Consider the following 57,671-nt stretch of genomic DNA (forward strand, 5'->3'; position numbering starts at 1 on the left):
CCACTCGCATCGCCGTAACACTTCACATCCACACCACTTGGAGTCGTCGTTAACGCTGCCGTCGGTTGTTTCACTACTACACTCGCTGTTGCTGTACAACTGTTCGCATCTGTTACTACTACCGTGTAAGTACCCGCTATTAGACCGTTTATCGTTGAGGTCGTTGCATTATTACTCCATTTATAAGTATATGGACTCGTGCCACCCGCTGCTACTACACTCGCACTGCCACTTGCATCGCCGTAACACTTCACATCTACACCACTTGGAGTCGTCGTCAACGCTGCCGTCGGTTGTTTCACTACTACACTCGCTGTTGCTGTACAACTGTTCGCATCTGTTACTACTACCGTGTAGGTACCCGCTACTAAATTATTGATGCTTGAGGTCGTCGCATTATTACTCCATTTATAAGTATATGGACTTGTGCCACCCGCTGCTACTACACTCGCACTGCCACTTGCATCGCCGTAACACTTCACATCCACACCACTTGGAGTCGTCGTTAACGCTGCCGTCGGTTGTTTTACCAACACACTCGCAGTTGCTGTACAACTATTCGCATCCGTTACTACTACCGTGTAGGTGCCAGCTATTAGACCGTTTATCGTTGAGGTCGTTGCATTATTACTCCATTTATAAGTATATGGACTTGTGCCACCCGCTGCAACCACACTCGCACTGCCACTCGCATCGCCGTAACATTTCACATCCACACCACTTGGAGTCGTCGTTAACGCTGCCGTTGGTTGTTTCACTACTACACTCGCAGTTGCTGTACAATTCTTGATATCTTTAACAGTCACAATATAAATACCTGCTCCTAAATTAGTAGCTGTTGCAGATGTTTGTAAAGGATTGCTGTTCCAAGTGTAACTATATCCACCGTTCCCATCGCTCGCAACCACCGTCGCTGTGCCGTTTTTCTCTCCGTAACATGCTACTGCTGTTGAGGTTGCTACCGCGATAAGTAACTTAGGTTCTTTAATTGTTACCTGAGTTGTTGCATAACATCCTCTTGCATCTGTAACTGTTACTGAGTAAGTACCTACTGTAAAGTTGTTTACAGTAGCTGTTGTTGCTCCATTACTCCAAAGATACGTATAAGGAGCTTGACCGCCCGAAGCAGTTACCGTAGCACTTCCATCATTACCTCCAAAACACGAAACATCTTTTATCGTATTTGGATTTATAGCCAATTTAACTTGACAAATATCCACATTGGCAAAATCATGGTCATCCTCATCTCCACCGTTTTTACCATTTTCATTAACTGCATCGTCTTTCATTTGAGGGCTAACCTCTCCTGCTTGATTGCCATTATTGGTATCAGGTGTACTATCAATATCATCAACAGAATTTCCCTTACTATCTTTTGCAGCTGAAATTTCAGCAGTATTTACTAACAAAGTACCTGTGTAATCACTATTAACTTTAAGAGTAATATTTACAGTGGCACTTGCTGTTGGTAAAAGCGATGCGATTGGTATATTCAATACTGTATTGCCCAAAGTTGAATTCCAGTTAGCATCATTTAATGTCATACCTGTCGGTATGTAATCTGTAACTTGAATATTCTTAGCTTCAACTGTTCCTTGGTTATATACCGTTATTGTAAATTTAACATCACTGCCTGGCATAATTGCTAAAGGTTGACCAACAGCAATTGTCTTCTTCAAAGCCAAGTCGAACTTCTCTACTGTGATCGTCTCTATATCATGGTCGTCTTCATCCCCTCCTGTCTTACCATTCTCGCCTGTTTCATCGTTCTTAACTGTACCATCGTTTGTATTGCTTGCGTCTGGTGTGCTGTCGATATCGGTTACACTCGCTCCTTTGCTGTCTTTCGCTTCACTGATTTCCGCAAAATTGCTCAATGGACCACTTACACCTTCGTTTACTTTCAATGTTATACTTATCACTGTGCTACTACCAGCTCCTGTACCTGATGCTGTTAAATTCGCTATTGGTCCGTTGTAAGTCGCTACCCCACCTGTTGCTGTCCAATTGGCATCATTCAGTGTCATGCCCGTCGGTATGTAATCCACTACTTTGATTCCACTTGCTCCTATTGTGCCTTGGTTGATAACTGTGATGTCAAACTTCACATCTCTACCACCTACGATTGGTGTTTGCGTGCTGCTATTCAACGTCTTCTTCAAAGCCAAGTCGAAAGTTTCAATTTTAACACCTGCTGGGTCTTCATCATCTTCATCTGTTGCAGCTACTCCATCACCTACTGCTCCTGTGCCATTTCCAGTTATAACATCATCCGCTAAACTTCCACCACCAAATTGTCCGCCTTTATCGTTTCCTAAAATTGCATCAGGCGTACTATCTTTATCATTTAGTCCCAAAGCATTGTTTGAAGCTGCTGGGGAAGATATTTCTGCTCTATTTACTAACGTTTGTCCTTGGTATGTTGAAACATTATTCGCTCTCAACAATATAGTTTTCTTAATACTGGCATTTGGAGCTAAAGATGCAATTGGTACTTTTAAGGTTGCGATAGTTCCTGATACATTCCAATTTGTTTCACTTGGACTCAATGATAATCCAGCAGGGATATAATCACTTACTTGAACATTAGTTGCGGTTAATGTTCCTTGATTGAATACTTCAATTTCAAAAGTTACATCACTACCAGGTACAACTGTTGCTGCTGAAGTAAGTGTTTTTCTAAGTGCTAAATCAAATGTTTGTGTAATTGTTAACAATGCAGGGTCTTCGTCATCTTCGTCAGTTGCTGCTACTCCATCACCTACTGCCCCTGTACCATTTATGCCTGTTCCATCAACATAATCATCAGCTGGGCTACCAACTAATCCTCCTCTATCATTAGTATTATCTTGGTCTGCCTTACTATCTTTATCAGGCAAACCTCTTGCATTGCTTGCTGCACTTATCTCAGCACGATTTACTACTGATGCACCTTCGTAGTTAGCATCAATTTTAAACGTAATGTCTCTTGTAACTGTAGTACCTGGGGCAATTGTTGGAATAACAGTATTTAATGTTGCTTTTCCAGAAGTTGCAGTCCAGTTAGCATCTGATAGCGTTAAACCTGTTGGAATATAGTCTGTTACCTGAACGTTCGTAGCTGTTACTGTTCCTTGATTAATAACTGAGATTGTGAAAGTAACATTATCACCTGGTTTGTATGTACCAGCAGTTTTTAATACTTTTTTCAACGCTAAATCGAACGAACAATCTTGTGGAGTTAAAGCAACTGTTGTTGTAGCTGTACAACCATTTTTATCTGTTACGGTTACACTGTATGTTCCTTCTGCTCTTGCTGTTAAGTCTTCGGTTGTTGATCCATTCGACCATAAATAAGTATATGGACTTGTTCCTCCCGATACTGTCAAATTAATTGAGCCATCTGATTTTTCACATTTAGGGTCGACTTTTGTGGTTGATACTGCCAATACTGCTGGTTGTGTAAGCATTGCTGAAGATGTAGCAATACACCCTTTAGTATCTTTGACAGTAATAGTATAGGTAGTATTTGGGTCTAAACCTGTGAATGTATTAGTAGCAGCCGCTGGAGTAGTAAATGCTCCACCATTGAGACTAAATGTATATTGTGGCGTACCTCCGTTTCCAGTTGCTAAGATTTTACCATCTTTTGCACCATTGCAAGTAATGTTTGTTGGTGTAAGCGTTACTGTTGGAAGCGGATTAACGGTTACGATAACTGCATCTGTAGCTGTACAACCATTGTTTATGCTTGTTGTACATGTAACTGTATATGTAATATTTATTGCAGAAGTTCCTGTATTTGTTGGTGTTACAATTACAGTTGCCGATGTTGAACCACCAACGTTTGTACTCCAAGATAAAGTACCACCAGCACAACCAGTTGCGGTTAATGTTGTTGGAGTTCCACTACATACTTGGAAGTCAATTGGTAAACTTACTGTTGGTTTCGCTGTTACTGTCACAACACCTGTTGCTGTTGCTTTACAGTTATTTGAGTTAGTACAAGTTGCTGTGTAACCATAAGTACCAACGGCAGATGGTGATACTGTAATTGTAGTACCTGAACCTGTTCCTGCACCCGACCATACAACCGAACCTACACAGCCTGATGCTGTCAATGTAGCAGTTCCATCCAAACAAATTGTTTTTGAATCAACTGTTACTGTTGGATTTGGATTTACTGTAACCGAAGTTGTACCTGTAATTGTACAAGTGCTTCCATTTACTGCCTTAATAGTAACCGTTACTGTATATGTAGTATTTGACTGAACATTTAAATCAGTAATACTTGCACCCGTGCCTGTGAAATTATTCGACCCAACCCAGCTATATGAAACTGGTGTACAAGATGCTGATTTTGAAGCAGCATCAAGGGTTGCATTTAATGTTACATTTCCTCCTGCACATATTGCGGTAGGGTTTGCAGTTGCTGTTACTTTGGCAATTGGTGTTGCAGCTCCTACTCTAAAGTTATTATCTCCATGCCCAGATGCTGTTGACCAACCATTAACACCACCATTGGTTATAGTAGCCGTAAACCAAGCACTCGCTCCCATTTGGCTAATTTCATTGAGATTAGCTCCAGTACCTACTTGGAATGGAAAATTAGCATCTTTTTGGGTGTATGTTCCTGTTAAGCCTTGATAAATACCACCCGAAGCTCCAGTTATTGTACCAGATACTACATTCTTATAATAGTACCAGTCAGTTGTTGTTGGATTATAACTATCACAGTGAGTATTGGCATAAGGGGCCGAATTTGCAGTACGTCCTGATAAATTAACATTTAATGTAATACAGTCATTTACACCGGCACTTACTCCTGTTGTAGAATTTACAGCACAAGCAGTATATTGGAACGTGGCAGTTCCATCACAATACTCTGTGAGAGTACCAGTTTTTATTTTGAAATGTTTGTAGTCTGTTTGTGTTGCACTTACTAAATCATTGAACCACAATCCGTAGAAGACACCTGTTGTACCACAAAGTAAATTATTTGTAATGTCTCTTGTGCTTGAGATACAAATAGGGTCTTTACCAGGTGCACAGTTTCCACTAACTGTAATCGTAACTGATGTTTTATCACTTGTACAATTACCTACTTTACAAGTTACATCATAAGTAGTTGTTTGTGTTGGTGTAACTACAATGGCTGAACTTGTTTGACCAACATTCCAAAGTAAAGTACCCGTACAGTTTGAAACCTCTAAACCAACGCCTTGGCCTGAACAAACTGTTGTACCAGGTTTTGCTACGATAACAGGCTTTGCAGGTTTCGGATTAACTGTAACTTTTACACCATCTGAAGCACTACAACCATTTACGATAACTGTTAAAATAAAATCGGTTGTTGTAGTTGGAGTCACTGTAAATGACTGAGTTGTTGCAAGCACAGTAGCACTTGTAGAACTTCTCCATTCATAAGTTGCATTTGTAACGGCAGCGGCAGTAAGAGTAACGTTTTCGCCTGCACAAGATACTTGGTCTGCACCAGCATTAGCCGAAACTGAATTTGCAGTTACAGTTACAACATCACTTTTCTGACATCCATTACAATCTGTAACAGTCAGTGTGTAAGTTCCTGCTTTATTTACAGTAAGGTTTGCAGTATTATTAGCACCTACGATACCGCCAGTTGCAGGGGCTGTCCACAAATAAGTTACATTCGCAGATGTAGTTCCGGCTGTAGTTGCTTTTACATAATCTAAACGGAATGCACATTTACCATTGTCTGTAACTTTTATATATCGAGCATCAGCACTTAACGTATAAGTATATTCTTTTAGAGAAGTATGTGCAAATAACAATGAAGAAGCTAAATTACTGAAGCCTGTTGTTGCACTTGTCGATGCCTGAATCTTGGCATCAGACTGAGTAGAACTTGCACTGGTACAATGCTCCAGTTTTAAACTAACTCTAATTACGGTTCCAGCAGGATATATTTTCCCTAAGTCCATAGTAATAGACGAAGCTGCGGGGTCGCCTGATAGTGTCCACAATTTAGCACCTAAGTTATCACCACAAACTTTTGCATAGTTTAAGTCTGCAATCCAACCAGTAGAAGCGGCAATTGTAGTAGCACAAACCGTTTCGCTTGGTGTACCGCAACTTGAAACTCCGCCGACTGTACTATTTAATACTACTTCATCAGTATTACAAATAGTTTTATTTGGACCAGCATCTACTGTTAAAGCACAAGTTGAGGTTGTAGTAACACAAACATCATCAACGGCAGCACCATTATTGTAATCAGTTGGAGTGATATAAAATTCCAAACCAACCGCACCTACTGGAGCGGTAATTTCGATACATGCTTCCTGCCAGTTTAATGTTTCCCACTTTCCATCGGTATCTTTAGTGATGGTTTTAGCAACTGTTGTTACCTCTGTACCATTCCCAATATTGATTACTGTACCATCTGCTTTTCTCCAACGATATTCAAACGAAACAATGGCATCTCCTTGAGTTGCACCAGCATCAGGATTCCAAGCGGCCAGCCAAGCACAAATCTTATACTTATTTCCTGCCTGAATTCCCGTAAGTTGAGTTGCATTATCTACTTTGTAAGCAACACACTGATTTTGTCTTCCCCAAATAAATCTATCCCCTGAGTGTGCGTTACCAGTTACACTTGCATCAACATAAAAGGCACCTCTTCTATTCGCATAATCATCAACATCAGTTCCAATTACCCAATCAGTTGGTAATGCCCCTCTGTATTGAGCAGTTGCGGCATTTCCTGGTTTTGTAATATAAGATGCAGGTGAAGACATCAAAGTAGCAGGAAATTTCTTTCCGCCATAAGTACCGCCATTATCGGTTTCAAAACCACCATTTGTCACTAATGAATTAGGACAAGCAGTTACAGTACAATTATTTTTGGCAACAATTAATATCTTATTCGACTCGCCAACGTATTCAGTACAACCAGCTCTTCTGGCACATCTAATATAACAAGTAGTTTGATAAACTGGTGCTGGTGTATATTCAAATGAAGTAGCTCCGCTGATTACTTGGTAAATACTTTGACCAGCAACATTACTTGGACAAGTATTGTTTATTAAAGTTGTAGTTTTAAGCCATACATATTCAATTGCTTTTCCAGTATCACCGCCTGATGGTAATGTAGTACTTGTAAGCTTTGCTGGTGTAAATGGAATCGTACAACCTGTTTGGTTACTACCAATTGTTCCACCACTTGTTACGTTATTACAAGTATTGTCAACGGTTAAACATATATTGTCTAATTTCAAATAGTCTGTACTGGCGTACCCTTCAACTCTCAAATATGAAGCACCTGCTGGAGCAACTAATGATAAATCATATTCTTTCAACTTTGTTTGCCCAACTGGCACATTATCTACATCCCAATCTACTTGAACTTCTACGAAACCTACACCAGCAACCGTCGAGACCAAAGTACCATCACTTTTATAAAATGCCAAACGATAGCGATGATTACCTGATGGGTCGTGCGTACCTCCATAAGCTCCCAATGAGTAAAGTGAACCAACTACTACGTTGTTCACTTGTTGGTACATGTAGGCCGATGAATTGTATGCCTGGAAATAAGCATTATTTGCATCACAAACCTCAAACCCCGAACCAGTCGTTAAGTTACCATTCGACCATCTCCAGCTATTTGTATTCTGCGAAAGATTGTAGCCATGCCCGTCTTCTGTGATAGTTCTTGTCTCTTTAACCTCAAAACCGCCATTCAATAGTAAATTTCCAGCACAGTTACATGTTACCGAATTAACATTACCACAATTGATATTCGTATTGAATGGTTGATAGTGAACCTCACCTGCCTCGTGTGTATAATGGTTACAAATTACTTGTCCTTCGATATTACTCGAACTTTGCTTAATGATATTACAATAAGGTGCGAACACCGTACCTATAATAGTAGGATTATTTAAGGTAACATTACAGGTTGCAGCACCATTATAAAAATTAAATAATACGTACTGACCAACTGCATTACTTGGTAAGCCAGGAAAGTTTGTACTTGCACTCCAAGTGAATGCACTTGCACCATTGAGGTTAACGTTTATCACCACTGGGTTTGTAGCCGATGGGACAATCGAAAACTTAATTTCTGATAAGCTATTGAGTGCTGAAGCCGAAATTCTAAAGAAATTCGTTTTGCCAGAAACCACAGGAAAAGTATAAGAACCCGATGGAGACAAATTAATGTTTGATGTACAGTTCTTATATGTATCACAAATTGATTTGAATGAAGCAAAAGCTCCATCAAAGTCAAAAACATCTTGATTGATAGAAGCTTGAGATTGTGCCCCCGACAAGTCAATCCTTGGCTGTGCATCTTGTGAAGAAGAAGATAAACTACTTATTCTCGTTGGATTTGTTGCCCAATATTTAAAAGATGATGAAAAATTCGACAACTTCGCAAAGCCACTACTTGCTACATAAAGCCCAGAGCCACTTTGAAAGTTTGCCCCTCCTTCCGCAATTAATGCCGTAAAATTAGCATCTCCAGAAGCCTTAAATGTGCCGGGTGTATGTCCAGCTAATGTAAAAGCTCCACGAAGTGTCAATTGACCTTTAGTTGCCAGTCCGCCATCAATGTCACCATCTTTTAGGCTTGCACCTGCCAATGTGATAACATTGAAGTTTTGAGCAGCACCAGTTGGATTAGTTTGTGCAAACGAAGAAAATTGAACGTAAAAAGCAAATGCAGCAAAGGCAATGCCTCTGCGAAGAAAGGAGAAGTTATTCCTCATCATTTTTTAAAGTAAAGGTTCACTCAATAGCAAAAATTCAATATATTCTAAAAACCAATTGTCTTCATAATTATAGAAGAAAATCAATCTTTAATTCTTAGACCTAACCTAATAGTTTATGTAACCAAAAAAAAGTAAAAAAATATTAGCTACACATTCTATCTCATATTTAAAAAGGTATTTTAATAACGATTTACCTGTATGGCATAATTTTTGAGAACATTAAATGCCCATCGCAGAAAGCTCTTAACTAAATCTATGCCAAACCATGATAAATGACACATAATTTAATTTTACTAAGAAACCACAACAAAAATCATTAATTATCAAAAAAAATATACCTAATTAACTCATGGTACTGATCCTTTAAATATAAATTACGCAAAAATCATGCTAAAAAATTATCAAACGGATATATATATTTAAAAACCAATAAATTCCCTTCATTCCCAACGAAAAACACCGTTAATTTGTGGTGTAATAAAACCTCGCAAATCAAGTGAAACTTTGGCAAAAGGAAAGCAATAAAAATTTAGGAAAACAGGAAGCGGCCTTCCGTATTGAAAAATTTACAGTCGGTCAAGACCGTGAAATGGATATGTACTTGGCTGAGTTCGATGTTATCGGCTCAATGGCACATGCCATTATGTTAGAAAGTATAGGTTTGCTCGAAACCAATGAATTAGGACACGTCCTAAATGAATGTCGAAAGATATATAATGATATTTTAAATGGCAAATTTTTAATCGAAAAAAACATCGAAGACGTGCATTCGCAGGTCGAATGGTTACTTACGCAAGCCCTCGGCGATACTGGCAAAAAAATCCATAGTGGACGCTCTCGCAATGATCAAGTATTGGTTGACCTTAAACTTTTTATGCGTCATCAACTTCGTCAAATAGTAAATTTGACCGAAACACTTTTCCATAAATTAGTCGAGCTTAGCAATAAACATAAATACGATTTACTTCCAGGTTATACGCACCTACAAATTGCCATGCCTTCATCTTTCGGGCTTTGGTTTGGTGCTTATGCCGAAAGTCTGGTTGATGATGCCATCGTACTACAAGCTGCTTATAAAGTGGTCAATAAAAACCCTCTGGGTTCGGGTGCAGGTTATGGAAGTTCGTTTCCACTCAACCGAACGCTCACGACTAAGCTACTCGGCTTCGACGACCTTAATTATAATGTAGTCTATGCCCAAATGACTCGTGGCAAAAGTGAGTATGTAGTACTTTCGGGAATGACATCTTTGGCCACAACGCTCTCACGTATGGCGATGGACGTTTGTTTATATAACTCGCAAAACTTTGGGTTCGTAACGCTCCCCGACGACTTCACAACGGGTAGTAGTATTATGCCTCACAAGAAAAATCCCGACGTGGCGGAATTACTCAGAGCAAAAACAAATAGACTCAAAGGACTTCCAACTGAATTGGCTTTCGTGACAAGTAACCTACCAAGTGGCTATCACCGTGATATGCAAATCCTGAAAGAAATCTTGATGCCTGCCTTCGACCAAATGATTGAGTGCTTGGATATTGCTCACTTTATGATGTCGAATATTGAGATAAAGCCAAACCTTTTAGAAGATAAAAAATATGACCCCATTTTCTCGGTCGAACGTGTGAATGAATTAGTGATGCAAGGTTTACCTTTCAGAGATGCTTATTTACAGGTAAAAGATGAGATTTTTGGCGGTGGCTACGAAGCACCACGAGATTTGAATCATACACTCGAAGGCAGTATCGGAAATCTTTGCAACAACGAAATCACGAGAATGATGAACGATGTAATCAAAGGTTTTGACTTTGTGAAAGTTGATACTGCTTTAGAAGAATTATTGAATTGGAAGTAAATAGAAAGGAAGTCTTCGGACTGGGCGTCCCCCTCAAGACGAAGACTTCCTTAAACACCCTTACTTCTCACAAACCGCCACTGCAATTTTAGAATCGGCCGTACCATAATACAAATACCATTTCTTCTTAAAATTCACCAAACCTTCCACAAACACTACATTGTTTACTTGCCCTGTTAGCTCATAAGACTTGTCAGGCTCAAAGAAAAAAGTCTTCGAGCGGTCGATAACTTTAGTTGGGTCGTTTTTATCAAAAAGCACTTGCCCAGCACGGTAAGCATTTTTTGTATCTTTACCTTTATTCTGAAAACCTTTATTGGCACTATTATAAATAAGAAATATACCATCTTCTTTGATAAACGCCGCTGGACCAGATTCTACCAACCAACTATCAAAATTATCGTCACGAGGTTTTATGATTGGTTTGGGTTTTCCTGTTTCATCTTCTAATATCGTCCAATCAGTTAGATTATCCGAACTTGCCAAAAATAAACTTGTGTCGCCCCAATACATCCAATATTTCCCATTAATTTTTGTAGCCACAAATCGCTCACCAACTTGCTTGGTTATTATCGCTCCTGACTTTGACCATAACATTTCGTTTTTAGGGTCTTTGAAAGCCAAACCTTCTTTTTTCCAAGTCTGTAAATCAGTTGAAGAAGCCACACAAAGACGTGCGGTTTTTCCATCATAAGCAGTGTAGGTCAAAATATACTTTCCATCTTCGGTCTCAACCAAACGAGGATCCTCTGTTCCGCCTGGGTATTCGTATTTTTTCATAAAATCATTGTCAGGAAAAAATACGGGTTTAGTCTGACGCTTGAAGTGAATACCATCTTCACTAACGGCCAAACCCAAACGAGAAGTGCCATCGACAACCTTCAAAGTATCTTCGGCACGGTACAACAAATAGACTTTTCCATCACGCACTACCGCTGATGGATTATAGACATCTTTGGCTTCCCAATTTATAGTTTTCTTCATGATTGGGTCGTCAAAAGTGGTAGTATCGTTGGGTAGCAAAATTGGATTTTCGGTATCGGCCTTCACAAATGGTGTTAGTTGCCAGCTTTGCTCTACTTTATTTCTGCAAGAAGAAAATGCAAAAAGTGAAATAATTAAAAGGTATTTTTTCATAGGTTTGTAAAATATAACTGGGTTTTAAAATGGAATCAAATATATAGATAATTTATCACAAACTAATTTCTAAAAAATGCTACGCAAAACTTTCTTACTCTTTCTTTTAATTTCAAACCTCGCCACTGCCCAACAATTAATCATGATTGGTGGCGGCAAACGCACACCCGATATTCTAACAAAACTTATCGAATCAAGTGGCAACGAAAATGGGAAGATTCTGGTAATTCCGTGGGCAAGTGGCGAGCAAGAAATAGCGGCTTCAAACATTAAAAAAGAAGTGGCCATACTTTCAAAAATTTCGGTCGAGAAAGCTCCATTTGCACCACTAACTGCCGAAACAAAAGCTACACTTTTGGCACAACTCAAAACAGCAAAAGGTATTTTCTTTTGCGGTGGCGACCAAAACAGAATCATGGAGGTTTTGAAAGATGAAGAACTTTTCAAGGCCATGCATGAGCTTTATAAAAACAGAGTAGTATTTGCGGGCACGAGTGCAGGCACGGCCATTATGTCTGAGATTATGATTTCGGGCGAAGGAGATTTTAAGGTAATTGATGGCTCAAAAGTCGAAACAAAAAAAGGGCTTGGATTGATGAACGAAATCATTGTTGACCAGCATTTTATTAAACGTCAACGCCAAAACCGTTTGATTGGGTTGATTTTCAAAAATCCAACATTACTTGGTGTCGGCATTGATGAAAATACAGCTTTGTATGTCGAGCAAAATCGCTTTGCCGAAGTGTTGGGCGAAAGCCAAGTAATGATTTTTGAAACTACCAAACAAGCCAAAGAAATGAAATTCATCATGCTCGAAAAAGGCGAAAAATATGATTTGAAGAAACGAAAGAAGATTTGAAATACTAACCACTAAAAAACTAAGAGACACTAAGTTTCAGACTATTTCGAGAAAATTCTTAATTCTTAATTCTTAATTCTTAATTAAGCCTTACCTTTGCAACTCAATTAAGCATACAAAAAATGACTGACCGTTATATGCAGCGTGGCGTTTCGGCCGCTAAAGAAGATGTTCATAAGGCAATTGAAAAGCTCGATAAAGGACTTTTCCCGAAAGCATTCTGCAAAATTTCACCCGATACACTCGGTGGCGATGCCGAATATTGCAATATCATGCACGCTGATGGTGCTGGCACAAAAACATCTTTAGCATATTTATATTGGAAAGAAACGGGCGATATTTCGGTATGGCGTGGCATTGCACAAGACTCAATCGTAATGAATACAGACGATTTGATTTGTGTTGGTGCGGTTGGCCCAATGTTGATTTCGTCGAGTATTGATAGAAATAAAAACAAGATTCCAGGTGAAGTAATTGGTGAAATTATCAACGGAACAGAAGAATGTCTGGAAATGCTTCGCAGCCACGGAGTAGAAATTTACAGCACAGGTGGCGAAACTGCCGATGTGGGCGATTTAGTACGTACGATTGCCGTCAACAGTACAATTATTGCTCGTATGAAACGCTCTGATGTTATCTCAAACGATAATATAAAAGCAGGCGATGTCATTGTGGGCTTAGCTTCTTACGGTCAATCAAGCTACGAGACAGCATACAATGGCGGAATGGGAAGCAATGGCTTAACTTCTGCCCGACACGATGTTTTGGCAAAAACTTATGCCGAAAAATACCCCGAAAGTTACGACAGTGAAATAAACAAAGATTTAGTTTACAGCGGAGCAAAATTATTGACCGAAGAAATTGCGGGTGTCAATGTCGGCAAACTTATCCTCTCTCCTACCCGTACTTTTGCTCCTGTTGCCAAAGCATTTTTAGCCGAACTTCGTCCGCATATTCACGGAATGGTGCATTGCAGCGGAGGAGCTCAAACAAAGGTTTTGCACTTTATAGAAAACCTGCACGTAATCAAAGATAATCTTTTCCCGATTCCGCCATTGTTTAAATTGATTCACGAACAAAGCGGGACTTCGTGGCAAGAAATGTATAAAGTTTTCAATATGGGACACCGTTTGGAGGTTTATCTCGACAAACAATACGCTCAACGCATCATCGAAATCTCGCAATCGTTTGGTATTGATGCCCAAATTATCGGTCGAGTAGAAGCTGCCGAAAGCAAGAAAGTAACGATTAAAAGCGAATTTGGCGAGTTTGTTTACTAAGTCTTTAGAAAGATTCTAAATTTACAAGATACACAAAGGAGGTGCAACCAGCACTTCCTTTTTTTACGTCCTTACCTCAACTAACCGAATTTTTCTCATTTAAAACACCATTCTTGCATAGATAGACTTTTTACTCATTTTCTATTATTTACCTTAAAAAAAGTTTCTATTTATGAAGAATCCAGAAGCAATCTCACGTAAAGATTTTTTGATGAAAATTGGTTTCAGCGGTGCCGCTCTGATGGCTGCTCTTACCTCTTGCGGAGGTGATGACACCGTTACACCAATTTCGGCCTTTACCGTCGATTTATCAACTACTACTGCACTTAACAGCGTTGGCGGATACATCAAAACAAATGGTGTTGTTTTAGCTCGAATTGCCTCTGGCAATACAAGTGCTGCATTTGCGGCCATCGCTCGCACCTGCCCACATGAGAAAAAAGACCAAATCATCTATAATTCGTCAAAAGGTCAGTTTCAATGTACCGAACACGACTGGTATTTTAAAACCAACGGAACTGGCGTAGGAAATGGAAGTATTACGGCCTACACGGTTTCGCTTTCAGGCACTACTTTAAGTATTTCTTGATGACATAAAAACGTCTGAAATAAAAAAACGTCGGCAAGGTTTAGAACCTTGCCGACGCTAATATTATCAATACTTATCTGGAATTAGAAACCAATTCCTGCATAAAGTTTCACATCATCGAGCGTAATTGTCGGACCACACATAATCACGAGACGTTCTACTACGTTGCGTAACTCACGCACGTTACCTGTCCACGGTAAACCTTTCATATACTCCATTGCATCTGCATCAAATTCTTTGGTAGCATCACCGTATTCTTCGGCTACATCGTTCAAGAATTTCTCAGCCAGTAAAGGAATATCATCTTGACGGTCGGCCAGTGCTGGTACGTGAATCGGAATTACGTTCAGACGGTGGAATAAGTCTTCACGGAAATTACCTTCAGCAATTTCTTTACGTAGATCCTTATTTGTTGCCGCAATCACACGTACATTTACTTTTATTTCTTTATCGCCACCCACACGTGTAATTTTACTTTCTTGCAATGCACGAAGCACTTTTGCTTGTGCCGAAAGGCTCATGTCTCCAATCTCATCTAAGAAAAGTGTACCGCCATCGGCTTGTTCAAACTTACCGATGCGTTGCTTAATAGCTGAAGTAAAAGCACCTTTTTCGTGCCCAAAAAGTTCACTTTCAATCAATTCAGAAGGAATAGCCGCACAGTTTACCTCAACCGAAGGCTGATTACAACGATTGCTTTTCTCATGAATCTGTTTCGCTACCATTTCCTTTCCTGAGCCATTTGGCCCCGTGATAAGCACACGAGCTTCGGTTGGAGCAACACGGTCGATGGTTTCTTTCACTTTCTGAATCAGAGGTGAATCTCCAACGATTTCGTTGATTTTGTAGATTCTTCGTTTGAGAACCTTTATTACTTCTACGTCTTTACTTTTCTCGATGGCGTTGCGTACCGTTACGAGCAGACGATTCAAATCAGGTGGTTTTGTAATGAAATCAAAGGCACCTCTCTTGGTTGCCTCCACAGCATTTTCTACATTACCAAAAGCAGAAATCATAACAAACTGAGTCATTACTCCTTCTTCTTTGGCTTTCAACAGCATTTCGAGTCCATCTAATTTAGGCATCTTGATATCGCAAAGGGCTACATCATACTGTGTTTTCAGTACCATTTCAAGTCCTTCTTCTCCATCTTTTGCCTCATCTACTTCGTACTCTTCATATTCCAAAATGTCACGGAGGGCATCTCGGATACTTTTTTCGTCATCAACAATCAATAATTTTGCCATTGGTGGTTCTACTCTTATGAGAGTTTAATTGATTTTATGATTTAAGGGTATATTTCTAATTGAGACGCAAAATAGCGAAAAAAAATAACAATTTTGTTGATAAATTTGATATTTTAGTAGATGGAAGGCCAGAATGATAAGTCAAATGAGCTTTTTTGCGAAAATTTTAACAGAAATCACGAAACAGGTGTTATATTGGTTCAATCATCATGGATTTTAAACTGAATGAAAACAGCAATAATTGGAGCAGGTATTGGGGGAATTGCAACGGCTATTCGTTTAGCCAGCAAAGGTCACGAAGTAGAAGTTTTTGAAGCCAATACTTATCCTGGCGGAAAGTTAAGTGAATTTCAGCAAGGCGAATATCGCTTCGATGCAGGGCCTTCACTTTTCACGATGCCACTGTTTGTGACTGAACTATTTGAGCTTTCGGGGCGAAATCCTGACGAATATTTTCAGTACATCAAACTACCAGAAGTATGTCGATATTTTTGGGATGATGGTACAAGGCTCAATGTGTCGGCCGACATCAATCAATTTGCAAAAGATGCCGAAAAAGCCCTCGGTGAACCCTCAGAAAATATCATTCAGTTTTTGAAAGAAGCAGCTTTTAAATATGAGATTTTGAGTGGTCTATTTCTCGAAGATTCCTTGCATAAATTTTCGACTTGGACATCAAAAAAAGCTTTCAAAGGTTATCTAAACTTACCGAAACTGGGCATTTTTGGCACAATGAATAAAGCAAATGAAAGTTTTTTCAAACAACCAAAAACCGTTCAATTATTCAATCGTTATGCTACTTATAATGGTTCTGACCCTTATCAAACTCCCGCTACGCTCAATATTATTCCACATTTAGAATATAATGTTGGAGCTTTTTTCCCGAAAGATGGAATGTTTGGTATCACCCAAAGTTTGGTCAATTTGGCGAAAGATTTAGGTGTAAAATTTCATTTTGGGGCGAAAGTTGAAGAGATTCTTGTTGAAAACGAAAAAGTGAAGGGACTTAGGGTAAGGGGTTCAAATAGTGAAGTTGAAAATACACATTCACCATTCACCATTCACCACTCATCATTCATCATTTCAAACATGGACGTTACGCCAACGTACCGCAAATTACTCCCAAATGCCAAGCATCCAGATAAGATTTTGAATCAAGCCAAGAGCGGTTCTGGTCTGATTTTTTATTGGGGAATCAAGAAAGAATTTAAGGAACTAGGCTTGCACAATATCTTTTTCTCGAATGATTATAAGACCGAATTTGAGCATCAATTTCAGAAAAAAACGATTTATCACGACCCGACAATCTATCTGAATATTACCTCGAAATACAAAAAAGATGATGCTCCCGAAGGCTGCGAAAATTGGTTTATTTTGCTCAATGCACCCGCCAACGAAGGACAAGATTGGGATAAAATAATTATCGAAACTCGCCAAAATGTCATTGATAAATTGAGCCGAAATTTAGGTGTAAACGTAGCAGATTTAATAGAAAATGAGTCGATTCTCGACCCAAGAAGCATCGAAATGCGTACTTCTTCGGCACAAGGAGCTTTGTATGGCAATAGTTCCAACAATAAATTTGCGGCATTTTTACGCCACGCTAATTTTTCTTCTGAAATTAAAAATCTTTACTTTGTGGGCGGAAGCGTTCATCCTGGCGGTGGGATTCCGTTGGCACTTTCATCGGCCAAAATTGTGGCAGATATGGTAGAATAGTCCAAAGTTTTTAGTCCACAGACCATAGTAACAAAGCAGTTTTAGATTTTATTTCACAAAATCTAAAACTGCTGCTACAAACTCAGCTGGTTTTTCGGCTTGTACCCAATGCCCAGCACCTTCGATAGTTTGAACGATAGCATTCGGAAAAATATCTCTGATAACAGGAATATCCTCATCATAAATATAGCCCGATTCACCTCCTCGCAAGAACAATGTCGGTGCTGATACTTCTTTAGCGTCCGTAAAATCGCCACCAATTTGGTAAATTTCTTTGCTCAAAACTGGCAAATTGATTCGCCAGTCGAATTTACCATCTTCGGTACGATAGAGATTTTTTAGCAAAAATTGCTTCTCACCTGCATTTGTCACGTATTTTGAAAGCTGGAAATCAGCTTCATTACGATTTGTGAGCGTTGATAAATCAATCGAATTTAAACCCTGTATGATATGTCCGTGATGCGATGGGTAAAATTTGGGGGCAATATCGACCACGATAAGTTTTGAATATTTATTTGGGTATTTCATGGCAAAGTGCATGACGGTTTTTCCACCCATCGAATGTCCAATTATTACAGGCTTTTCGAGTTGATTATCTTCAATAAATTCGTTTAAATCATCAGCCATTAATTCGTAGCTAAAATCTTCACTACGAGGCGATTGTCCATGATTACGAGCATCGATAGCATATACGGCGTAACCTTTTTCGGCTATCATTTTACTAATCGAAAACCAATTATCGGACGAGCCAAAAACACCGTGGAGAATCAATATCGGCTGGCCTTCGCCCGTTTTTCTAAAAAAAAGCTTCATGTTTGAAATGAATGATTGAAGCACAAAGATAGAGAAGTAATTACGAATTAAGAATTACGATTTACGAATTGTGTTCTCTGTCATGCCTATAAACGAGAAAAACTATAATAGGAAGTTAATTTCTAAGCCCCTTTAGGGGTTGGGGGTCTTAAACTTCAATTCACAAACATTCTTACCAATGCGTTTACCATTTTTTAAGCCTTGCTCATTGGAATTTCGGTAGTGAATACCACCGTAAAGACGAGAATTTGCAGCTTCGTCGGCAAACTCAAAGAATGAGTCGAACGAGCGAGGTTTGAAGCCTCTGGCGGCGTGAGAATTATCAGTAAAATGATAATTAAAACCAAACAAATCGGATAATACTTGGGCCGTTGCACCCGACACAGAAGCGTGTCCAGATGTATATTCGGGAAATGGAGGTGTTTCAAGAATTGGCTGCCAAGTACGGTCAATGGTTGTACGTATGTACGAAACAGGACGAAGCACATTGTGCATAAACTTGCATTTCCAGCACGAAATAAAAGCGTCGGCAGCCGCAATACCAATCTTACAAAAAACCTCGGCAGAACGGTCTAATTTGAGTTTTTCGGTGGAAATAATCTGCGAGGCAATCGAAACCGCATGACCTGGTGGCGTAAAAGTTTTACCTGCATCATCCGACCAATATTTTGCGATCAGTGTTTGCTCAGCGGATAAGTTTTTTCCGACACTATACACTTCGAGTGCCTGAGCATACATCAACGATGAAATACTTGCCTCACAACGTGGCGGAGCAGGTAATTCAAAATCTGAATTTCCTTTTACGAATGGTCGATTTTTTCCCCAATTAGGCTGTAACGGAATTTGTTGCTCACCCGTGGGTGTCCAAACACACGCACCAGTGACTGGTTTATAATCTTTCGGAAAATTCTTTTCGTAGCCCTCGTGTCCGCCATCAGTTTTTGAATAATCGAAAATGGCTTTCGCAACTGCTTCGCCAAACTTGATTGAACGTAAAGCAGTTTCTTTATCCACTTCATTTTGATATTTTCGCTCGAAAACACCTTTCAAAGAATCAATCTTTGCCAAATTAGCTTTTGATGTATTGGCATAAAGATTTTTGATAATGGCAGCTTGAGCAGCATTAGCACTCAAAATCCAGTGGTAGGTTTTACCACTTTCAATTTTAGGAACTGTCTTAAACTCATTCAAAACTCCCGTAAGAGACTGATATTCAGGCATTCCGTTAACCAAAGATTCGTAAAGCGTAAGACCACAATAGCCTAATGCACGAGAAGCTACGGGCGGCGAAAAACCTTGTGTAGTGGGAATCAGACCAAGTTGAAGATTGAACCACGCAACAGCTACTTCATTTGAGTATTCTTTGACAGGTTTTTGCGAAAAAGCACTTTCAACCACAAACATAGCCAATCCAATGACGAATAATATCACTGACTTAGACATTGTTAATATGTTTCGTTGAATAAGCATAATCAAATTTACGAATTGATCTTTAAAACAAAAAATTTTTGAATAAGTAGCCGTTACCACCGATGGCACTCTTTCGAGCAACCACCGGGGCAGCGGCAGAGCTTAAACAAAAATAAATTAAGAAATCATCGTGTATAAAATCTTCAGCGGTATTGAAACGAAATGGAATATTTAGAAAAAGCATTTTCAATTATCCATTATTCAATATCAATTTATTTGCTATTTCGTGAATTTCAATTTTAGTATATTCTTTGCAATTTCCTTGCCATTCGTTTGGCCATTTTCGTTGCCTTGACGGTAATGAATTCCGCCGTATAGGCGTGAAATTGTGGCCTCATTGGCATACTCATAAAACGATTTGAAACTTCTATCTGGAAATTTGCCTGTGTGTGTATTATCTGTAAAGGCATAATTATCCCCAAAAATCGTTGTGAGTGTTTCGGCGGCTGCACCCGAACCCGATGAATGTCCAGAAGCGTATTCAGGAAAGGGGGGCGTTGCAAGCAATGGTGACCAATTTGGGCTAATAGCTTGACGAATGTAAGTAACCGGACGCATCAAATTGTAAGTGTATTTTCCTCTCCAACAAGCCACAAAGGCATCATTTACCGCCATTCCTACTTTGGCATACACTTCGGCTACTTTATCAAGCTTAACCTTCTCTTTTTTCAAGATAATATTGGCAATATTGAAATGATGCCCTGGCGGTGTGATAGTGTTTGCACCATCAGCCCAAAAATTGGCAATTGCTTTCTGTTCAGTGGTCAATGCTTTGTTTACATCATATACCTCTTTGGCCAGCTTAAACATTTCAGAATTTTCTTTAAATGAAAAAGCTGTTGGAGCAGTGGGATTAGTTGTTAAATTCAGTGCTGAAAACGTGCGATTTTTTCCCCAATAAGGCAACAAAGGAATTCTTTGCGTAGCACTTGTAGGTTCCCAAAAGCCAATACCTACTGGCACTTTAAAATCAGTCGGGAAGTTATTACTCCAACCTTGATGCCCACCGTCAGTTTTTGAATATTCCCAAATTGCTTTGCCAATTTCAGCCCCAAACATATTTGAACGGTCAGTAACTGGCTGATTATCAATGGCAATACGAATTACACTTTCAATATTTCTGCGTAGCGAATCAATCGCTCGTTTGTTGGCATCATTGGTCGTGGCGTACATTTCGGTAATCAAAGTGCTAAGAGCGGCATTGGCTGCCAAGCCCCAGTTGTATTCTTTCGTAAGGTCAGGTTTTGGTAACGACGTAAGACCATTTAATTGCCCAAGCAATGATTGGTTATTTGGCATTCCATAAACCACACTTTCGTAAAGAGCCAAACTTGTGTACCCTAAAGTACGAGCCGCAACTGGCGGTGCATAACCTGGTGTTGATTTGATAAGTTGCAGCTGTAAATCTGTCCAACGAGTAGCAATATCGGCATTAAACTCGCTGGTTGCTTTTGAAAGAGTAGTTGGCGTTGGTTCTTCGGTAGTTTTATCTTTACAGGAAGTGAACAAAACAGCGGCCAAAACCACAAAGGTTAATGACCGTACGGCTATATAAAATTTCTTGTAGAAGAAATGTGTAGAACATTCATTCATAATCAGAACAATTAAATTGTCATTTTTCTTTAGATTCCTCAATGTATAATAATAGAGCAATTATCTTGCCAAATATCCTACAAAAATTCAAGCAAAAAATGCATATAATTAACTGACTATAAATTCTTTAAAAACCTAATGTATCCGTTTAATAACATTAAACAAAAACCATGCTAATTTGAATGAGAGTTTTCAGCCAATTTTATTGGATTGACCGAAACTCGCCAGACTGATGTCTTTTAGCCATATCTACATAGTGAGCGGCACTTTTCAATAATTTTTCAGCATATTCGGGCGGTAGTTGCTTCACAACCTTTGCGGGTACGCCCAAAACCATCGAATAGTCAGGAATCTCCATACCTTCGGTTACGAGGGCACACGCTCCGATGATACAGTGTTTACCGATTTTTGCACGATTCAGAATTGTCGAACGCATACCGATAAGCGTGCCATCGCCAACAACCGCCCCATGAACAATTGCTCCATGGCCAACCGTTACATCATCGCCAATGATGGTTGGTTCGCCAAAATCAGCATGCAAAATTGCTCCATCTTGAATATTGGTGCGTTTCCCGATAATAATTTCTTCGACATCGGCACGAATGACGGCCGAATACCAAACCGATGAATCTTCTCCGAGCGATACTTTGCCAACTACGGTGGCATTTTGAGCAATAAAATTGGGCATAAATTAAAATGACGAATTCAGATTTACGAATGACGATTCAAAACTATCCAAAGTTCGTTATCAAGTCTATTTTATTTTGAAATTTCAGTTCTTATTTTTTGAATTTTAACTGCACAATATTGGTACCTATTTTCTTACCTTCGGCCAAACCGACTGAATTATCCATATTTGTGTGGATTCCACCATAAAAACGAGACAATGCAGACTCCTCGGCAGCAGCCCAAAACGACTTTAACTTTCGAGGTTTAAATTCAACATTACGCTTAGTGTCTTTCGGGCGGCCTTCCCACGAAGTATCGGTAAATTCAAAATTTGTTCCAAAAACACTTTCTAAAGCCATTGCTGCTGCTGCCGATTGTGTTGAATGTCCCGAGGGAAAACCTGGAAATGGTGGTGCTGGCCAAAATGGAATCCAAGTTGGGTCAACAGTCTGGCGGATATAGGTGTACGGGCGAATATTCATATAGGTATATTTTGCTTTCCAACACAAAATAAAAGCATCGGCTACCGCCAACCCTGTTTTTGCAAATGCTTCAATGGCTTGGTCTAATTTTGCCTTACTTGTGAGTGTAGCAATTTTAGCCAGTGAATATGAGTGCCCTGGCGGAGTAAAAGTTTCGCTTGGGTCGTCAGCCCACCAAACCGAAATTTCTTTTTCTTCCTGAGTTAAAATCTTATTTTTCTGATAAACGTCTGTATATTCTTTAAAAAAATCACTCGTTTCTCGATATGAAGGACTTTTGGGTAATTTAGGTACTGGCAATGCTCCATTGGTAGCCGCAAATGTGCGATTTTTACCCCAAGAAGGTAACATAGGAATCTTCCTACCATTTTCGGTTGTTTCCCAATAACCAATACCTACTGGCACTTTATAATCGGTTGGAAAATTATTCTTAAAGCCTTCATGTCCACCATCCGTTTTTGAATACTCCCAAATGGCTTTTGCGATACTTACACCGAAAGATTTCGAACGATTAACAACTGTTGTATCTTCACTATTGCCACTTATCAAGGCTGTTTCTAAAGTACTTTTTAGTGAATCAAGGGTTTTCTTGTTTACTGCGGTTGTGGTCGAGAACAAATCGCTAAGTATCTGATGCTGAGCAGCATTCACTGATAATGCCCAGTTATATTTCTTACTTAAATCAGGCTTTGGAAGTGTTGTAAGCCAAGTGATTTGCCCTTGCAAAGATTGGTAATCGGGCATTCCATAAACTGCCGATTCGTACATCGTAAGACCCACATAACCCAAAGCACGAGCGGCCACTGGTGGGGTTTGAGCGGCAGTAGTTTTCAATAATTTTAAGGTCAGATCTGCCCATTTGATTGACAAATTTACATCGTAATCTTTAATGCTTTTGGAAGCGATGGGAGTAGGCTCTTCGAGTGATTTATCCTTACAAGAAAGTACAAACAAAATAAGAAAAACTGATAGACTCAAAAGACGAACCTTCCCTCGAAAAGCCAGTAGTGAGGATGTAATTTTTTTCATAATCAACTCCATTTTTAATTTTATTTAAATCGGCATTTCTACTACCTAAATACCAAGCACGTAAATATCTGATAGTCAAATAGTTAAATCACAAAAAGCTACTTGATTTTTCTCAATAACCTTTTGTGATTTTAATTACAATTTTTATGCCATAAATGCTTAAAAACGAGTAGAAACAGTAAGGTTGAACCCACGGCCATCAGAAGCCCAAATGCCAGGACCAGGATAGAACTGAGGACGCTTCGTAAAGTACTGTTTGTTAGTGGCATTATTGAGGTTGAATTTCAACAAAAGTTTACTCGAAATTCGATAAGTAGCATTGAAATCTAAGATGCCATAAGCAGGCACAAGTCCGACACTTCCGTTGGCTGATGGCTGTACGGTGTTGAGGGCGTCGGCATAACTTTTGGCGGTATAACTAAACAAACTCGTAAGGCTCAATTTTCTGTATCGAAAAGTAAGACCATTGCGACTGATAACTTGCGGTGTACTTTCTACGAAATTTCCCTCAATACTTACATTCTTTTCGCCCGAACGCACCTCCGCTTTTAAATATCTGGCCTCCATCAACGAGGTTGAGCTGAAAACTGAGAAATTAGCTTTCTCATTGATTCTCACGTAATATTCAGCAAACATTTCCAGTCCTTTCGTAAACGAATCACCGATATTAGTACGGAAAATTTGAAAGACTCCGTTTTCATCAGTTTGTGCTAAAGTTCCAAGTCGATTTTTGTAAAGCAACTGAAAATAAGTTAATTCAAGGCGTAAGTTTTCAAAGTTTGATTTATAGCCTGCTTCAAAATTATAGCCACTGGCATCTTTCAGATTATCAGAAGATTTCTCGTAAATAGACGCAGGAATAATATCTTTAAAAATCACTGGACGATAGGCTTGCGAGAAACCAGCATAGAGATTTTGATTAGTAGAAAGCTGATAATCAGCATTTAAGCCAAACAATGGAAAACGGTGCGGAATGGCATCAGGAAATTTGGAGGCATCGTAATAGCTAATCATTCCCGACATCACCGATTCGCCTGATTCGATTCTAAAACCTGGTGAAACTGCCAATTTTGGTGTTAGATAAATACGATTTTCTACAAAAAAGGCAATATTTTGTGTTTTGAAATGTAAATCACGGCCCCAATTTCCTGTAATACTTAAATCAAAATCGTTGCCTGTTGTGCCTTTTCCTTGTTGGCGACGGTGCAAATCGTTGTTCATTAGTTGCACCCCTCCTACTAAAATCGACGGAAGTTTCCCTACACGATATTCATGCAAAACACGTAGTTCAGAAGTATAACTGTGGTAATTATCAATATCCACTTGGCGGTTGGCATATTGCAACGTAACGGGGTCTATTTTATCAACAATATCGGCGGTTTTATCAAACATTACACTGTTTCGACTACCCAAAACGGCCGACGTTACCCACGAAAGTTTGGTACGATTTCCCAAAGACCAATTGAACGAAAGCGATGGCACATAAATGTCTGGGCTATAAAAATTTCTTGACCGAATCGAAGCTCTCGGATTTGCGGCAAATAGGACATCGGTTTGCTGGCCTGCCAACTGAAAAACATATTTTGAGCGAGATAAATCAGCTTTTATCGACAAGTTTTGAGTTGGTCGGTAAGTAATTTGTGCCGAAAAAGCATCGTAATCGCTACGGCTATTATCACGGTAGCCATCCGAAACTCGTTTGCTGTAATAAGCATAATAATTCACCTTTCCGACTTGTCCGCCTACGGCATTGTAGGTACTCAACAAACCAAACGAACCGACGCTATTGGTGCTTTCAAAGTCAAAAACCTTGGTCGAATCGCCTTGTTTTGCCACATAATTGAGCATTCCACCAAACTGTGAGCCGTATTGTAGCGAGCCAGTTCCACGAACCATTTCTATGTTCTGAATGGCTTCCATTGGCATCGAATAGTGGCTGGCTGGATAGCCATACATATCGGTATTGGTGATAATTCCATCTTTGCGAACATTAAATTCCCAGCCACGGTGCGGATCGAGTCCACGTGTCGAGATATTTATCTGATTGCCTGAGCCGTCCATGTCATAAACAAAAACACCTGGCACTTTTGCAAAAATCTGTCGAGGAGTTTTTTCGGCAATATTGGCATCTAAACCTTGCACATTGATTACTTCGGTCTTTTTTCCACCGTAAAGATATGTCCCTTTAGTAGGAGGAAGACTCAAGATATTAAACTTAAATTGTTGCTCTTTTACTTGCACTTCTTGCAGATTCAGCACTTTTATCGAATCTGTTTTTTGTTGGGAAAAAGCAAGCGTACTTAAAAACAATGGCAAGAATATATATTTAATTTTCATGTTAGGCTTAATTATTTATACTCGTTTTGAACTTGAAAAACGGTGTATGCAGAAGCAATCAGCACCACATTTTTGATGATGTATTGACCTGCAAGTGTCAAAGCAAAATCGGTCTGCCAAGTTTCGCTTGGAAGCATAATGAGCGGCAAAAATGTAGTAAACATTTGTAAGCAAAATATAACAAAAGTAAGTTTGGTGAGTTTTGGAACTAACCATAAAACGCCAATCAAACATTCGATAAAGCCCAATAGTGGAATAAAATGCGAAGCCGAAATAAAGGGTTCGATGGTTTGGTGATGTAGGTGCGTGACGATGTCTTTTGCTGGCGAAAGACCCACGATTTTCAGAAAGCCAAACCAAAAAAACACCACAAAGAGTGCAACACGATTGAGCCAAATAAATGAGATTAAAACTCTGGGTTGTTCCAAAGTTGATATATTATTTTCCATAATAATTTCGATTCAAAAAAGAAGTTTTCAAATAAGTCAATTTATTGATTATAAATATTTTATAATCAAATTTTATATTTTATACTCAAACAAAAACAGTTCCAAAAAACAAAGCCACTGATAATTTAATAGTCAGCATTTGGTTGGTTTGAGTATAAGATACAGCATGACAAATCCTTTTTGGAAGGAGTGCCAAATGAATTTTAAAAAAGGAAAAAACTATGAGAAAATTGGCGGCGGAGCATTAACCGTTAGAGACAAATTATAGTAGAAGGTGTTGATGAAATAATTGCGACGAGGCAAGTCTTCAACTTTATACCAAACCAACATTTTTGAGCGAAACTCAACATAATCTTTGGTAAGATTCTTAGAAAACTCTAAGGCTTTTTGGCTGGTGGTTTTATGCTTTTCAGAAAATAGATTCAAATTTTCGTGAACCTCATTCATCAAAGCCATGATATTATCTCGACTTAAATCAAGTCTTTTGTAATACGTGTAAAGCGTATCGCCACGGTAAATCTGTTCGTAAGATTTGAAGAACTCGCCTTCAAAAATTGCAGTGTTGCCATCAATAAGGTCGTTTTTCCATTCCAATTGATAGGGCAACGATAATTGCATCTTGAAAATCAATTTATCACCTTCAAGCTCCACGAAACTTGTAGCTTTTACCCGATGGATTTCCTGCCATTCGTTTACCAAGAAAACGAATGTATAGCCCAGAGCATTGCAAAGCAAAAGACACAAAAATAATATGGAAGCTGTTTTTTTCAGATAATTGAGTATTTCAGAATTATTCACAAATCTAACTTTTCTTTTCGATTTTATGAAAAACTCAACAAAGAATGTGACTTATATGACCTAAAACAATGATTTTTGTCACATTCTTTGGTGAAATACTCAATAACAACAATCAGAAACGATAAGCATAAGTAGCCGAAAGGAAGTAATCGGCAAAAGCGGCATCGCCCTCACGGAAGCCCGTAACTGTCCAAGTCGGAATTCTATCTCTAACAATTGCATAAGGAACTGCTACTAAAAATGAGCTTTTGTGTCCACTCCAAATGATACCTGGTTCCACCGAAACGATGTATCCTGGGCGACGAGCACCGAGACTTCCTCCGATAGCATCAACGGCTGGTAAACCTTCCAAACGTCCGCCTAAACTGACGGCAATATTCTTTTTCGGAAAGAGTGCGTAAGTCATTCCAACCCTTGCTCCAAATTGATCAGGTACTGAAAAACCAGTCGCTTTGTTTAATTCTTTTGGGCTAAACAAATAGAAACCGTTGAAATATAACTGAGCTTTTTTAAATGCAGACAAATAACCTTGCACTTCAATACTTTGTCCCCAGCCACTATCTCCCAATTGCATTGATTGGTCAACGGCTTTAATTTGAATATATTCTTTTTTGTCTTTATCGAGTTTGTGGAATTCATCTTGCACGTTTGCATTTCCCGTTGGTGCTTTTATTCCTACGCCTATAGCGATATTGCCTTTTGGTGCAGTAGTTGGATTAATCACCCAATAAGAGGCCGACAAACGCATATCGCCCACACCTTGTGACTGTGTATGAAAACGTGGGTTTGAACCAGCAGGCGTACCATTGCCGTAATGCTCATAAAGCGAAGAGCGGTCATTATACGAAAGTGGCACATTGAGCGTAACACTCAGACGACTACTAACGGCATAAGTAAGACCAAAATCAAAGTTATACGAATCGTTGATAACTTCAGTTTTTTGTTCAACTCGGTGCGGTTGTTCTACTTTTCCAACAAAATGTTTGTAAGAATGTAGCTTTCTGAAATTCGTAGAAAACTGAAAATCACCAGCTTTCATAAAAGCCGAACCACTCGGATTTCCGTTAGCGGTGGACATTGAACGCACTGCGATACAGCCTTGAGCAAAAGCCCCCATTGAAGCTGAAATAATTGCCAGAGAAAGGAAAAGTTTTTTCATTTTGTATTTTCGTTAAAAAGAAGAAGATTCTAACTAAGTTTTTCTAAAGTGTAGCACAACTTAAGGGGCTGTACCACACTTTTTTTATTATAAGTACAAAGCAATTTTGAACCAATATAGCTTAATAGCCCGAACCATCGGCTTTGCCTCGGGCAATGGCGTATTCGCCTATTTTTTTGCCGTGAGTAAGTCCCATTTCACAATCGACTCGAAAATGAATTAAGCCATAAACCCTTGAATTAGATGCTTCTGAGGCTTTTGCGTTCATTTCGGTAGCTTTCGACGGGAAAACTGCACCTAAAACCGTGGCCGCTGCTGCTGAAAACGTTGAGTGTCCCGAAGTGTAAGAAGGGAAGTTTGGCAAGCCTACCGAAGTTTTCAAACCAAACTGTTGTGGACGTGGTGTATAGTAGTAATATTTTGTTTCCCAGCAAGCAATACCCGCATCCATCAAAGCAGTACTTACTAAAGCTTGCGTACGAGCAGAGGCAACTTCGCTAAATTTATTTTCGTGGCAAAGATTCGCTGCTTCACGAGTCCAGTGGCCAGGTGGCGTATAACTTCCTGCTCCGTCGGCCCAATAATTGGCAATGCGTGCTTGCTCACGAGTTTGAGATTTATTGATTTTCTCCAATTCTTCAAATTCTTTTTGCCATTCGGCCGAACCTACCACATAAGGCATTTTTGGACGAATGCTTTCAAGCGTTTTTCGATCAAAATTCCATGTTGCAACAGCTCCGTAATTTGGCAACATTGGCGGGCGAGCAGGAGCTTCTTGACTCACCCAAGTATCTTTAATTCCACGAGACTTTGCGGCTTCAATTTGCCCTGCCACCAATGTTTGGTTATTCGATGCACTCATGCCATCTACACGAGATTTTGCCATTACTTTTGCGGCAACCGCTTTTCCGAGAGCATCACCAGCCGTAATATCGCTTGGCACATTTGTTCCTGCCCACACTCTTGCGTTTTTAGCTTCGGCTAATTTGGCCTCTAAAAAAGGTACTTCTCCTGGAAACATCGCAACTAAGATTGTATAAGAAGCAGCGGCTACAACTGCATCTTCGGATGGATAGGATGGTAAATCAGACACTGGCAATAAGGCTGAGATAGTTGCATCATTTTTAGAAGGTGCTTTGCGGTTAAACTTGTATTTATAGTTCCAAGCACTTACTAAAGCATCATATTGTGCTACACTTAAATAAGCCAACATTCTGGCGGTGTAAGGTGGATTTGCAAAAGGAAATCTTGGGTCGGCCAAAGGATTGGCGGCATCAGGCACAGGATATTTACCTTCGGCATTTGATGCTGGTGGAATATTGTAGCGAGCGGCCAATTCACGAGCAATTTCATTCCAACGATATACGGCTCCTGCTCCCCAATAAGCAATAGCATCTTTATTGGCTGGCGTAAGCACTGGCATGATTTTGTTTTTCAACGAATCAAGTTCTTTCAAGTAGGCAGCATCGGTAGTAGCTTTTGGTGCCGCTACTGCCACTTCGCTCGAAGAAGTCAGAATGTATGGCTTCCAAGAACCTGCATTTTCGTCTAATTTGGCTGGAATATATGCTTCTCGTATTGGTTCAGTTACGGTTTTATCGCAGGAAAGCAAAAGTCCTCCACCAATTCCTAAAGGAGAGAGAATGATAAAGGTTTTTAGTATCTTTTTGTATATATTTTTCATTTTAGTTGTTCTATTTAAAATTTTATCTTCGTTGCCTTAAAGACGGTTTATGCAATTCAATTGGAAAACGTCTCTACCTAAAATTCGGCGAATTGATTATTTTTTAACTTTTTGGTTCAATTGATACAATAAACCGAGTGAAAAACTTGTTGCTTGTCCAACATTAATTCCGTTTACCACTTTTGCTACTCTAATGTTAAAACCAATGTTTTTAGGTTGATACTTACCGTAGAAACCTACGTTTGTAGAAGTCATGTTGTTAGTCGGGAAAGGCATATCGTTACGGCGGATATTATCGCCACCTACGCACGTAAAATTTTCTACAAACAACTCTGCCTGAATTCGGCTACCATCTTTTATATAACCCAGTCTGACGGCAGCATCAGTTGCGTTTGGAACGCTCACTTCGTTGGTATTATACACTCGATTATCTGCTTGGTAAGCATCACGGTCAACTTTGATTTTGCTACGTAACATATAGCTGCCATGAGCCGAAATATAAATACCCAATTTGTGCGTATAATTACCAATCAAACGCCCAGTGGCAGTTTTGGTTTGCAAACCAATTGACATTGGTAGAAAATCTGGCACATAATTACCCACTGGAATAGACGCTCCCAAAACGCCGTGAATTGAGAATCCCTTATCGTTTTTGGCGAGTTGGTATTTTACCCAGCCCGAAAGGTCTTGGATACCCTTCTGCCCCATTAGGTTTCCTGCACTGGCGTTTGTTGTAATGTATGGCAGACCTACGAGTACGTTTAGTTTATCGGTAAGACCTACGGCTACCATTGGCATTACGCTTTGGGTCGTGAGTGTTCCGATATTTAGGTTTTCACGCTTGAGTGTATTTTCCCAATATTCTTTCCAGCTACTATTGCTATAAGTCAACGCCAAACAAGCGGTCTTTTTGGGCATATAAATAACATCATGTGGCATTTGGGCATAAACACTTGATGTTACGCACACTAAACCTACGAGTGCGTATTTGATTAATGATTTCATTCTTCTTTGGTAAAGTTTAAACATCTTGACGGCGAAAATAATAGTACGATTTTAATTTTTTATTGAATTTTCTGATTAACACTACAAAGAAAATACTTTTTAAATTATTTTCCAATTTTGTGGAATTATTTTCCATTAAAATTTCCATTCATTTTTACAATTGCTGTACCAAAAGGCAAAATGCTATTAATATTTACAAAAAAAGCAGAAAATGTTATCAAAATGCATTATTTTTAAAATATTTTAAATATCAAGTAGATTTGGCTTGATTATATAGCGGCAGGGTTAAAGTCAGTAAAAGCTAATACAAATTTCCATAATTACGGAAAATTGTATTTTTAAAACAAAAACCGCTGTGTATTGTAGAAACACACAACGGTTTGGGAGAAGATAATAGAAGGAATATTTAGCCGATGAGTTTCATAAAGTCTTTCTGAAAACTATCGCCAACTGGAATCGTATTTTTACCAATAAAAATTCGCTGGCGTTCGATGGTTTCGATTTTTTCGAGCGAGACAATGTAGGATTTATGCACCCGTACAAAGCGATTCGATGGCAACATTTCTTCCATTTTTTTCATGGTTTGCAACGTAAGGATTCGCTCGGTGGTAGTATAGATTGATACATAATCTTTCAATCCTTCAAGATAAAGAATATCCGAAAGGTTAATCTTCTGAATTTTATACTCAGTTTTTACAAAAATAAAATCGAGTTGTTGCTGAGTAGTTGTTGGAGAACTTAGCGTTTTCAAATCTTCCTCAATAATCGGTGACGGTAAACTGCCTACAGAAAACTGCTCACTAATAACTGTCAACTGCCCCACAGCTTTCTGCACTGCCTTCAAGAATCGCTCAAACGAAATCGGTTTTAGTAGGTAATCGGCCACATCATATTCGTAACCTTCAAGGGCATATTCCGAATAAGCCGTTGTCAGAATCGTCTTGCACTTGCCATTCATAACTCGCAAAAACTGAATACCCGTTAGTGTAGGCATCTGAATATCTAAAAACAACAAATCGACTTTACCTTGCTGAATCAAACTCAGAGCTTCCAAAGGTTCGGTACAAGTAGCCACAAGACTCAGATTAGGTGTTTTTTGTATATAATTTGCCAAAATATCAAGAGCCAAAGGCTCATCGTCAACGGCAAGGCAACGGATTTTTTCCATGTGTTTCAGAGAATCAAATTCAATTCACAAAAATAGGTTTCTTTGGTATCTTCCACCTCAAAACTATATTGATTAGCATATAATAAATCTAATCTACGGCGTACATTTTCCAGCCCCACCCCTCCTACTTCATCTTTATTTTGGTCTTTTTTAAAGTTTTTTACTGTAAAATTAAGGTTATTCTGATTCAATAAAAGTCTGATAGAAAGTGGTTTAGATTCAATATTTACTTCACCATGCTTAAAGGCGTTTTCTACGAAAGCAATTAATAAAAGCGGTGCAATTTTCTGCGAATGTAAATCGCCCGCTACTTGAAAATCAATGTAGGTTTGCCCCGAATAACGAAATTTCTGCAACTCAACGAAGTTTTTTAGATACTTTACTTCGATTTCAAGGTTTATTTTTTCAACATTCGACTCATAAAGCATATACCGCATCAATTCCGATAATTTCAGCACCGCTTCGGGGGCTTTGGGCGAAGCTGTAAGTGTCAGCGAATAGATATTATTGAGCGTATTGAACAAAAAGTGCGGATTGAGTTGGCTTTTCAGGAAAGCCTGTTCGGCATTGAGTTTTTCGGTCAGAAGTGCATTCTTTTCTTTTTCGGTTCGGAAAAAGTCCTCAATCATTTTTAAGAAAAAAGCATTGAACGAGTAATAGATAACATTCTGAATATTATCTGTGGCGTAGTACGGAAAACGGCGAGATTCTTCGGAATAATTATGAAAGCCATACAACTTGTAAAACATCACCTCTTCGACCGAATAGCGGGCAGTTATATAAATGGCACACACACCCAAAAATCCTAAAACTAAATTTAGATACTGCTTTTTATCAAAAAAACGATTAAAAACATAGAGAATCATGTAAGAAATCGTGATGCGAAAAAACAGTGAACTCAGCGAAAGTGGTGCTAAAAAAACTTTCCATTCAAACTGGTATTCAGCCCCTCCGATGAAATTAAGGACATTTCCCGAAAAAATAAAAAACAGCCAAAATGAAATGTGAAATATAATACGTCTGCGTTTGCTCATTGTGATGTAGCACAAGTTAGAAACTTGTGCAGGTTTAGAAATGGTTTCGACCTAAACTGACAAGTTAGAAACTTGTCCTACGTTATTTGCTACGAAAATAGACTTTCTAAAGATATTTCCTAAATTTTTCCGACAAACGCCCTCATTTCACCGTCAAACGCCCCTCTGAATCGTCGAATGGGTTTATTACTCAAATTAGGTTAAATACAACATTCATCGGTCAATATTCTTGTTGGTCGAGATGATTATAGGCTTTGCCGATTAGCCTAATGAGCACCTATAAAAGCACTATAAATTTGCTTCATCAAACAAAAACAAACACTCAGAAATTATGAAAAAGCTATTATTGATTTTACTTATTGCAGTCGCACAAACAGCCTTCCCGCAAACACCCACACAAGACCTTGAAGTATTAATGATTGGAGCATCGCACAGCTATGACCCAAAAACTCCGCAAGATTTAACGGGCATTCATGCCAAAATCAGAGCCTTTAAACCCAACGCTATTTTTGGAGAATGGCTTTCGCCCGAAGATGAAAAAGCGATTAAAAACTATTGGAATAAAGATGGTGTAATGAAACGCTACGAACGCCTAAAAAGCAGAAAAGCAATTCCCGAAAACGAATTAGGTAAAGAAATTGGTCGTTATGAAGCCATTATCGATAAAAACCCAAAAGACATGAAAGCCCGTATTGATTTGGCAGTGGCTCACTATCTAAATTTCGATGCAGGAAATGGCTATTTCCAGATGTGGCACGTAGCCAAACATTTACAGAAAAACCCGAAGGATACTTCTGTTTTTAATTATTCGAGAAAAATGTTTTTTACTGCCGCTATCGACTCAGTACATAAAGCAGTTTTACCTTACATTGACGATGAATACGATTATATTGCTCACCCAATGATGCTCGAATTGGGAATCAAGAAAATGTATCCGATGGACTCACAGCGTTGGGACGAAAAATGGAGTATTGCTTGGGGAAATGCCGACTCAGTTTTTTATGCCCAAAGAGATAAATACAAAACCGACTCTTTGAGTGAAATGGGCAAAAAAGTAAGTAATTTAAGAAAAATCGTAAAAAATCGAATGGATTATCTGATGGCCGATGCAGCCAAAGTTTACGGCGAAAACCACGCCACCGAAGCTCTCAACGGCCCACAAATGACCGAATGGCTGTACAGAATCAACTTTGTATCGGACGAATACCGCCAGTTAGATTTCTTCCCTGCTGACCTTTATAGTTGGATGCTCCATTATTGGTGGCACCGCAACAACGATATGTGCGACAACACCATCAACCGAGCAAAAGCCAATGGTTTCAAAAGAGTAACGATTGTAGTTGGGGCCAATCACGCAGCCATTATGAGTAAGATTTTTAGAGAAAAAGGCGTAAAAGTTATCAATATCAACGATGCACCGATGAAATAATAGCTTAAAATATATTCTACAAAAAGGCTCTCAACTGAGGGCTTTTTTTGTGAAACGAATCGCCAGATTCGTTCAAACAAAAAACATAAGTCCCTAATAAACAGACACTTAAAACATAACAACTGATTTTTAAATAAAATAACTGAAAAATCAGTTGTAAAACTGAAAAATTAGTTTTTACTTTGTTTCATCATGGAAGAACTAACAAAAACCGAAGAACGCATCATGCAAATCATCTGGGATTTGGAACGATGTTTAGTGCGAGACATTATCGAAAAAATGCCCGATGAACCCAAACCACCTTACAACACGATTTCGTCGGTGGTGCGGCTGCTCGAAAGTAAGGGTTTTCTGAGCTACAAAGCTTATGGAAAAACCTACGAATATTTTCCGATAATATCAAAAGAAGAATACGGCCAACGGAGTTTCAGAAAGGTATTTGCCAATTATTTCGATAATTCGGTAGAAAACTTGCTGTCGTTTATGGCAAAGGAGGAAAATCTGACGGTAGAGGAGATTGAGAAGTTGAAGAAGATAATAAATGCCTCCAACACCCCTAACCCATAAAGGGGAATAAAGGAAAAATCTCAAATACACTAAACAAAATCCTTCACTCCCCTATAGGGGATGGGGGTGGTTTTTATGGAATATCTACTCAAATCTACCATTTGCCTAACAGCCTTTTATGGGCTGTACTTCTTCGGTTTTCGTCGAATGAGTTTTCATGCCCTCAACCGATTTTATTTGCTTGTTTCCTTAGCTTTGAGCCTTACGATTCCATTACTAAGCTACGAGCGAACGGAAGTAGTTATGCTTGAACCTCAACCGATTAAAGACACTACGTTTCCTATAGAATCAATACAGGAAAATACTTATAGCCAAGTCCCTATCATACAACAATCAGCAAATGTTGAGGAATCTGCCAAAGTAAATATTGACTGGATGCAAGTGATAAGCACCATCTACTTAATAGGTGTTGGATTTATGTTATTCCTATTTATAAAGAACCTTTTATCAATTTTTTATAGTATTAAAAGTGTTTCGGTGGCTTCAAGCGAAACTTTGCCTTTTTCGGTTGCTTCGACTTCGCTCAGCTACCAGAAGCAAAGTAAAAAATTAAAGATTTTGCGTACAAAAAGTCAAAGTAACTCGTCGTTTTTTAATTATGTTTTTCTAAATTCCGATAATCTAAATCCACACGAAAAAGCCTTAATTATTGCCCATGAGGGTTTTCACGCACAACGCTTACACACGCTCGATTTGATAATTTTAGGCATTTTAAAGGCAGTTTTTTGGTTCAATCCGATTGTTTATTTCTATCAAAAATCTCTCAAACAAATCCACGAATACGAGGTTGATGCCCTCATGTCGGCCACTTATGATGGACGAGAATACGCACATTTATTATTAAAGCTCGGCGTTGCACCGAGTGCCATGATTACCAATCAGTTTAGTACAAAACCGCTATCAGAACGAATCCAGTTTTTATTTAAAACACCAACAAAAAACATGAAAAAGCTATTATATTTTTTATCATTGCCGATTATCGCAGTCGGAGTTATGGCATTTGCTAAAGAGAAAGTTGTGAGGGTTTATCAGGAGAAAAACACAGGTAAACCAATATTTTCGGAAGAAATAAAAGTCTATCCATTAGAAATAAACGATGCCCGAAATTACGCCTCTTGGACAAGTGGTATGAGTGATTTCGATTTTACACCAAAAAACATTTCACTCAATAGAATCACTGCCAAAAACTACAATGGTTTTCACTATTCAGTCAATCCCAACTCTCTGACTATCAAGACCATAGAAGACGTAAATAAATATATCGCAAAGCGTTCACTTGCTTTAATTGTTACCGAGAAGTCAACCGATACAAACGGTAATTTAACAAAATTAGGTTTGGCTATCAAGCATTTACGCACCAATCAAATGACCAATGCAGAAACTTTTGATATGGTTGATTTGCGTGAAAAAGGCAAAAATGGAGCATTTATTTTTATTGAAAGCTACGATAAAAATTTCAAAGAATCTCAGATGAGTATTAATTATGGCACTAAAAACTTAGTCATTACGAAGAGTTCCGTTCCCCACAAAAATCTTCATTCGTTTGTTGCTTATAACGTAAATACCGAAGGCGTTTCTGCCATCAAACACAGCAGCGATATGATTTCGTATTGTGTTTTCCCAGGCAGAATCACAGAACAAACTTTGGCAGAAGCACAGGCTTATTTTGCTAAAAATGGCTTTGAATTAAAAGTAAATAACTCCACAAAGGACGCCAAAGGAAACTTTGAAAGCATCACGTTATCGTTTGGCAATGAATCTAAAACATTTATAATCAAAGATTTGAAACATTGGATAAGACTAAAAAGCGAGAAAAATAGTAAGTTTATTAGACAAGATGAATCAATAATTTTTGAAGCCGATACTAAAACACTCGCAACAAAGATTTTTGTTGAAAATAGAATGTTTAAAATGACCGAAAAATCTGGGGCTTGGGAAATTAAAGATTTTGCAGTTAATGAAAAACAACTTGATTCTACCAAATTTAGCTTTAATACTAATATAAAAGTTCCTAAAAATAAAGTTGATAGTTTTAATGTCATAGCCAACCAAGAATACTTAGTTGAGGGAAAAGATTATATTGTAAAGAATAGTATCATTTTCTTAAACCCAATATATAAAAACAATAATACAAAAATTGCTTATCATCTTTTTATGAAGCCACTCGGCTCTATAATTTACCCCGAACTCACCAAATTGAATAAAGTCGAGTTCCCAGACATGAGATTTTCATCAAAAACACCAGTTTTTTTGGCAAAAAATGAGAATAGTAGCCTTTTTCGATATACTCCTTTTCAAACACGACCTTCTACCCCATTTTCAAAAGTTGCTAAAAATCAAGATACCCTCCGCACGATTTTAGAGACTAATAAACTTGGAAAAAATCCTTTAGTTTTTATTAATGGTGAAGAATATCCTTCGAGTGTTTTATACAGAATTAACCCTGATGAAGTTACAAGTACAACTTTTTACCCCCCAAACAATATGAGTGGAATTGAACGATTTGGAGAAGCGGCGAGAGACGGAGTATATAAAATTACAACAAAGGGAGAAGATTTTATTATCAAAAATGACAAACAACACAAAATAGTTATTGAAAACGTAAGAATGAGACTAATAGAATCAAAAAAGAGGGTTAGAAGGCAAATCTATCAAAATTCAAACGGTGTAAAATTTGAGGAGATTAGTTTTCAAAGTAGTACAATTGGGGGTACTTATGGCTATTCTGTAAAACTTCCTCGTGGAAAAAAAGTAGTATTTTTTCTTGATGATAAACTGGTTAGCGAAGAAGATATAAATAATAGCAAACAACATTTCACAGTAAATATCAGTAAAGACGAAAAACTAAAAGATAAATACAGCGAAGAACTAAAAAATGCAGATGTTATTTTTAATCTAAAAACCAAGCAAGACTAAACCCAAAACACAACAAACAGAAATACAAAGCGTTCACATAATATACTTAAACCAACTAAAAATGAAACACGCTTTGTATTTCTTGCTGTTGTTTGTTTCTTCGCTTTCAGCTTCTGCACAGTTTAGCAAAGAAAACCCAAGCTCTTTGGTATATGCACACTTTTTTAGTATTGATGCACAGAATCCAAAAGAACCGACAAGACAATGGCTTTCACTGCCTGATTCTGTTAAGATTTTTGCTGATGGTAAATTATTGACTGCTAATAAACACTACAATTTAGGTAATAGCAGTATTAGTATTGAAAAACGATATATAAACTCAAATTTTAACATCATTCTTCCAAATAATAGAACCTTTAAAGCAATTGCTAAACGCTCTAATTATGGTGAAATCAAGCCGATTATCAATTTATTTGAAAGAAAACAATATCTAAACAGTAAAGGTGAAGCAGTAGAGGTCGTAAGCATAAGTAAACCCATGAGGCTTTCAGATAATGGTCAGGCTTTTTCTATTTTTGCCACTTTAGCACAAGACGAAAAAATATTGTATTTAGTTGATAACAAAGTAGTTGAAGAAAGTTTTATTGCCAAAGTCGATGAAACCTTCATGAAAAAAGTCATTCAAATGAACGCTGATGATAGCGATTTGATCTCAAAATTTGGCGAACGTGCCAAAGGCTTTGACAATGTCTTTTGTATCTGGACAACTGACATTATGAACAAAAAATAAAAAACTCTACACATAAATCAATGTGCAGAGTTTGAGTGATACTTAATCAATTCTTTAATATTTTAGGATGGATTTAGAAGCGAAAAATTGGAAACTCTGCACAAAAAATATCATACAGAGTTTGACTAACCTATGATGAAAAATTTACTTTTCTTTAACTTTTTACTTTTTGGACGACTCAATGTCGTAATACGCTCGCCACATCGGATACGACACTATTCCTTGAAAGGTGGTCTTTTTATCTGCACCTATCTTCATGAAAAAACTATCGGCCATATCAAGCGTACCCATTTTTGATATTCCTGCACTAATGTCATAGTGAGCGGCCAACATCAAGAGCTGCTTTGTGGCAACTTGTTCTTCTAAAATCTTAACCATTCCTACATTCGACGTCACGCCCGAAACATTATAAAAATGACCGTTGATTCGCTTATCAATCGTGATAGGCAAGCCCAGATTCATGAGTTCTGCCGTTTGCTTTGCTCTACAAAACTCGCTCGAAAATATCTTTTTGATAGGCATTTTCACACCCTTAAATACCGTTCCGTAATACTCCGACTGCTTTTTCCCGTTCTCGCTCAACTGACGAGCCAATTTACTATCGCAAGATGTCCACCAATTGGTCGAAGCAGGTAGCGTTTCGCCGTCAACTCCCACAATAGCTTCGGCATGACGAATTACGATGGCACGAGTTGTATCGGTAGCGTACAATTTCTCAATGTATTTCCAACCTCTCAAATAATGGTTTTTATCGGCTATTCCGCTGGCTGCCATTACAAAAAACTTAGTCTTTGTACCATCAGCCCAAGTTGCTTCAATTTCATGCACAACGTTGATGGTTGTATGTGTAATTAGGCCAGTTTCCGAAATATTAAAACTTGTATTCGTTCCCAATTTCTTGAATGTAGCAGGTTCAGATGTTTTTATCTGATAACTCTGCTGGTCGATAAACAACATGCGATTATAAAAATCAGCCGTCACAATAACTGGCTCGGATTTAGCTTCTTCTTTGGTGCATTTAAACGACACAAATGCTATCAACATTACGCCCAAAAAGGCAAAATTTTTAATCAGTTTTTCTTTTTTTAGATGTAAGCACAACATATTTCTACGCTAAATTTTCAGTATTTTTGGGTTGTAGGGTGAAAAGTCTGCCAGCTATGCCAAAACTCTTGATAAGCCTTCACTTTCGTAAGTGATTCTGAGCCATCAACAGCCTTTCCGTTTATCATAAATCTTTGCAGTTCGACGTTTCGATTATCAATAATTAAAGTATCATTTTTGAGTTGAAACTTCACGTCTTTACTCGGACGCTCAAAAGCAAAGAAACTCTTATCATCAGCCGCCAAAACCAAGGCAATTGCCTTAGCTCCTACCTGCTCGTTTATGACTCTTTCTTTCTTCAATCGAAGCCAATCGAAAGCCTTACTATCCTTCCCGATTGCTATACCCACTACCCACGATTTCTCTTTCCACGATAGCGAATCTGTGCGAGTCAAGTCACTCTTACTTTTGCCTTTTTCATACTTAGCCGTACTATCGTATTTCTCTTTGAAATGCTCATCTGGCTGCATAATTAAGCTGTTGGGGTGCAAAGCAAGCCATTTTTCGAGCGATGTTTGTTCCGAAAACAATTCAGGCAATGTTTGTCCTTTCAGCTTTCCAATAATTGCCTCACCGTTGGCTTGTCGCCACCAACTTTTGGTGGTTTCATCTTCAAACATGGCATTAAAATGATCCATACCTACCAAGCGAAACTTTTCGGGTTTCCCGCCAACAATCGGTTCGTAAATACGACCCGTTCGGCAAACGGTACAATACGTAACCATTATTTGCTTCCCAGCCAGCGTGTCAAGCACTTGGTGATGATAGCCAATCAGCGAAATCGGATATGCTCTTGCTTGGCCGTTTAATTCTATACCAATTACAATTCGGTCTTTTTCTATTTTATTTGCTTTCGCTGGCTTCATTTGCAAACTCTGCGGCTGATAAAACATCGTATCGGCCGCCATTTGGAAATTAAAAGCATAAATCGCAGCCAGAACCAAGGCTAAGCTTACAAGAGCAATCCACTTAGAGGCTTCAAATGCTTTCTGAACCCCAATAAGCAACAATAAAACAAAGAATCCACGAAACGCCCAACGCCAAGTATAAAGAAAATAAGCTAAGTCGATACTGCGTATTCGTTGACTACCTGGCAGTGGCATAATGAAATAAACATTCAGAAACTCGAACAGAATTAGTCCGATTACGCCCAAGTAAAAAAGTTTTTTCATTGACTTCGAGTGCTATACTTTTGAATGTAATTGTCTGTGCTTAAATATTATAAGAGCTTGCGGCATTATTTAATCATTCACTGGTCAATAAATAAGATTTTTAAATCTTTGACGAATTGATTAAATTGCAAAACAAAGTAACAAACATTTAAAATATATTCCAAATTTTCGGAAATAAAATAGATAAATTCCTAAATAATGGAAAAAAGATTTGGTTCGAACCTTAGAGTTTTACGAAAAAAGCAGAAATTAACCTTAGAATCATTAGGAGAAAAACTAAAGATAAGTAAAAGTGCCATTTCAGATTATGAAATTGGCAAAACATTTCCACCTTTAGATGTTTGTGAACTGATTAGCAATTTCTTTGGAATCAATATTGATGATTTAAAAAATTCCGACTTTACGGAATTATCGCTTGAACAAATTGAAAAATTATATGGTTCAAAAGCGAAAAATAAGTCTATAAAAGAATCAAGCGAAGATTTCAGTAATGAAAAAAAACAATTAGAATTCCATAATAAACTACTGAGTCAACAAATAGAAGGCCTGCAAATTCAACTTAAATTGACCAAGCAAATTGTAGAAAGTAAAGATTCTGAAATAAAATCATTACAGATTCAGGTTAGGCTTTTGGAAGAAAAAATAGCTAATCAATAGCCAATTTTATAATGTAGAAGGGTCGTTCAAAGGTCTATTTTTGATACTTTCCTGCTTAGATAAAATCAAATTTTCAATAGATTTAGTTGTATCTTCGAGTGCTTCGTTTTCGCCTGTTAGCTTTTTCAGTAAATTCAAAACATGAGCTTGTGTTTGCAAAATAACCTCTAATTGAATCTGATTTTGAGCAATTTGCTTTTGATTACGAACAATATTTATCTGATTATTGACAATAATTTCTTGGTTACGAATAATCGTAGCTTGGTTATGAATCACCACCTCATGATTGTCGGCATTTTGCTGCTGATTCTGAATCATAATATCATAGTTTTCTACGATTCTTCCTTGCATTTCTTTCAAAAAATCTTGCTCAGCAAGCAATTTCTGCAAAATCTCTTCAATATTTTTCATTAGATGGTATGCTTAAAATCAATATTTGCGACTAAATTTGTAAATCACTTTTACAAAAGTAACATATTTTTTTATGTCTGTCGAGAAAACTTCTAAAAACAAAATCCCTTATTTATACATAGGCTTCATTACGATTGTGCTGAGTTGCTGGGCTTTTTATGTTACCTCGACCGATAGCTTTTATGTCTTTGCCAAACATTGGGCGGCCGTTCTGACAATGATATTTGGGGCATTTATCGCAGGCTCAAGCCCCGAAGGAAGTGCCGCTATCGCTTATCCTGTTTTTACGCTTTTGCTCAAAATAGAGCCAGCAGTTGCTCGAAATTTCGCTTTTGCCATTCAAAGCATCGGCATGACTTCAGCATCGTTATTAATCTTGGGACTAAAGATAAAAGTCGATTGGAATTACATCAAATACGTAACATTCGGCGGAGTTTTCGGACTGATTTTTGGCACTTATTATATCGTTCCTCTGATTTCTCCACCACTGGCAAAGCTATTTTTTGTCTCGCTTTGGCTTAGTTTTGGACTAATTTTGTGGTACGAAAACACGAAACCACAACGTGAAGTTTTTGATAAAATTCAGAATTTCATGCGTTCGGATATGGTAAGATTAATCTTTTTCGGACTAATCGGTGGAATGATTTCTTCAATTTTCGGTACAGGAATCAATATTTTCACCTTCTGTTTGATGACGATTTATTACCGTATAAACGAAAAAGTAGCTGTTCCTTCATCGGTAATCATCATGACGCTCGAAACGCTACTCGGTTTCTTCATTCACGGAGCAGTTATCGGTGATTTCCAGCAAGAAGCTTTTGAAATGTGGTTGGCGTGTATTCCGTTTGTGGCATTTTTTGCCCCACTTGGTTCGTTTGTGATTAGTAAATTACCTCGCAAAGCCATTGCGACTTTCCTCTATATTATTCTGATTGTGCAGTTTATTGGTGCTATGTGGGTGCTAAAACCATCGCTTCCACATTTAGGGCTTTCAGCCATTACGCTTATAGCAGGGCTTGCTACTTTTGCTTATTTGGCACGTTTGAAAAGATGAGAAGAGACGAGATATTAGATTCGAGATGCGAGAGTTCTCCAATCCCGAATCTCAAATCTCGTATCTAAGAAAAATCAATAATACCAATACTGCACATCGTCCCAGTTGATGGTGGTCGTGAATGATAATTGTAACAAATTCAAGAAACGCATATCTTGTTTTTTGTTTCTGACCAAAGACTGAAAACCATACCCACTTCAATTCGGTTTTTGCCTGTCGTATAACCCAAACCGATATTCGACCAATTTTCTGATAGTAAAAGTCCATTTTTTGAGCTAACTGGGCCATTTTTTGTACCTTTCAGATACAAAAATACTTCGTTAGAAGCTAAAGCATAAAGGCCTTTTTTGATTTTTTTGTGTCATACAATGGATAATTCAAACCCAGTTGATAACGAAAAATTGAGGCATCGGAGCGAACATTTGTTTGTAAATTCAGTGGATTACGCCATTCCAAACGCCCACGATTATTGGTCGTTAGTTTCCCAATTTTATAATTATATGCCGTTTGCAGCACAATCCGATTTTCGTTTTCTCTCAAGCCAAAAATATCGTGTCGGCCGAAGGCATATCCACCACCCACATTCCATTTATCGGTCAATTTATAATTGAGCAGTAAGTGAAGAATAAAATGTGCATGTCCCGAAGAAAAAGTTTTATTTTCGATTTTTAGCGTCGAAGTATTCACTACCGACAAAATATGTAGATTATAGCTAAGTTTGGGCGTGATTCGGCCCGTTTGAGAATAATTGGTCGCAATGCCTCTTAAATGCAAATCTTGTGAATTTGCCTGAGTGATTATAAGGAAAACCATTGCGAAGAAAGTAAGCTTCTTCATGATTGGTTATTTTGAAGAAAGCTATTCAAATCTTGTGCCATTCAATGCGTTAATGAATTTTAGGCAAAGAAATATTCGTTTTCACGGCAGTGTAATGTAGCACAATTTTGAAAATTGTATTACCAATCAATCAACTTTCGGCAATGAAATATTCATTTTTACGGCAATGAGCCTTATACCGAAAACGGTAAGAATCGTGACAACCTCAATGATTTGGGCAGAAATAGTAAGTTTTTGCAGCAAAAAGAAGACAATTCCACCCAAAATACAGGCCGTAGCGTAGATTTCTTTTCGGAAAAGCGTTGGTATTTCGTTGAGTAAAATATCTCGAATCACGCCACCGAAACAAGCCGTAATCGTACCCAAAATCAAGCACGAAGGAATATCTAACTGAATAGCAATGCCTTCTTGAATTCCTCTGAGCGTAAAAAATCCAAGTCCCAACGAGTCGAAAAAAGTAAGCGTTTTATCTAATTTCTCAATGCGATTTTTAAACAAAACTGTGATGAGTGTTACGCCTGCAATAAGCAGTACAATCGAAGAATCAAGAATCCATTTGACTGGTAAATGACCTATCAAAATATCTCGGATTGTTCCACCGCCGACCGATGTCACGAAAGCCATTACGGCCAGCCCAAAGACATCGAGTTTTTTACGGATTCCCGCCAAAGCACCCGATGCTGCAAAGGCAATTGTTCCGCCAATATTGATAAAAGTATAAAATTCCACCGTACCTTTGTTTTTTTCGGAACAAAAGTAGCACAAAATGTGTCATTTTGATTAAGTAGTGAGTAAATTGCAATATGAGGATAAGTCAAGAAACAGTTCAACAGATTTTACAAGCCGCCGACGTAACCGAAATCGTTGGCGAATACGTTTCTCTCAAAAAACGGGGAGCAAACATGATAGCCTGTTGTCCTTTTCATAACGAAAAAACCCCTTCGTTTTACGTTTCGCCAGCTAAAGGTATTTACAAATGTTTCGGTTGCGGCAAAGCGGGTGACTCGGTGCGTTTTGTGATGGATATCGAAGGCATCGGCTACCCCGAAGCCCTCAAGCATTTAGCAAAAAAATACGGCATTGAAGTAGCCGAAAAAGAAGTAACCAACGAAGAACAACAAGCTCAAAACGAAAAGGAAAGTCTATACATCGTACTGGATTTTGCCAATAAATATTACCAAGACCAACTTTGGAAAAGCCCCGAAGGGCAAAGTATTGGGCAGAGTTATTTTAAAGAACGTGGCTTTAATCATACTACCATTCAGCGATTTGAGTTAGGTTATAGCCCCGATGGTTGGGATGCGTTTACGAAACATGCCATGAAAAATGGTTTTTCGATAGATATTCTCGAAAAAGCAGGACTTTCGATTGTTAAAGAAGGCAAAGACCCAATTGATAGATTCAGAGGACGAGTCATTTTTCCGATTCATAATGTAGGCGGAAAACCGATTGCTTTTGGGGCGAGGATTCTGAAAAAAGACCCGAATGCACCCAAATATCTAAACTCGCCTGAAACGGCTGTTTACCACAAAAGTTATATCGTTTATGGTATTCAGCAAGCCAAAAATCCGATTCGTGTAGAAGATAATTGTTATTTGGTAGAAGGCTACACCGATGTAGTTTCATTGAGTCAATCGGGTGTAGAGAATGTAGTGGCTTCGTCGGGAACATCACTTACCAAAGAGCAGATTCAGCTAATTAGGCGTTTTACGAATAATATTACGGTGCTTTACGATGGCGATGCCGCTGGTATCAAAGCCTCATTGCGTGGAATTGATATTATTTTGGAAGAAGGACTAAACGTAAAAGCCGTAGTTTTTCCCGATGGCGATGACCCCGATAGTTTTATTCAAAAAGTTGGTAGTCAAGCATTTAAAGAATACGTTCAGCGAACCCAAAAAGATTTTATTCGTTTCAAAACCGAGATTTCGCTCAAAGATGTTGGTCATGACCCAATCAAACGAGCAGAGGTAATCAAGGAGTTGGTTGAAACCATTTCTAAGATTCCTGATTCTATCAAACGTTCGGTTTTTTATCAAGAAGTTGCCAATTTGATGGGCATCGAAGAGCAAATTTTGATTACGGAAGGAAACAAAATTTCGCTTAAAAAAGTAAATGATGCCGAAAAAGACCGTCAACGCCAAAATCGTGTTCAGCCTCAGCAAGTTGGCGATTTAGACGTTTTGGTTGAAAGGCCAGAGGTTTCGCCCAGTTTTCCTGTTGAAAAAACTGAGACACAACGCTCAGCGGTTTCTTACCAAGAAGAAGAATGTATTAGACTTTTGGTTTGTTATGGCACGCACGTTTTAGACCGAAATGTGGTTGATAATATCGATTTTACATTGACAGACTACGTTTTCAACGAAATCAGAGATATGGTTTTTGAAACGCCAACGTACCAGAAAATCTTGGCGATTTTTCGAGAGTTTTATCAAAATCATCAGATTCCTGATACTTCGCATTTCACGAGCCACCAAGATAGTGAGATTCAACAACAAGTAATAAACTGGCTTTCAACACCGCACCAATTGAGTGAAAATTGGCTAAAGAAAGAGATTTATATTCCGTCGGAAACCGATAAATTGGCCGATTTGGCCTACACGAATGTACTAAGGCTAAAAAAGACTCGTTATGAAGCCGATATGACGAAGCTATCGAACCAGCTTCTGGAAGCCCAAAGCTACGAAGAACAAGACCAGATTTTGGTAAAAATGATGCAACTAAAAGAGGTTATCAAGAAGATTGCAGGCTTACTCGGAACTGTTGTGCAGGGGTGAAAAAGTAATTTACGTAAATTAACGTCGGCAGTGTTCAGAACCCTGCCGACGTTCGCAACGCTATAACAATGCAAATAGATATAAAAACCATAGATTTTCTGCCCGAAATTGAATTTCAGACCTCCCGCAGTGGAGGGCCTGGTGGGCAGAACGTAAATAAAGTAGAAACAAAAGTAGAGCTGAGATTCAATATTGCCACCTCTACCCTACTGACTGACGAACAAAAAACAAGACTGCTCGAAAAACTACAAAGTCAGTTAGTACAAGAAACAATCTTGAGTATTTCGGCACAAGAAAAACGTAGTCAATTACAGAATAAAGAATTGGTTATCAAGAAGTTCTACAAAGTTTTAGAAAAAGCTTTTCAAGAAAAAAAGAAACGAATTCCTTCTAAAACGCCGCAAGCAGTTGTAGAAAAACGATTGAAAACTAAGAAGATTGATGGCGAAAAGAAATCTCTTCGCAGCCAAAAGATTGATTTTTGATGTTGATTACAACCTTTAACTACGAAAAACCGTCCTTTTGAAGTAAACCCAATAGCCGAAACCAAAATTTAAACACACAATGCGAATATTCATTCTCTGTTCATTCATTCTTGTCACAGTAAGCTCGTGCGATTGGTTTGGCAAAAAACCTACGCCCACACCTACCGAAACAATTCCTGATTTTGAGACTACGCCCAGAAGTTCGCAATTTCCGAGTAATATTGCCAATGAAGCATCGGGCGTAGCCGATAGCAGAAGTATGCCTGGAAATGTTTGGATACACGAAGATGGCGATAACCCCAATGTCCTGCATCAATTTTCGCATTCAGGAGAATATAAGGGAAATATCCAAATGCCTTTTCCAAATCGTGATTGGGAAGATATAAGTATTGGTGTTGGTCCAGAAAGTGGCAAAAACTACATTTATTTGGCAGAAATTGGTGATAATAATGCGGCTTATAATAATCAATATTACATTTATCGTTTCGTAGAACCGCAATCACTTTCTGAAAAAGTTACGACCTTTGATAGAATCGCTTTTCAGTACCCTGATGGAAGCCGTGATGCCGAATGTATTTTGCTCGACCCCGCCACCAAAGATATTTATATAGTTACGAAACGAGAATTTAATGTAAGAATTTATCAATTGCCTTATCCTCAATCAACTACTGAAATGCAGACAGCAAAATTCCTGCAGGCGATTCCTTTTTTGGCAATCACAAGTGGCGGAATTTCGAGCGACGGTAAAGAGATTGTACTCAGAAATTATGATGCTATTTATTATTGGTACAGAAAGACTGGTGAAAGCATAATCACTACGCTTTCACGCAACCGAGATAAATTACTTCCTTATCAAAATGAGCCACAAGGCGAGGGTTTTTGCTTCGATAAAGACAATAAAGGCTACTTTACAAAAAGCGAAAAACCTGACGGAACAAGCGAGCCGACTTATTTGTATTATTTTGCTAAGAAGTGATTTCTAACCAAACAAAAAAGGTCAACAAGCAAATTGCTCATTGACCTTTTCTTTTTCAAAGTAAAACCCTTATTTAAAAGCCTTCATTTTGCCCGAAGATTGCATCTGATTTACTTTTTTCATCATGCTTCTCATTTGGTCGAATTGCTTCAAAAGATTGTTTACTTGCACAATATCAGTTCCGCTACCTGCGGCAATTCTTTTCTTACGGCTGCCATCAATAATATCTGGTTTTTCACGCTCTTTCGGAGTCATTGATTTGATAATTGCTTCGATTGGCTTAAACGAATCGTTGCTAATGTCAATATCTTTGATTTGTGAGCCAACTCCTGGAATCATTCCCATCAAGTCTTTGATATTACCCATTTTCTTGATTTGCTCCAATTGCGTTAAGAAGTCGGTCAAATCAAACTTATTCTCACGCATCTTTTTATTCAAGCGACGAGATTCGTCTTCATCGAAAGCTTGTTGAGCTCTTTCTACGAGGGAAATCACGTCACCCATGCCCAAGATTCTACTCGCCATACGGTCAGGGTAGAAAATATCAAGGGCATCCATTTTCTCACCCGTCGAAATAAACTTGATTGGTTTATTCACAACGGCTTTGATTGAAAGAGCCGCACCACCACGAGAGTCACCATCGAGTTTGGTTAGCACTACACCATCAAAATCAAGTCTTTCGTTAAAGGTCTTCGCAGTATTTACGGCATCTTGACCCGTCATCGAGTCAACCACAAATAAAATTTCGCTCGGTGTGATGGCTTTCTTGATTTCTTCCACCTCTTTCATCATCACCTCATCAACTGCCAAACGACCCGCCGTATCGACAATTACCACGCTTTTACCTTTGCTTTTAGCATAAGCGAGTGCATTTTTAGCGATACTTACGGCATCTTTGTTTTCTGGCTCAGCAAAAACTTCTACACCAATCTGCTCGCCCAATACTTGCAACTGCGTAATGGCCGCAGGACGGTACACATCACAGGCAACTAACAATACTTGGCGACCTTGTTTTTTGATGTAAGAGGCAAATTTACCCGAAAACGTAGTTTTACCCGAACCTTGTAAACCTGCAATCAAAACTACTGCCGGTGAGCCTTTTAGATTAACACTCTGAGCTTGTCCGCCCATGAGTTCCATCAATTCTTCCTGTACGATTTTTACGAATAATTGCCCAGGCTCAACCGCAATCATTACCTTACGGTCGATTGCTTTGTCACGCACACGGTCGGTTACGTCTTTGGCAACTTTATAGTTTACGTCGGCATCCATCAAAGCACGTCTTACTTCTTTGACGGTCGATGCCACATTAATATCAGTAATTCGGCCTTGCCCTTTGAGGGTTTTGATAGCCTTATTTAGCTTATCACTTAAATTTTCAAACATTTTTTAAATTTTTGATTTCCTTACTTTAATAGTATGAAGCAAAGTACAAATAGAATTTATTCGCAAAGTTACTGATTTTAAGGATAAATTTTTAATCAATTTTATGAATTTGCTACATATCAGTTATGTGATGTAAAACAATTCTCTGAATTGTTGGAAATTTGGGAGTCGGACTGCCGACGCAGTTGCCCTACTTATTCAAGCATTTTTTCGAGCGTGTTGATATTCCGAATGGTGGTGGTGCTTTTGTATTTTGCTTTAGCCGTAATTTTGGCAAAAGGCGTATCCAAACTTTTGCCTTTTGGCACTTTCCAATAAAGCAGCGTGTTTCCTTTGGCTATTTCTTCTTCTAAACTTTCTGAAATAGTTGCCAATTCTTCAAAAACGGCTTCACTTTCTACAAAAACTACATAAGCGTGATTTGCTTCGTCTTTCTCGAATGGATAGTTTGCCACAATTTCAGCCAATACATCAAAGTCATAAAGCAACACAAAAGCCTGATAATGAAAGGTTTCTGTAAGTCCTTTTTCAATAATTACCTTTATTTCCGAAATATTTTTCTCCGATTCAAAAACTACATTTCCTGTTTGTAAATAAGTTTCAGCATTTTGAAAACCCATTTCTTGAAAAGCATTTTTCAAATCATGCATTTTGATTCGGATATTCCCGACATTTATTCCTCTCAGAAAAGCAATGTATTTTTTCATAACTTAGTGTTTATTTGGCTCAAAATTGGCCGTTTATTTATTGAGATGCGATAATAGAAAAGTATTTTGTATTTTTAGCTAAAATCTTTACAACTTTTCTCAGAAAATACAGTCAATAACCGCTGAACACTAAATCTAAAAAAATGAAAACACACATTGCTATTCTCCTACTCATTTTTTCTGCTATTTTCGTAAATGCTCAAGATGTACTTTTGAGCGAAGACTTTGATTATCCAATTGGTGATAATCTGAATAACCACAACTGGAAACCACTCACGAGTGCTACTGACAATCCGATAAAAATTGTGTCGGGTTTGGTCAAGAAAAACTATACTGCTTCGGGCGGAGCCGCTTATTTGAATAGAAACGGACAAGATGTAAAACGAGCTTTAAAAGCACCAGCCAACGACCAGATTTTCGTTAGTTTTCAGCTCAATTATAAAGCCATGCAGCGAATCAATAGTTTAGGTTGGAATTTCAGATGTGATGAATATCTAACCTCATTTCTGAGTCCATCAAATTATTTCATGTTTCTTAGCTCAAAAGAAGAACCTACACAACCACTTCTCAAATTTTCTTTGGTAAATACCCCCGTGTGTTTCGACTATATTACTTTTAATTCACTCGTTGTGAGGGATAAAAATGACCAAATTATTGCTGCTATTTCATTAGGAAATGAGGATTTAACAAAAAACCAACTAAGCCCTGTCATAGACGTGAATTTTAGTTATTTTTTGGCGGGAGACAAAATAGGAACTTCGAGTTTGACAACTTCTTATAGAGATTATTATTCTGGAAGGGTTTTAAATCAGTCAGTGAGTAAAGTGCGTATTCCAAATTTATCAAATATTGTATTATCACAAAGCAGTATACTTGTAGGTTCGGAAGTGATTATTGACCGAATTAGGGTTGGTAAAACACTCAAAAGTATAACTGACGGCGTTTCTACTGTTGCTCAGACAAAAAGTGATTTAGATCCAGAACCCACCTCACTCAATGCCACAGTTTTCCCTAACACTACCGATGGAAAAATTGATTTGTTAATCAATGAAAAAGCCCCCGAAGGAGAATTTGAAATAATGATGAGCGATAAAATGGGAAATAAGCTATACCAAAACTCAGGTGATTGGGAATCAATAAAACCTCAAATTGAGCAAATTTTGAGTAAAAGTGCTTCAGGACAGTATTTTTTAAGTGTAAAACAAAATAATAATACAAAAACTATTCGGGTGTTTAGAAAATGACGCTATCATGGTGGGTTTTCTCCAAGAAGCAAACGAGGCTACGTTTTGAATGTAGCCTCGTTTGTTTTATCTATCAAATCCAAAGATTTTTGCATCATTATTTTGCTTTCCTGTCAATTCATCACGAATGATTTCGGCAGCTAAAAGACTAAAAACGATGCCATTTCCGCCAAAACCCATAGCAAAATAAGTATTAGGGCGTTCGTCTACTGCTCCGATATACGGTAAACCATCTTTGGTTTCGGCAAAAGTACCAGCCCATTTAAAATCGGTTCTGAAAAGCAAATCAGGAAAGAGTTTATTGAATTCTTTCTCCAACTGCATCGCTTTTTTATCGTTGAGGGCATCTCGTTTTTGGGGATTGTAAAATTCTTCATCTTTTCCGCCAATCAAAACACGGTTATCGTCAGTTGTGCGTAAATACAAATACGGCCGAGCGGTTTCCCAAATGAGGCAGTTATCTAACCAAAGCTCTTTTTGCTCGAAAGGCTCGCTCACGATTGCAAACGAAGAATTGAATTGTACTATTTTTTTTGATAAAAACTGCTGAGATTCATATCCACTGGCAATAATCAACTTCTTTGCATCAATTTTTAAACCGTATTTGGTGGTGAGTTCAACGCTATTTTTATGATGGATAATTTCGGTAACTTCTGAGTCATCAAAAACCTTCACACCGTTTTTCTGAGCATAATCTAATAAATGATGTGTAAATGAATAAGCATCAATCTGAGCTCCATCTTTCGACATCAAGGCTGCTGAGGCCGAAAAACCAAATTTATTTTTGATTTCTTCTTCTTCCCAGTATTCTAAATCAATGCCTACTTGCTTTCTTAATTCATATTCTTTAGGCAGTTCTTTTGCATCACTTTTATTAGAAGCATAGTAAAAACTTCTACGCTTCGAAAAACCGACCTCAACGTTAAGTTCTTTTACTATTTTCTCTATTTTGGTAATTGCCTCTATACAAAGTTGGTAGCTGCGAGCGGCGTTTTCAAAACCTACGTATCCTTGTAATTCTTGCAATGGAGTATCGATTTCATACTGTAAAAGAGCAGTGCTGGCACAAGTGCTACCCATACCGATTTTACGTTTGTCGATTAATATGGCCGAAATTCCAGCCTTTGCTAAGTAAAAGGCTATTAATGAGCCAGTTATGCCTCCGCCTAAAATTACTACTTCTGTGTTTGCCGACTTTTTTATGGATGGAAAAGACTGAATAATTCCGCTTCTCATCAACCAAAATGGTTCTTCTGTTCTTAAATCCATTGCATTACATTTTTATAACTTTGTGCGAATCATCGTCTGCTTCAAACTTTTCAGAGCTAAAAATAGCTTTAACAATCTTGGCTAAAGTCAGTATTTTATTAGAGCCACTGTCCCAAACCTCAGCTTCATTTACTTTTATCTTTACCAAAACCAAATTGGGGTCGTCAACTCCTTTCGGAAACCATGCTTTGGCCAAAGGTGTCCACAATTCTTCTTTCTTGGCTTTATCATTAATGATTTCGGCATCGCCATTGATTGAAATATATACATTATTTGTAGGCTCGGCGTATGAGAGCTGTATGCTATCTTTGAGCGAGATTTCTTTCACTAAATCGGTTTCGATACTCGTAAAAAACCAAATGTGTCCGTTGTCTTCTATCTGACTGGTGGTCATGGGGCGGCTGTGTATTTTATTACCTTTGCCAAGCGTTGACAACATACCAAACTTTACCGAATCAATGATTTGAGCGATTTCTTTAAATTCTTGATTTTCCATTTTGTTGTATGTTTAGTAAAAAAGTAAACGTAACACGAAACTGAAACAAAAATTGATTGTCAGCAACGTGCCACGTTTTAATCTGGATATATATAAATCCTTGCTATGAAGGAAGAAGTTTATTATCCGAAAAGGTTATTTCTAAAACCTGCATCATCTGATGGATATCTGAAACATACTTGTTCATGATGTTTTTTAGCTTCGGGAAATACCTAAAATCAAAAAACTGCATGGCTTTTTGGTATTTGCCTTTGAGGTATTCGTCACCAAATTTGCAAGAAATAACTATCGTCGGAATATTATCCGAGTTTTGAGCCATGCCAAAATAAAACTGAGGTTGACTTAGTTGTAAGTCTTCAAATAGCACTTTCTTTTCACTGTCTTCTACAGTCTCATTGAATATCAATTCAAGCTCTTTTACCATTCGATTAGAATCGTTTAGCTGTTCTTGAAAATGACTATTCAAATCATGGTTTGCTGTCATGCTCAAGAGTTTTTCATAAACACGGGCTCTTGATAAGTTGATTTTGAAAATGCTTACCAGCTCCCTCAAAATGTCTTTGCTATTGTTTTGCATTTTTATATTTGGCTTAAATCGTTTACTTGTTTGTATATGATTTCCATAAAGCAGCAGTCAGCTAAGCACATCATTTTGGAATATTTTTTACCTAAAACCAAAATTTCAAATAAACAAAATAACTAATTATAGGGATAGCAGATTTAAAAGTTGTGCAGATTTTGTTATCCCTATATACACAAAAACTCAATTTTTAAAGCTGGATGAATCTAATAACTATTATAAATTTTGTGGATTTACTCTTAATCTTAATTGTGTTGGATTTATATTGAGTTGTGTTGGATTTTACGCAATTGCTTCACGCACCTGCAAAAGTTTAATTCCTGCCAAAGTATTAGCGATTGTCTGGCGTTGTTTGCTCAAGAAATTCATAAAATCGGGCGAAGCTTTTACCTTATCTAAGCCCAGAACTATATCGTAAGCCTCTAAGGCAGTTCGGTCGCCAAATTCGCAAGAATTCAAGATAGTTTCACGGTTGTTTGAACTAATCGTAGCCTTGAAATTAATCCAAGCTTGATGAATCTTGCCCATAAAGGTTGCTGATGTAGCTGGCTCTCCCTTAAATTTTGAAATATGCTCCACTAATTCATCTACAAAGTTTTCGCTTTGGGTTACTCCTTTCTGAAAAAACTCCTGTAAGTCTCCACCATCAATATCTTTTGCTGCGGTTTTGTATCCATCAATTCGGCTATAATTAATTTCTACAAGGTCATTGAGCGAATTATTGAGAATTTCATATTGCGTTGCCATAATTATAATTGTTTGTGTTTTAAAATAATTTTGATTTAGTAACACATCAATAGGCAAAAAAAATATTCCATGCCATTTTTAGCTATTTTTGGGGGAAAATTTCAATGAGACGCTCAATAATTGGGGATTTTATTTCACGTTTTTAAAATATAATTTTTCTAACAAACAAAAAGCACGAGTCTATGATAAACTCGTGCTTGAAGAAAATCAATTTTCTAATTTACTTTCACCTCCCCGAAGGAATAGCCAATACTTCATTTTCTTTTACAGGAACGCCAAAATTTGGTGTACCGTCGGCATTCCAAGTAAACTTTTGCATACGTGGTGAGCGGAATTTTCCACAACCTTGATTGGGTTCAGAATTAGCGTGGTACAAAATCCAATCTTCTTTACCATCGGGCGATTTGAAAAATGAATTATGTCCTGGTGCAAAAACTTTATTTTCGGGCGATTGCTTAAATAATGGTTCTGGAGATTTCTTCCAACTTTTCGGATTCATCAAATCGGCATTGGCATCGGCTGTGAGCATTCCGAGAGCATAAAAATCTGTCCAACAGCCACTTGCTGAGTAAATAATGAATAATTTCTTGCCGTGTTTCAATATTTGTGGGCCTTCGTTTACGTTTACGTGTTTAAGATTTGGTTCGTTCAAATCACCGTGTTTTTCCCAATCAAAGTCTGAGCCAGATATTTTCGAGCGTCCGCCCGTAATCGTCCACGGGTTTTTCATTTTGGCAATGTAAATGTTTTGTTGACCGTTTTTATCTCCTTCCCAGCCTGACCAAATCATGTATAATTGTCCACGATGCTCAAAGACATCACCATCAATTGCCCATTTATCGGCCGATTCGTCAGCAACTTTTCCTTTAAATGTCCAATCACCCTTCATTGGGTCGGGTGAAGGATTTTCAAGCACATACATTCGATGATGATTGTTATCGCCATCATCGCCCGCAAAATACATATACCATTTTCCTTGAATAAAATGTATTTCGGGAGCCCACAATTCTTTTGAGTACATCGTTCCTGCGGGCGGTGTCCAAATTGTTTTTGATTCGGCGGTTTTCAAATCAGCCAAACTTTTGGTTTTCCAAATCGTCAGCTTGTTTTGTTGGGTGTGGGTGTAATAATAGTAGCCGTCTTTATAAAAACTATACGGGTCAGCCCCTGAGGGCAATAATGGATTGGTAAAAGTAGAGGTATTTTGAGCAAATAGAGCATTGATAAACATCAAAACAAAGCATAGGCTCAGTACGTTTTTTTTCATAGAGTTTTGTTTGATAGAATGGATTTTGCAAAACTACTCAAAAACAAAACAGGAACATAACGATTGCTATGCTCCTGTTCATAAATAGAAAATACTATTATTGTTACTGTTTTTTCAGCGTACGCAAATACTCCACTAAATCAACCATTTCTTGTTTTTGTAGTGGGAATTTCGGCATTAATGATTCTTCGTTTTCTTCCATCGAAACAATATCCGCACGCTTGAAAGCCGTTGGATTTGTGCTGCCGATTTGTTTGACGTTGATATCATTTTCAGTTTTACTCAAAATCATTCCTTCTACTTCTGTTCCGTCTTTGAGTTTGAGTTTGTAGCCTTCATAACCAAAGCTAATGCCTTGACTTGGGTTGATAATAGCTGAGTATAGTGCAGTTTTAGACAATTTACTGCCGATTTCGGTCAATGCTGGGCCGAAGTTTACACCCTCACCTTTTACTTGATGGCAAGCCGTGCAATACATTTTAAATACTTTCTGTCCACTCGCTACATTGCCTACACCTTTGGCCAACTCGTTAATATCGCCCAATTCTTTGTCCATTTCAGCACCAAACATTTTCATAGCATCAGTGCGAATATCGCTGTGCCATGTTCCCAACAAAATCTTCTTGGCAATCGGCATTACTTCTTCCGAAACCTTATTGGCTTTTACTAAATTCCACAAAATTTCTTCACTATTCCAGCCATACATGGCATACATAGCTTGGTTACGCACACCTTTGCTGAGATTTTTGTTATTGAATAAACTTACCAAATAGTCGGTTACTGGTTTTTCGTCAACGCCACCGTAAACGCCAATCGCTTTACGCACGATGTCTTCATCTTTGTTTTGAGTTAGCTTTTGAAATTCGCCCAAACCATTCATTTTTACTTGAATCTTGGCCGCTTCTCCACCCAAAACCGAATCTTTCATTGCCATTTCAGTTAGACGAGCCACTTGGTCTTTCAGTTCATAACGTTTTACTAAATCCAGATAATCGGTTGGATTTTTTATACCATCCAAAACTTTTGGTAGAAGGCTCTTGAAAAGCGGGTCTTGTTTGGCAGTATTCATATCTAAATGCTTGAACACTAAAGTCATGATGTCACCCGTTGCATTTCCACCATCGAGCATGCCGAGTAAAATTTTTGTTTTTTCAGGATTACTTTGAAAATCAAAAGCACGGAAATAACGCAGATTATCTTTGCTTGATTTTGCCAATTCAGCCAAACGGAAAATATTATCAGCTGAGCGACTACGCCACACTAAGTCTTTAGCAGCGGCATCAGTTCTCCATTTTTCGCCAGCTTTTGCCAAATAACTCGCAAAAAACTTATCCCATTGATTATCAGCCGCAATACCGAGTGCCTCTAAATACCATCTATCTTTGCCATCATATTGGCTGGCCAGTGTTGCCCAAATGTTGGCAGCGGCAGGAGACGTATTATGGTGAATAGCCAAAGCTACTTCACGACGCACTTGTGCCGATGGGTCGGTAGAAAGTTTTTGAAGAGTTGCAGTATTATCAATACTTAATTCACGAGATAAACGAATGGCCGTGATGCGAATGTCTTCGTCAGCATCATTAGCGGCTTCTTGCAAGTACTTTGCTTCTTTACCCTTGATTTTACCCAACAACCACAAGGCTCTTGCACGCATACGAGAGTCGTCATCTTTCCATAATTTCAATAAAGCCTCTTCAGCTTTTTCTTGGAGCGAGTTTAATTTTGTCCAAGCCAAATAACGTACGGCTACAT

Annotated in this window: 44 protein-coding genes (1 of these 44 running past the window's edge); 15 read left to right on the plus strand and 29 right to left on the minus strand. The window is 38.2% G+C overall.

Translation table 11 applies throughout. The features are described 5' to 3' along the window. On the minus strand, positions 1 to 8,732 hold an 8,732-nt coding region (locus ABR854_RS19230), incomplete at its 3' end, for a collagen-binding domain-containing protein (RefSeq protein ID WP_350267471.1). A gap of 496 nt (positions 8,733 to 9,228) precedes the next feature. Here ABR854_RS19230 and argH point away from each other — a divergent pair. After that, on the plus strand, positions 9,229 to 10,587 hold the full coding sequence (gene argH / locus ABR854_RS19235; protein WP_350267472.1) for an argininosuccinate lyase: 1,359 nt from the start codon (positions 9,229 to 9,231) through the stop codon (positions 10,585 to 10,587). A gap of 60 nt (positions 10,588 to 10,647) precedes the next feature. On the opposite strand, the gene ABR854_RS19240 is transcribed toward argH, so the two are convergent. Continuing rightward, positions 10,648 to 11,724 carry a glycoside hydrolase family 130 protein gene (locus tag ABR854_RS19240; protein ID WP_350267473.1) on the minus strand — a complete coding sequence of 359 codons (1,077 nt, stop codon included), beginning with the start codon at positions 11,722 to 11,724 and terminating at the stop codon, positions 10,648 to 10,650. 76 nt (positions 11,725 to 11,800) lie between these two features. Here ABR854_RS19240 and ABR854_RS19245 point away from each other — a divergent pair, with 76 nt between their 5' ends. From ABR854_RS19245 to ABR854_RS19255, 3 genes are all read left to right on the plus strand, one after another. Beyond that, positions 11,801 to 12,583: a cyanophycinase gene (locus tag ABR854_RS19245; protein WP_350267474.1), complete on the plus strand. Its 783-nt coding sequence runs from the start codon at positions 11,801 to 11,803 to the stop codon at positions 12,581 to 12,583. Between the two features lie 122 nt (positions 12,584 to 12,705). Beyond that, positions 12,706 to 13,863, plus strand: a complete 1,158-nt coding sequence (locus ABR854_RS19250; RefSeq protein ID WP_350267475.1) for an AIR synthase related protein — start codon at positions 12,706 to 12,708, stop codon at positions 13,861 to 13,863. 172 nt (positions 13,864 to 14,035) lie between these two features. Further along, positions 14,036 to 14,452 carry a Rieske 2Fe-2S domain-containing protein gene (locus tag ABR854_RS19255; protein WP_350267476.1) on the plus strand — a complete coding sequence of 139 codons (417 nt, stop codon included), beginning with the start codon at positions 14,036 to 14,038 and terminating at the stop codon, positions 14,450 to 14,452. 83 nt (positions 14,453 to 14,535) lie between these two features. Here ABR854_RS19255 and ABR854_RS19260 read toward each other — a convergent pair whose 3' ends face one another. Further along, complete coding sequence (locus ABR854_RS19260) at positions 14,536 to 15,699, minus strand: sigma-54-dependent transcriptional regulator (RefSeq protein ID WP_350267477.1); 1,164 nt, start codon at positions 15,697 to 15,699, stop codon at positions 14,536 to 14,538. A gap of 225 nt (positions 15,700 to 15,924) precedes the next feature. On the opposite strand from ABR854_RS19260, the gene crtD reads away from it, so the two are divergent. Continuing rightward, entirely contained in the window at positions 15,925 to 17,418 is a 1,494-nt protein-coding gene (crtD, locus tag ABR854_RS19265) for a 1-hydroxycarotenoid 3,4-desaturase CrtD (protein WP_350267478.1), read from the plus strand. 48 nt (positions 17,419 to 17,466) lie between these two features. Here the strand turns inward: crtD and ABR854_RS19270 are convergent, their stop codons facing one another. The 13 genes from ABR854_RS19270 to ABR854_RS19330 all read right to left on the minus strand — a co-directional run bounded on the left by ABR854_RS19270 (position 17,467) and on the right by ABR854_RS19330 (position 33,108). Continuing rightward, positions 17,467 to 18,231 carry an alpha/beta fold hydrolase gene (locus ABR854_RS19270; RefSeq protein WP_350267479.1) on the minus strand — a complete coding sequence of 255 codons (765 nt, stop codon included), beginning with the start codon at positions 18,229 to 18,231 and terminating at the stop codon, positions 17,467 to 17,469. 132 nt (positions 18,232 to 18,363) lie between these two features. Then, on the minus strand, positions 18,364 to 19,674 hold the full coding sequence (locus ABR854_RS19275; protein ID WP_350267480.1) for a vanadium-dependent haloperoxidase: 1,311 nt from the start codon (positions 19,672 to 19,674) through the stop codon (positions 18,364 to 18,366). A gap of 246 nt (positions 19,675 to 19,920) precedes the next feature. Beyond that, on the minus strand, positions 19,921 to 21,294 hold the full coding sequence (locus ABR854_RS19280; RefSeq protein ID WP_350267481.1) for a vanadium-dependent haloperoxidase: 1,374 nt from the start codon (positions 21,292 to 21,294) through the stop codon (positions 19,921 to 19,923). 202 nt (positions 21,295 to 21,496) lie between these two features. Beyond that, positions 21,497 to 21,982, minus strand: coding sequence for a gamma carbonic anhydrase family protein (locus tag ABR854_RS19285; RefSeq protein ID WP_350267483.1), 486 nt, complete (start codon positions 21,980 to 21,982; stop codon positions 21,497 to 21,499). Positions 21,983 to 22,073: 91 nt separating this feature from the next. Further along, complete coding sequence (locus ABR854_RS19290; RefSeq protein WP_350267484.1) at positions 22,074 to 23,474, minus strand: vanadium-dependent haloperoxidase; 1,401 nt, start codon at positions 23,472 to 23,474, stop codon at positions 22,074 to 22,076. Positions 23,475 to 23,633: 159 nt separating this feature from the next. Beyond that, positions 23,634 to 25,811 (minus strand): TonB-dependent receptor family protein, encoded by a 2,178-nt coding sequence (locus tag ABR854_RS19295; RefSeq protein ID WP_350267485.1) that lies wholly within the window; start codon positions 25,809 to 25,811, stop codon positions 23,634 to 23,636. Positions 25,812 to 25,822: 11 nt separating this feature from the next. Beyond that, a complete protein-coding gene (locus ABR854_RS19300; RefSeq protein WP_350267486.1) occupies positions 25,823 to 26,260 on the minus strand; it encodes a hypothetical protein in 438 nt (145 codons plus the stop codon). 219 nt (positions 26,261 to 26,479) lie between these two features. Continuing rightward, on the minus strand, positions 26,480 to 27,058 hold the full coding sequence (locus ABR854_RS19305) for a hypothetical protein (protein ID WP_350267487.1): 579 nt from the start codon (positions 27,056 to 27,058) through the stop codon (positions 26,480 to 26,482). Between the two features lie 112 nt (positions 27,059 to 27,170). Next, on the minus strand, positions 27,171 to 28,217 hold the full coding sequence (locus ABR854_RS19310) for a hypothetical protein (RefSeq protein ID WP_350267488.1): 1,047 nt from the start codon (positions 28,215 to 28,217) through the stop codon (positions 27,171 to 27,173). A gap of 121 nt (positions 28,218 to 28,338) precedes the next feature. Further along, a complete protein-coding gene (locus ABR854_RS19315) occupies positions 28,339 to 29,901 on the minus strand; it encodes a vanadium-dependent haloperoxidase (protein ID WP_350267489.1) in 1,563 nt (520 codons plus the stop codon). A gap of 96 nt (positions 29,902 to 29,997) precedes the next feature. Further along, the gene (locus ABR854_RS19320; protein WP_350267490.1) at positions 29,998 to 30,906 is read right to left on the minus strand and encodes a hypothetical protein; all 909 of its coding nucleotides are present in this window, start codon (positions 30,904 to 30,906) and stop codon (positions 29,998 to 30,000) included. 406 nt (positions 30,907 to 31,312) lie between these two features. Continuing rightward, positions 31,313 to 32,074 carry a LytR/AlgR family response regulator transcription factor gene (locus ABR854_RS19325; RefSeq protein ID WP_350267491.1) on the minus strand — a complete coding sequence of 254 codons (762 nt, stop codon included), beginning with the start codon at positions 32,072 to 32,074 and terminating at the stop codon, positions 31,313 to 31,315. 5 nt (positions 32,075 to 32,079) lie between these two features. Next, a complete protein-coding gene (locus ABR854_RS19330) occupies positions 32,080 to 33,108 on the minus strand; it encodes a sensor histidine kinase (protein WP_350267492.1) in 1,029 nt (342 codons plus the stop codon). A 331-nt stretch (positions 33,109 to 33,439) separates the two neighbouring features. On the opposite strand from ABR854_RS19330, the gene ABR854_RS19335 reads away from it, so the two are divergent. The 4 genes from ABR854_RS19335 to ABR854_RS19350 all read left to right on the plus strand — a co-directional run bounded on the left by ABR854_RS19335 (position 33,440) and on the right by ABR854_RS19350 (position 38,750). Next, positions 33,440 to 34,537: a DUF5694 domain-containing protein gene (locus ABR854_RS19335; RefSeq protein ID WP_350267493.1), complete on the plus strand. Its 1,098-nt coding sequence runs from the start codon at positions 33,440 to 33,442 to the stop codon at positions 34,535 to 34,537. A gap of 192 nt (positions 34,538 to 34,729) precedes the next feature. Continuing rightward, the gene (locus ABR854_RS19340; RefSeq protein WP_350267494.1) at positions 34,730 to 35,104 is read left to right on the plus strand and encodes a BlaI/MecI/CopY family transcriptional regulator; all 375 of its coding nucleotides are present in this window, start codon (positions 34,730 to 34,732) and stop codon (positions 35,102 to 35,104) included. A gap of 75 nt (positions 35,105 to 35,179) precedes the next feature. Beyond that, complete coding sequence (locus ABR854_RS19345) at positions 35,180 to 38,020, plus strand: M56 family metallopeptidase (RefSeq protein ID WP_350267495.1); 2,841 nt, start codon at positions 35,180 to 35,182, stop codon at positions 38,018 to 38,020. 61 nt (positions 38,021 to 38,081) lie between these two features. Then, positions 38,082 to 38,750: a hypothetical protein gene (locus ABR854_RS19350; RefSeq protein ID WP_350267496.1), complete on the plus strand. Its 669-nt coding sequence runs from the start codon at positions 38,082 to 38,084 to the stop codon at positions 38,748 to 38,750. A 162-nt stretch (positions 38,751 to 38,912) separates the two neighbouring features. Here ABR854_RS19350 and ABR854_RS19355 read toward each other — a convergent pair whose 3' ends face one another. Both ABR854_RS19355 and ABR854_RS19360 read right to left on the minus strand, forming a co-directional pair. Further along, entirely contained in the window at positions 38,913 to 39,854 is a 942-nt protein-coding gene (locus ABR854_RS19355; RefSeq protein WP_350267497.1) for a phosphoglycerate mutase family protein, read from the minus strand. Between the two features lie 17 nt (positions 39,855 to 39,871). Then, positions 39,872 to 41,026, minus strand: a complete 1,155-nt coding sequence (locus tag ABR854_RS19360; protein ID WP_350267498.1) for a DUF3179 domain-containing (seleno)protein — start codon at positions 41,024 to 41,026, stop codon at positions 39,872 to 39,874. Between the two features lie 198 nt (positions 41,027 to 41,224). Between ABR854_RS19360 and ABR854_RS19365 the strand changes: the two genes are divergently transcribed. Continuing rightward, positions 41,225 to 41,683: a helix-turn-helix domain-containing protein gene (locus ABR854_RS19365; RefSeq protein ID WP_350267499.1), complete on the plus strand. Its 459-nt coding sequence runs from the start codon at positions 41,225 to 41,227 to the stop codon at positions 41,681 to 41,683. 6 nt (positions 41,684 to 41,689) lie between these two features. Here the strand turns inward: ABR854_RS19365 and ABR854_RS19370 are convergent, their stop codons facing one another. Then, positions 41,690 to 42,094: a hypothetical protein gene (locus ABR854_RS19370; protein WP_350267500.1), complete on the minus strand. Its 405-nt coding sequence runs from the start codon at positions 42,092 to 42,094 to the stop codon at positions 41,690 to 41,692. Between the two features lie 73 nt (positions 42,095 to 42,167). On the opposite strand from ABR854_RS19370, the gene ABR854_RS19375 reads away from it, so the two are divergent. After that, the gene (locus ABR854_RS19375) at positions 42,168 to 43,148 is read left to right on the plus strand and encodes a sulfite exporter TauE/SafE family protein (RefSeq protein ID WP_350267501.1); all 981 of its coding nucleotides are present in this window, start codon (positions 42,168 to 42,170) and stop codon (positions 43,146 to 43,148) included. 327 nt (positions 43,149 to 43,475) lie between these two features. Here the strand turns inward: ABR854_RS19375 and ABR854_RS19380 are convergent, their stop codons facing one another. Both ABR854_RS19380 and ABR854_RS19385 read right to left on the minus strand, forming a co-directional pair. Beyond that, positions 43,476 to 43,985 (minus strand): DUF2490 domain-containing protein, encoded by a 510-nt coding sequence (locus ABR854_RS19380; protein ID WP_350267502.1) that lies wholly within the window; start codon positions 43,983 to 43,985, stop codon positions 43,476 to 43,478. Positions 43,986 to 44,111: 126 nt separating this feature from the next. Continuing rightward, positions 44,112 to 44,714 carry a trimeric intracellular cation channel family protein gene (locus tag ABR854_RS19385; protein WP_350267503.1) on the minus strand — a complete coding sequence of 201 codons (603 nt, stop codon included), beginning with the start codon at positions 44,712 to 44,714 and terminating at the stop codon, positions 44,112 to 44,114. Positions 44,715 to 44,788: 74 nt separating this feature from the next. Between ABR854_RS19385 and dnaG the strand changes: the two genes are divergently transcribed. The 3 genes from dnaG to ABR854_RS19400 all read left to right on the plus strand — a co-directional run bounded on the left by dnaG (position 44,789) and on the right by ABR854_RS19400 (position 48,223). Then, a complete protein-coding gene (gene dnaG, locus ABR854_RS19390; RefSeq protein WP_350267504.1) occupies positions 44,789 to 46,762 on the plus strand; it encodes a DNA primase in 1,974 nt (657 codons plus the stop codon). A 68-nt stretch (positions 46,763 to 46,830) separates the two neighbouring features. Further along, positions 46,831 to 47,247 (plus strand): alternative ribosome rescue aminoacyl-tRNA hydrolase ArfB, encoded by a 417-nt coding sequence (gene arfB, locus ABR854_RS19395; RefSeq protein WP_350267505.1) that lies wholly within the window; start codon positions 46,831 to 46,833, stop codon positions 47,245 to 47,247. A gap of 79 nt (positions 47,248 to 47,326) precedes the next feature. Beyond that, positions 47,327 to 48,223 (plus strand): PE-PGRS family protein, encoded by an 897-nt coding sequence (locus ABR854_RS19400; RefSeq protein ID WP_350267506.1) that lies wholly within the window; start codon positions 47,327 to 47,329, stop codon positions 48,221 to 48,223. Positions 48,224 to 48,292: 69 nt separating this feature from the next. On the opposite strand, the gene ffh is transcribed toward ABR854_RS19400, so the two are convergent. Both ffh and ABR854_RS19410 read right to left on the minus strand, forming a co-directional pair. Beyond that, entirely contained in the window at positions 48,293 to 49,609 is a 1,317-nt protein-coding gene (ffh, locus tag ABR854_RS19405) for a signal recognition particle protein (RefSeq protein WP_350267507.1), read from the minus strand. A 194-nt stretch (positions 49,610 to 49,803) separates the two neighbouring features. Beyond that, positions 49,804 to 50,316, minus strand: a complete 513-nt coding sequence (locus ABR854_RS19410; RefSeq protein ID WP_350267508.1) for a DUF1697 domain-containing protein — start codon at positions 50,314 to 50,316, stop codon at positions 49,804 to 49,806. A gap of 143 nt (positions 50,317 to 50,459) precedes the next feature. Between ABR854_RS19410 and ABR854_RS19415 the strand changes: the two genes are divergently transcribed. After that, positions 50,460 to 51,560, plus strand: a complete 1,101-nt coding sequence (locus ABR854_RS19415; protein ID WP_350267509.1) for a T9SS type A sorting domain-containing protein — start codon at positions 50,460 to 50,462, stop codon at positions 51,558 to 51,560. Positions 51,561 to 51,626: 66 nt separating this feature from the next. Here ABR854_RS19415 and ABR854_RS19420 read toward each other — a convergent pair whose 3' ends face one another. From ABR854_RS19420 to ABR854_RS19445, 6 genes are all read right to left on the minus strand, one after another. Next, positions 51,627 to 52,829, minus strand: a complete 1,203-nt coding sequence (locus ABR854_RS19420; RefSeq protein WP_350267510.1) for an NAD(P)/FAD-dependent oxidoreductase — start codon at positions 52,827 to 52,829, stop codon at positions 51,627 to 51,629. Positions 52,830 to 52,833: 4 nt separating this feature from the next. Then, positions 52,834 to 53,325 carry a pyridoxamine 5'-phosphate oxidase family protein gene (locus ABR854_RS19425; protein WP_350267511.1) on the minus strand — a complete coding sequence of 164 codons (492 nt, stop codon included), beginning with the start codon at positions 53,323 to 53,325 and terminating at the stop codon, positions 52,834 to 52,836. A 103-nt stretch (positions 53,326 to 53,428) separates the two neighbouring features. After that, a complete protein-coding gene (locus ABR854_RS19430) occupies positions 53,429 to 53,902 on the minus strand; it encodes a hypothetical protein (RefSeq protein ID WP_350267512.1) in 474 nt (157 codons plus the stop codon). 285 nt (positions 53,903 to 54,187) lie between these two features. Then, complete coding sequence (locus ABR854_RS19435; RefSeq protein WP_350267513.1) at positions 54,188 to 54,652, minus strand: ferritin-like domain-containing protein; 465 nt, start codon at positions 54,650 to 54,652, stop codon at positions 54,188 to 54,190. A gap of 226 nt (positions 54,653 to 54,878) precedes the next feature. Beyond that, the gene (locus tag ABR854_RS19440; protein WP_350267514.1) at positions 54,879 to 55,919 is read right to left on the minus strand and encodes a glycoside hydrolase family 43 protein; all 1,041 of its coding nucleotides are present in this window, start codon (positions 55,917 to 55,919) and stop codon (positions 54,879 to 54,881) included. A 103-nt stretch (positions 55,920 to 56,022) separates the two neighbouring features. Continuing rightward, a protein-coding gene (locus tag ABR854_RS19445; protein ID WP_350267515.1) for a PVC-type heme-binding CxxCH protein crosses the window boundary here: on the minus strand, positions 56,023 to 57,671 show its 3' portion. The gene runs 1,357 nt beyond the window's last position; only the last 1,649 of its 3,006 coding nucleotides appear in the window; its start codon lies beyond the right edge, outside the window; the stop codon is at positions 56,023 to 56,025.

This window comes from Emticicia sp. W12TSBA100-4 (assembly GCF_040253585.1).
Lineage (GTDB): Bacteria > Bacteroidota > Bacteroidia > Cytophagales > Spirosomataceae > Emticicia.

Coding starts and splice junctions, on each gene's coding strand:
- ABR854_RS19245 (WP_350267474.1), top strand. CDS start 11,801: ATGCTACGCAAAACTTTCTTACTCTTTCTTTTAATTTCAAACCTCGCC.
- arfB (WP_350267505.1), top strand. CDS start 46,831: ATGCAAATAGATATAAAAACCATAGATTTTCTGCCCGAAATTGAATTT.
- ABR854_RS19375 (WP_350267501.1), top strand. CDS start 42,168: ATGTCTGTCGAGAAAACTTCTAAAAACAAAATCCCTTATTTATACATA.
- ABR854_RS19310 (WP_350267488.1), bottom strand. CDS start 28,217: ATGAAAAAACTTTTCCTTTCTCTGGCAATTATTTCAGCTTCAATGGGG.
- crtD (WP_350267478.1), top strand. CDS start 15,925: ATGAAAACAGCAATAATTGGAGCAGGTATTGGGGGAATTGCAACGGCT.
- ffh (WP_350267507.1), bottom strand. CDS start 49,609: ATGTTTGAAAATTTAAGTGATAAGCTAAATAAGGCTATCAAAACCCTC.
- ABR854_RS19295 (WP_350267485.1), bottom strand. CDS start 25,811: ATGAAAATTAAATATATATTCTTGCCATTGTTTTTAAGTACGCTTGCT.
- ABR854_RS19420 (WP_350267510.1), bottom strand. CDS start 52,829: ATGGATTTAAGAACAGAAGAACCATTTTGGTTGATGAGAAGCGGAATT.
- ABR854_RS19410 (WP_350267508.1), bottom strand. CDS start 50,316: ATGAAAAAATACATTGCTTTTCTGAGAGGAATAAATGTCGGGAATATC.
- ABR854_RS19350 (WP_350267496.1), top strand. CDS start 38,082: ATGAAACACGCTTTGTATTTCTTGCTGTTGTTTGTTTCTTCGCTTTCA.
- ABR854_RS19290 (WP_350267484.1), bottom strand. CDS start 23,474: ATGAAAAAAATTACATCCTCACTACTGGCTTTTCGAGGGAAGGTTCGT.
- ABR854_RS19240 (WP_350267473.1), bottom strand. CDS start 11,724: ATGAAAAAATACCTTTTAATTATTTCACTTTTTGCATTTTCTTCTTGC.
- ABR854_RS19415 (WP_350267509.1), top strand. CDS start 50,460: ATGAAAACACACATTGCTATTCTCCTACTCATTTTTTCTGCTATTTTC.
- ABR854_RS19380 (WP_350267502.1), bottom strand. CDS start 43,985: ATGAAGAAGCTTACTTTCTTCGCAATGGTTTTCCTTATAATCACTCAG.
- ABR854_RS19365 (WP_350267499.1), top strand. CDS start 41,225: ATGGAAAAAAGATTTGGTTCGAACCTTAGAGTTTTACGAAAAAAGCAG.
- ABR854_RS19370 (WP_350267500.1), bottom strand. CDS start 42,094: ATGAAAAATATTGAAGAGATTTTGCAGAAATTGCTTGCTGAGCAAGAT.
- ABR854_RS19435 (WP_350267513.1), bottom strand. CDS start 54,652: ATGGCAACGCAATATGAAATTCTCAATAATTCGCTCAATGACCTTGTA.
- ABR854_RS19285 (WP_350267483.1), bottom strand. CDS start 21,982: ATGCCCAATTTTATTGCTCAAAATGCCACCGTAGTTGGCAAAGTATCG.
- ABR854_RS19425 (WP_350267511.1), bottom strand. CDS start 53,325: ATGGAAAATCAAGAATTTAAAGAAATCGCTCAAATCATTGATTCGGTA.
- ABR854_RS19430 (WP_350267512.1), bottom strand. CDS start 53,902: ATGCAAAACAATAGCAAAGACATTTTGAGGGAGCTGGTAAGCATTTTC.
- dnaG (WP_350267504.1), top strand. CDS start 44,789: ATGAGGATAAGTCAAGAAACAGTTCAACAGATTTTACAAGCCGCCGAC.
- ABR854_RS19280 (WP_350267481.1), bottom strand. CDS start 21,294: ATGAATGAATGTTCTACACATTTCTTCTACAAGAAATTTTATATAGCC.
- ABR854_RS19335 (WP_350267493.1), top strand. CDS start 33,440: ATGAAAAAGCTATTATTGATTTTACTTATTGCAGTCGCACAAACAGCC.
- ABR854_RS19340 (WP_350267494.1), top strand. CDS start 34,730: ATGGAAGAACTAACAAAAACCGAAGAACGCATCATGCAAATCATCTGG.
- ABR854_RS19275 (WP_350267480.1), bottom strand. CDS start 19,674: ATGTCTAAGTCAGTGATATTATTCGTCATTGGATTGGCTATGTTTGTG.
- ABR854_RS19250 (WP_350267475.1), top strand. CDS start 12,706: ATGACTGACCGTTATATGCAGCGTGGCGTTTCGGCCGCTAAAGAAGAT.
- ABR854_RS19360 (WP_350267498.1), bottom strand. CDS start 41,026: ATGAAAAAACTTTTTTACTTGGGCGTAATCGGACTAATTCTGTTCGAG.
- ABR854_RS19255 (WP_350267476.1), top strand. CDS start 14,036: ATGAAGAATCCAGAAGCAATCTCACGTAAAGATTTTTTGATGAAAATT.
- ABR854_RS19320 (WP_350267490.1), bottom strand. CDS start 30,906: ATGAAATCATTAATCAAATACGCACTCGTAGGTTTAGTGTGCGTAACA.
- ABR854_RS19355 (WP_350267497.1), bottom strand. CDS start 39,854: ATGTTGTGCTTACATCTAAAAAAAGAAAAACTGATTAAAAATTTTGCC.
- ABR854_RS19270 (WP_350267479.1), bottom strand. CDS start 18,231: ATGAAGCTTTTTTTTAGAAAAACGGGCGAAGGCCAGCCGATATTGATT.
- ABR854_RS19260 (WP_350267477.1), bottom strand. CDS start 15,699: ATGGCAAAATTATTGATTGTTGATGACGAAAAAAGTATCCGAGATGCC.
- ABR854_RS19345 (WP_350267495.1), top strand. CDS start 35,180: ATGGAATATCTACTCAAATCTACCATTTGCCTAACAGCCTTTTATGGG.
- ABR854_RS19330 (WP_350267492.1), bottom strand. CDS start 33,108: ATGAGCAAACGCAGACGTATTATATTTCACATTTCATTTTGGCTGTTT.
- ABR854_RS19400 (WP_350267506.1), top strand. CDS start 47,327: ATGCGAATATTCATTCTCTGTTCATTCATTCTTGTCACAGTAAGCTCG.
- ABR854_RS19300 (WP_350267486.1), bottom strand. CDS start 26,260: ATGGAAAATAATATATCAACTTTGGAACAACCCAGAGTTTTAATCTCA.
- ABR854_RS19315 (WP_350267489.1), bottom strand. CDS start 29,901: ATGAAAAATATATACAAAAAGATACTAAAAACCTTTATCATTCTCTCT.
- ABR854_RS19325 (WP_350267491.1), bottom strand. CDS start 32,074: ATGGAAAAAATCCGTTGCCTTGCCGTTGACGATGAGCCTTTGGCTCTT.
- ABR854_RS19440 (WP_350267514.1), bottom strand. CDS start 55,919: ATGAAAAAAAACGTACTGAGCCTATGCTTTGTTTTGATGTTTATCAAT.